The following is a 54,461-nucleotide window of genomic DNA, read 5'->3' on the forward strand; positions in this document are numbered from 1 at the left end:
GCCGCCTTCGTGACCGCCGCCAAGGGGCAGGACCTGCCCGCGGCGCAGGCGGTCACCGCCATCGCGGGCCAGGGCCTGCAGGCGCGGGTGCAGGACCGGGACCTGCTGATCGGCAATCTGGCGGCGCTGGATGCGGCCGGGATCGCGCCCGATCCGACGCTGATGACCCACGCGACCAAGGCCGCCGATCAGGGGGCGACGCCCGTTCACCTGGCCATCGACGGCACGCATCGCGCCAGCTTCGCGGTCATGGACGCCGCCCGCCCGCAATCGGCCGAGGCCATCGCCGATCTGCACGCCTTGGGGATCACCACCGTGATGCTGTCGGGCGACACGCCCGCGACCGCCCGCGCCATGGGGACCAGCCTCGGGATCGACGACGCTCGTGGCGGTCTGTCGCCCGAAGACAAACTGACCCTGATCCGCGACATGGGCGATGACAGCGTCTTCGTCGGCGACGGGATCAACGATGCCCCGGCCTTGGCCGCCGCCCGCACGGGCATCGCCATCGGCACGGGCACCGACATCGCCATCGAAACCGCCGACGCCGTGCTGATGTCGGGCGATCCGGGCGGTGTGCCGCGCGCCATCGCGTTGTCGCGGGCCGTGATGCGCAACATCCGCCAGAACCTGTTCTGGGCCTTTGCCTACAACGTCGCGCTGGTGCCGGTTGCAATGGGCGTGCTGGTGCCCTTTGGTGGACCGCAGATGTCGCCGATGCTGGGGGCGGGGGCGATGGCGCTGTCCTCGGTCTTCGTGGTCGGCAATGCCCTGCGCTTGAGGAAGGCCGGATGACGCTGAACAGACGTGAACTGCTGACGATGATGGCGGCACTGGCTGCCGCCGGGCCTGCGCGGGCCCAAGGCCTGCCCAAGCTGCTGTGCCTGGGCGACAGCCTGACCGCCGGCTATGGCCTGCCCCGCGACCAGGGGCTGGTGCCACAATTGTCGCAATACCTGCAGGCGGCGGGGCAGCCCGCGCAGCTGATCAATGCGGGGATTTCAGGGGATACGACCTATGGAGGGCGGGTACGGATCGGTCTGTCGATCCGGCGCAACGCCCCCGATGCCGTCATCGTCGAGCTGGGCGGAAACGACATGCTGCGCAAGTTCGACCCGCTGAAATCCGAACAGAACCTGGACGCCATCCTGTCCGAAGCCCGCGCCGGAGACCGCCCCGTGCTGCTGGTCGGCATCCATGCCCCGGCGGGCCAGGCCGATTGGCGGCTGGCATGGACCCAGATCTGGGCGCGGCTGGCCAATCGGCATGGGGCGATGCTGTTGCAGGATCTTTATGCGCCGCTGGCTGATCTGCCGCCCGACCAGCGCGGTCCCTTCCTGCAGGGCGACGGGGTCCACCCCTCGGCCTTGGGGGTGCAGCGGATCGTCCAGCATCTGGGTCCGGCGGCCGCGCAACTGGTGGCGCAGACCGCCTGAGGCCCGTCAGTGGCCGGCGTGGTCACCGCCATGGTCCATCTGGCCCATGTCATGACCCGCATTGGCGCGGGCGTTATCCACAACGGCGGTGGCTTCCTCGCGCCCGCAATCGCCGAAATCCAGTGTCAGCGCGACCTGATCGCCATCCGACAGCTTTCGCGTCAGGCCCAGCAGCATGACGTGATCGCCGCCGCGTTCCAGCGCGTGGGATTGCTGGGCGGGGACCTGAATGCCGCCTTCGATGCGGCCCATCTTCATGATGCCGTCTTCCTGGGTATGGCTGTGCAGTTCCACCCGTTCAGCCACGTCCGATTCGACGCCTTGCAGCGTGCAGGCCACGTCGCGGTAATTCTCCAGCGTCATGAAGATCGCGCCCGTCATGGGATTGGCGCTGCGGGCATAGGCGTCTTCGACATGCATGCCGTCATGGGCCAGGGCGGCAAAGGGCATGGCGACCGCAACGGCGGTCAGGATCAGGGTTTTCATCGGGTTCTTCCTTGGGAAATGGTCAGGGTCGGTGAATCACGCGACCCCTGCCGGTGGGTCGCGGACCCGCCGCGCCCGCCCCGGAACGGGAATGGCCACCCGCACCTGAACTGCCTGAAAACCCCCGACCTGTGCCACCCGCAGCGGCAGAACCGGCGTCGCGCCACCGATCGCGGCCATCAGGGACAGCGCCATGTCAGGGCACAGATGCGCCCGGTCCTCTCCGCCCGGCAGGCGGGTCACCACGACGCCATGCCCGGTGCACAGGACGATCTGATCACCCTGACGCACCACGCCACGCGCTGCGCCCATCCCGATGCCGCTCAGCATCAGGGTCAGAATCAGCGCAAGGCCGGCAAGGCGCGAAGACAAGGACATGGTCGCGACCCTAGGCGAAGACCGCCGGGAAATCAGCAGGAAATCGAACATGCAAAAGCCCCGCGCACGGGCGGGGCTGTGCGTTCGGAAACCCCAAGGGGGCTTGCCGGTCGAATCAGGCGCTCAGGACTGCCGCGCCGTCCAGCTTGGCGATCTCGCGCTTGATCTTCAGCGCGCGGTCCGACAGCTCGGTGTCCTTGGCTTTTGCCAGGAAGGCGTCCAGACCACCGCGGTGATCGACCGAACGCAGGGCTGCGGCCGAGATGCGCAGCGAATAGCCGCGGCCCAGCACTTCCGACGTCAGCGTGACGTCGTTCAGGTTCGGCAAGAACCGGCGACGGGTGCGGTTTTTGGCATGGCTGACATTGTTACCGGTCATCGGGCCTTTGCCGGTCAGTTCGCAGACGCGCGACATGGTGTGTTCCTTTGTCTCAACTACGCGGGCGTTCCCGGCAAGGGGTCCGTCCCAATATGAAAGGGCGCCGCGAGGCAGCGCCCGGAATTCCGTTTGCGGGTGGTTACAGCGACACGAGGGGGTCCGTCAACCCTTATCGGATCTTATCGGGCGAAATCCCCGCCAAATCGCGGTATCCGGCCTCCAGCGCGATCAACTTTTCCTTGCGCCACAGCCCGCCTGCATAGCCTGTCAGCGTGCCGTCGGCGCCGATGACTCGGTGGCAGGGCACGACCAACGCCAGACGGTTCGCGCCATTGGCCCCCGCCACGGCCCGCACGCCACTGGGCTGGCCGATCGCCGTGGCCAGCTGGGCATAGCTGCGCGTCTGGCCTGCCGGAATCGCCTGCAATTCCTGCCAGACCCGCATCTGGAACGCCGTGCCCGCCAGCCGCACCGGCACCTGCAGCCGGCCTGCGCGGCCCGCGAAGTAATCCTGCAGCGCGGCCTCGGTCATGTCGGTGATGCCCGTCCGCCCAAGACCGATGCGTCTGCCCGTCATCACGGACAGGCGGCGCAACCCCGCGGGCAGTGCCTTGCGGTCCACGAATTCCAGCAGGTGCAGCGCCTGGGTATCGGCAATGGCGATCATGCCCCCCAAGGGCGTGTCCAGCCAATCGGCCAGCAGATCGGCATCCGAGGTCATCTGATGCGGCGGGTGGCCGAACAGCTGGGCAAAGGCCCGTCGGAACCCCGAGGCCGAATCAAATCCCGAATCCAGTTGCGCGTCGATCATGCGTCCTCCTTGGTTCAACCGGCCCATGCCCTGGCGCAGCCGCGCGGCCCGCGCCATCTGCAGGAAGCTTTGCCCGAAATGCTGGCGGAACAGCCGCCTGACGGTCGAGGGGTCCAGCCCCATCCGCGTCAGGCACCCCTCGGACCAGCGGTGATCGGGATCGTGGGCCAGTGCCTGCGTCAACCGGACGATCACCGGATGCGCGTCAGCCTGCGCGCCCTGCGGCCGGCACCGCAGGCAGGGGCGGAACCCGGCCTGCATCGCCGCCTGCGCGCTGTCGAACCAACGGCAGTTCCGCGCCAAGGGCTTGCGCGCCGGACATGTCAGCCGGCAGAAGATCCCGGTCGAAGTCACGCCCACCAGCGCCACGCACTCATAGGCGGGATCGCGCGCCACAAGGGCGGCATAAAGACGGTCATGGTCGGGCAGATCACGCATGGGTTTTCCCTTCGCCTGTCAGCCTAGCCGATTCGCCGGACGGGCGGGGCGCGAAATCGGGCAGTTATTGCGACGGCCCCTCCAGCCAGTCCAGCACCTGCTGCGCGGCAAAGGCGGCGGGCAGCTGGCCTTGGGCAACCTGACCGCCCAGCTCCTCGATGCGGGCCTTGACCTCGGGGCGGTCCAGACGGGCCATCAGCCCGGCGCGCAGTTCGGCCCAGAACCAGTGGCGGGCCTGTTCGGCGCGGTTTCGGTCGAAATGGCCATGCTGCCTGCGCCAATCGGCCAGTTGCTGCATCTGGTCCCAGGCTTCGGGCAAGCCCAGGCCCGTGGCGGCCGATACCGGCATCGCCTTGGGGAAACCCTCGGGGTCCTGGGGACGCTTGCGCAACAGCCGCAGCGCGCCCGCGTAATCCGCGACGGTCCTGCGCGCCGGCGACATCAGGTCGCCATCGGCCTTGTTGACCAGCACCAGGTCGGCCATTTCCATGATGCCGCGCTTGACGCCCTGCAACTCGTCGCCCCCCGCAGGCGCCAGCAGCAGGATGAACAGATCGGACATGTCCGCGACGAGGGTTTCGGATTGGCCGACGCCGACGGTCTCGATCACGATGATGTCATAGCCGGCGGCTTCGCACAGGCGGACGGCCTCTCGCGTGCGGAGGGCGACGCCGCCCAGTTGGGTGTTCGAGGGCGAGGGCCGGATGAAGGCGCGCGGGTTGCGGGCCAGATGTTCCATCCGGGTCTTGTCGCCCAGGATCGAGCCGCCGGACCGCGCCGAGGACGGGTCCACCGCCAGCACCGCGACGCTGTTCCCCTGATCGGTCAGATTCGTGCCAAACGCCTCGATGAATGTGGATTTTCCGACGCCGGGGGTGCCCGACAGCCCGATCCGCAGCGCCTGACGGTCCGGCAGCCGGGCGATCAGATCCTGCGCCTCGCGGCGATGATCGGGGCGGGTGGATTCCACCAGCGTGATTGCCCGCGACAGGGCGCGGCGGTCGCCATTGATCAATGGCTGCAGAAGGTCGTCCATCAAGCCCCCGGTCGGATGTGGCAATGCCCCCGACAATCTGGACCAGCCCTTCCGGGCGGGCAATCCCCCCTGGCCAACCTGCATGTAATCCTTGTCATGCCTTGGTGCAGTCCATAGCTTTGGTCGATGCCCAGAAAAGAGGAGCCGCCAATGTCCACAGTTTCCCGGCGCAAGACACTGGCGATCATGGCGGCCGCGATGATGCCCGGTGCGGTCCAGGCGGGCCAGACCGGCCTGAACTGGAACAAGCAATCGCTGCGCCTGATGATGGTCTCCGAAGCGGGATGCGAATTCTGCCGCGCCTGGCGTGCCCAGATCGCGCCGGGTTTCGACCGGTCCGGTCCCGGTGTCGCCGCCCCCCTTTTCGAGGTCGACATGAACGGCCCCTATCCCGACGGCCTGGCGCTGGCGGGCCGACCCCGCGTCACGCCCAGCTTCATCCTGCTGGATCGCGGCGTCGAGACGGGCCGCGTCGAGGGATATGTGGGTGCGCGCGATTTCTATCCAGTGTTGGAACAGATGATGACCCGCGCGGGCGTAGCCGTCCCCCGCATGGGGGCGTGAAGATGGCCGGACCATCACAGGCCGAAGCGCCCGACAGGGAGATCGTGGACATCGGCGCCGATGCCGTCGCCCGCGACATGCCCGCCCGCGCGGCCGAGGCCAGTGCGCTGATGAAGGCCTTGGCGCATGAAGGCCGCATGATGATCCTGTGCCATCTGTCCGAAGGCGAAAAGACCGTAAGCCAGCTGGAACAGCTGTTGGGCCAGCGTCAGGCCGCCGTCAGCCAGCAGCTGGCGCGTTTGCGGGCGGAAAACCTGGTCGCCTCGCGCCGCGACGGCAAGGCGCGTCTTTACCGCGTATCCGATCCCCGTGCCGCCGAGGTCGTGGCGTTGCTCTATCGGCTGTTCTGCCCGGATTGATCGGCTTTGCGGTCCGGCCGCAAAGGCAGGCTTTTGTCGGCACGCGCCTTGCGCTAGTCAGGCAGCGATCAATTTCCGCGAAGGTGGCCGACATGCATGATATCCGTGCGATCCGAGAAAACCCCGAAGCGTTCGAAGCGGCGCTGAACAAGCGCGGCCTCGAAGGGCTGACCTCGCAGATCCTGTCGCTGGACAGCGAACGCCGCGCGCGCATCAACGCCGCCGAGACCGCGCAGGCCGAACAGAACAAGGCCAGCAAGGAGGTCGGCGCCGCCAAGGCCCGCGGCGACGAGGATGAATTCCAGCGCCTGCGCGGCTTGGTGGCCGAAAAAAAGGCCGACATCGCCCGGATGCAGGCCGAGGCCGATGATCTGGACGGCCAGCTGCGCGACCTGCTGCTGGGCATTCCGAACCTGCCCCTGGACAGCGTCCCGATCGGTCGCGACGAGGACGACAATGTCGAACTTCGCCGCTGGGGCACGCCCCCCGCGCTGGATTTCAAGCCGGTCGAGCATTTCGAGATCGCGGGCGTCGTGCCGGGCATGGATTTCAAGACCGGCGCGAAACTCTCGGGCAGCCGCTTCGTCGTGCTGAAGGGCGCCGTCGCCCGCCTGCATCGCGCGCTGGCGCAGTTCATGCTGGACCTGCACGTGACCCAACACGGGCTGGAGGAAACCTGGACGCCCGTGCTGGTGCTGGAAGACATGATGACCGGCACCGGACAACTGCCGAAATTCGGCGAGGATAGCTACAAAACCCGTGAAGGATACTGGCTGATCCCCACCTCCGAGGTGACGCTGACCAACACGGTCAACGGCGACCTGGTGGATCAATCCGCCCTGCCCCGCCGCATGGTCGCCCACAGCCAGTGCTTCCGTTCCGAGGCGGGCAGCGCGGGCCGCGACACCACCGGCATGCTGCGTCAGCACCAGTTCGAGAAGGTCGAGATGGTCTCGATCACCGATGCCGAAACGGGGCTGGCCGAACACGACCGCATGACCCGCTGCGCCGAAGCCGTGCTGGAGGCGCTGGAGCTGCCCTATCGCACCATTGTCCTGTGCACCGGCGACATGGGCGCGGGCGCACGCATCACCCATGATCTGGAGGTCTGGCTGCCCGGTCAGGACCGCTATCGCGAGATCAGCAGCGTCAGCTATTGCGGGGATTATCAGGGCCGCCGCATGAACGCACGCTATCGCCCCGAAGGTGGCGGCAAGACCGAATTCGTCCATACGCTGAACGGATCGGGCCTGGCCGTCGGCCGCGCGCTGATCGCGGTGTTGGAAAACGGTCAGCGGGCGGATGGATCGGTGGTCCTGCCCACCGCCCTGCACCCCTATCTGGCGGGCGCCACGACGCTGGATGTCGAAGGCCGGCTGGTCTGATCCAGCCCGAAAATGCTGCCGCGCAGAATAACGCGCGGCAGCCCCCTCTTTGTCGCAACTGGTCATCGCTCGGCGGCGTTGACGAATATGCAACGCATTGGCCCCATCATACAGCTGACCTTCTCGATGATCCTCGTGGTCTCGGGATTGGCTTTCACCGATAAGGCGGCGCCGCTGCCGCTGCTGGTGCTGGACAGCCCGCGGTCTTCCGGGCCGCTGCTGCCGCCGCCTCTGCAGATCGACCCCGATGTCGCGCTGATCATCCCGCAGATGTATCTGGACCCGGTCAACATCCTGATGTGGGGCCTGCTGATCGTCGTCTGGGCGGTGCTGCTCTTGGACGGGATCGGACAGATCATCGACCCCTCTGACAACAGCCAAGCAAGGCTGCTCCATGGCCCGATCTGGCCGCTGATCAGCGCGGCGATGGCTGTGGCAGCCATCTGGCCTTGGGCTTTCGGCCATACGCCAGAACTGATGCTGATCGGGACCGGGACGACGACTGTGCTGGCCACTGCCGCCGCGCGCCGTTCGGCAGGCCGCGACCGGCCCGCCATCAGCTTTTTCGCAGGCTGGACCACGGCGGTCTTTTCGGCCGCGCTGGCCGGGTTTGCGTCCGCGCGGTTCGGTCTGCCCGTGCAGGCGCTCTCGGCGCTGGCCATCCTGCCCGGAGCAGCCATCGGCATGGCGGCCCAGATGTGGATCGGGCCCAGCATCGGCTATTGCAGCGCGATGATCTGGGCCTTCTGCGCCTTTGCTATCACCACAATGGGCAGCGACCCCGTCGTGGCGTTGGCGGCGGTTCTGGGCATTTCCGCCATGGCCACCGTGCTGGTCCGCGCCGCCAGCTGATCCCGCATGAAAAAGGGGGGCGCGATGCCCCCCGTTTACTCAGCTGCCCTTGGGCTTTTGCCGGACCTTGTGCTTGGACAGGGCACCCGACTGGCTGGTCTTGGCCTTGGCGGCCTTGGCCTTGAAGGGGTTGTCGCCCCCCTGATCGCGGAAGAAGATCCGGATCGGCGTTCCCGGCATGTCGAAATCAGTCCGCAGCCCGTTCACCAGATAGCGCTGATAGCTGGTCGGGATCTTGTCGGTATGCGTCGCCTTGACGACAAAGGCGGGCGGACGCGTCTTGACCTGCGTCATGTAACGCAGACGGATGCGGCGGCCACCCGGCGCGGGGGGCGGATGGCTCTCGATCATGGCGCCCAGCCACTGGTTCAGGCGCGCGGTGGATACGCGGCGGTTCCAGACCTCATGCGCCTTGACGACGGCATTGTGCAGCCGGTCCAGCCCCTTGCCGGTGCGGGCAGACACGGTCACAAGCGGCGCACCCTTCAGCTGCGGCAACAGCTTTTCGAAATTCTGACGCAGCTCGTTCAGCTTGTGCGGCTTGTCTTCTTCCAGGTCCCATTTGTTCGCGGCGACGACGACGGCGCGGCCCTCGGTCTCGGCGAAATCGGCGATGCGCAGGTCCTGCTGTTCGAAGGGGATGTCCACATCCAGCAGCACGACGACCACTTCGGCAAAGCGCACGGCGCGGAGGCCGTCGGCGACCGACAGCTTTTCGACCTTGTCCGTCACCTTGGCGCGCTTGCGCATGCCGGCGGTGTCGAAGATCCGCATGGGCGTGCCCATGAAATTCGTGGTGACGCTGATGGAGTCGCGGGTGATCCCGGCTTCGGGGCCGGTCAGCAAGCGGTCTTCGCCGATGATCTTGTTGATCAACGTGGACTTGCCCGCGTTCGGTCGCCCGATGACCGCCATTTGCAGGGGGCGGCTCTCGGACGGGCGCCATTCATCCTCGCCCTCGCCGGATTCGGCATCCTCTTCGGACAGCTCGATATCGACGGTGGCCTCGATGGGGGCCGGGCGGGCGGCCTCGATCTGATCGGCCAAGGGCATCAGGACCCCATAAAGATCGTCCATCCCCTCGCCATGCTCGGCCGAGATGCGCAGCGGTTCGCCCAGGCCCAACGCATAGGCCTCCATCGCACCGGCCTCGCCCGCCTTGCCCTCGGACTTGTTGGCGGCGACGATGACGTGCTTGGCCCGACGGCGCAGGATCTCGGCGAAATATTCGTCCGCGGCGGTGACGCCGATGCGGGCATCGACGACGAACAGACAGATGTCGGCCTCGTCCACGGCGCGTTCGGTCAGGCGGCGCATGCGCCCTTCCAGGCTGTCATCCTCGGCCATTTCCAGACCGGCACTGTCGATGACGATAAAGCGCAGGTCGCCCAGACGCCCCGCGCCTTCGCGCAGGTCGCGGGTCACGCCCGGCTGGTCGTCAACCAGCGCCAGCTTCTTGCCGACAAGACGGTTGAACAGAGTGGATTTGCCCACATTGGGCCTGCCGACGATGGCGAGTGTGAATGTCATTTCAACGCATGCAACTGGCCGTTGCGTGCAACGACGTAAAGGGTTTGACCGGCAACGACGGGGGCGGAGGCGGCGCCTCCGGGGATCTCTCCCTGACCGACCAGCGCACCGGAGGCGGGATCGAAGGCACGCAACATGCCATCACTGGAGGCGACATACAACCGCCCACCTGCAAGGACCGGCCCGTAATGTGCGTGGATGCCGTCCTGCTTCCTGACACGCTCGGTGGTAAAATAGGGCATCGCCTGGCGCCAGATGACGCCGCCTGTCGCGGCATCAAGGCGCACCAGCTCGGCCTGGTCGTTCACGGAATACACCGATCCGCCCGCCACGACAACGGGGCTGTTGGCCCCTTCGCGCGCCGACCAGATCTGCTGACCGGTGGCCATTTCAGTCGCCTCGATCCGCCCGGACGACGTTCCGGCATAGACCAGCCCGCCCGAGATCACCGGATCACCGGTCACGTCGCGGATAACCGCAATGGCGCGCCCAATGCGGGTGCCCGCGATCTGGGCGGCCCAGTTGGTCAGCCCGGTCTGGCGGTCCACCGCCAGCATCTGCCCCGAGGAGAAGGGAAAGACGACCGTGTTGCCCTGAACGGCGGGCACCGACACACCCATCACGCCCGAACCCGAAGGCGTCCCCGAAGTCTGCCACATGACCTTGCCGTCGCTGGCGCGCACGGCCCAGCCCACGGAATTGCGCGCCGCGACATAGACCATGCCGTCCTGCACCGCCGGTCCGCCGCTGATGGGGGCATCGACACGCTGGCGCCACTGAACGGCGCCGGTCGCCGCATCCAGCGCGACCAGTTCGCCAAAACCGGTAGTGACGAAGATCCGCCCGCCCTCATAGGCAAGCCCGCCCCCCGAGGCGCTGTCGGGGTTTTCCAGCGCCGGGGTCACGTCCGTCGACCAAGCACGCCCGCCGTTCAGCGCGGTCGCCGTCACGCGGGCGCGGCTGTCCAGCGTGAAGACGCGGCCAGCGGCCACGACCGGATCGGCGGTGATGCGGTGACGGCGGTTGTCGCCCTGCCCGATCGGGGCCGACCAGATGCGGGTCGTGCCCGCGCCCAGCTGCACATGACCGGGCGCATGGGCGGCATTGCCACCCCGATGGGTCCATTCGGCATTGGTGACCGGCGCCGCCAGCGACAGAGCGGTGCTGGAAACGCCAGGCGCGCCTTCGACCGCGGGGCCATCGGGCGAGATGACGGCCAGCGGGTCCAGCCGCTGTCCGGGCAGGACCTCGTCGCGGTCGCCACAAGCGGCAAGTCCAAGTCCAGCGGCAATCGCCAAGGTCAGTCGCAGCGTGGCGGTCATCCTCGCCCCTCCCCTCGTCCAGTCATCCTGCCGTGCCCGGTCAATTCGGGGCGGCCATCGCATCATTCGGTTCGGGCTCGACGCCCAAGGCGATCATCATCTCGGACAGACGGCGACGCAAGCTTTCGCTGAGGCCGTCCTTCTGCTGGATCTGGCGGATCAGGGTGATCGCATCCTCGGACCGACCGGCGCCGATCAGGGCCACGGCCTTCTGCTCCAGCGCCAGCAGCTCGAAGGGCGCGCCGGCACGCGACAGGCGCGTCAGCATGGCGTCGCGTTCGGACGGGTCCATGTCCTGGCCTTCCAGCATCACCAGCTTCAACTGGGCCAGATCGCGCAGCGTGGTGCCGACCTCTTCGTCACCGGCCACGTCACGCAGTGCGTCGGCGGCCTTGGCGCTGTCATCGGCCTGCAGATAGGCATTCGCAGCCAGCAGATCGGCCAAACCCTTGCGTCCCGGCGAACCCGCCGGATCGACTGCCTGAATGGCTTCAGGGTCCTGATCATCGACGGCGGCCAGAACGGCATCGCCCCAGCTTTGCGCCGCAGCGCGGTCGCGCGACTGGCTGTATTCCCGCCAGGCGGCCCCCCCCACGATCAGCAGGATCGCAAGGATGCCGATCCAGCCGTAACGCCGAAAGGCACCATAAAGCTTGTCCCGGCGCAGTTCGTCGGTGACCTCGTCGATGAAGCTGTCGTTCTGGTTGGCCATGCCCGCCTTCACCCGATTTGTTCTGTCGTTGCAACGGTCTTATACCGCGACACGGGGAAAAGCCAATGCCGCCGCGCGGCCCGCTCCATCACGCCTGCGCGTCCCATGCAAAAGGGCCCGCCAATGACATGGCGGGCCCTTGTATCACGTGGTGCCGGGGATCAGAGGCGCGAGGCCACGTTGTCCCAGTTCACCAGGTTGTTCAGGAAGTTTTCCAGATATTTCGGACGCGCATTGCGGAAATCGATGTAATAGGAATGCTCCCACACGTCGCAGCCCAGCAGGGCGGTCTGGCCGAAGCACAGCGGGTTCACGCCGTTTTCGGTCTTGGTGATCTCCAGCTTGCCATCGGCATTCTTGACCAGCCAAGCCCACCCCGAACCGAACTGCGCGCCACCAGCTTCCGCAAATTTCTTCTTGAACTCCTCGACCGAACCGAAGCTGTCCTTGATCGCGGTTTCCAGTTTGGCGGGCATCGGGCCGGGGTTCGGGCCCATCATTTCCCAGAACTGGCTGTGGTTCCAGTGCTGGCTGGCATTGTTGAAGATGCCGTTCTGGGCGACGGCGTCCTTCTGATAGGTGCCCTTGACGATGTCTTCCAGCGACTTGCCTTCCCACTCGGTCCCGGCGACCAGCTCGTTCAGCTTGGTGACATAGGCGTTGTGGTGCTTGTCGTGGTGGTATTCCAGCGTCTCCTTGGACATGCCAGCGGATTCCAGGGCGTCGTGGGCATAGGGAAGATCAGGAAGGGTAAAAGCCATTTCGCTGTCCTTTCAAAAGGTTTCAGTCTGCGATCGCGGCGCACGGTCGCGCATTCGCAGGGTCAACGCAAGGGCGCTTTGCCAGTTCCGACGCCTGTTCAGCGGGGTGCCAGTTGGCTGCCGGGAAGGGCAGCGTTCTGCAGGATCAGCCCCAGATAATCGGCGGTCGATCGAAAGCCGATGACGCGGAATCCGTCGCCTTGGCGCCAGATGGCGGCGGCGGTCTGGGCGGCGCGGGTGCGACGCAGATGTCCCTCGGGCATGGCCGCCGCATCGACGGGGGCCAGCTTGGCGATGACATCGGCGGCATGGGGGCCCGACACGTCGAAGACCACGCGGGCATTCGACATGTCGACGACCAGCGCATGTTCGCCGGTCAGCGCCTGTTCCAGCGCCTGTCGCGCCTCAGCGACCTCTGCGGCGGGCAGGATCAGCAGCAGCTCGTCGGGGGACATCCATCCCAGGGCGCGGCTGCCGTCGCCGGTGATGCCGGTGACGTCTGGGATCGCCAGGCCCGCGGCCTCGGCGATGGCATCGCCCGCGCGGTCCAGGTCGGCCCGGATGGTGATCATGCCAAGCCCGGTCTGGCGGGTGACGGTGGCCATGGGATCAGCCATTCAAGCGGCCTCCTTCCTTGTCAAAGAACACCGGATCGACGATCCGCGCCTGCATCACCTCGCCCGAGGGCATGGGGAAATCCAGCACCTGCCCCATGCGGGCGGGACCGTGCCTGACCAGCCCCATCGCGATGGGCTTACCCAAGGTCGGCGACTGATAGCTGGAGGTGACGCGCCCCTGCACCCGGCGCTGGCCATTGGCATTGACGCCTTCGTCCACCGCATAGGCACCGTCGGGCAGAACGTTGTCGTCCAGGCTCTCCAGCCCGACCAGCTTCCAGCGGTTGCCGTCGGTCATGTGGCTGCGGCGTTGGGCGCGCTTGCCGATATAATCGGCCTTCTTTTTCGAGATCGCCCAGTCCAGCCCCAGATCCTGCGGGATAACCGTGCCGTCGGTTTCGTCGCCGATCATGATGAAACCCTTTTCGGCCCGCATGATATGCATCGCCTCGGTGCCATAGGGGGTAATGTTCAGGTCGTGGCCGGAATTGTGCAGCTGTTCCCACAGCTCGGGTCCCCGGCTGGCCGGCACCGCGATCTCATAGCTGAGTTCGCCCGAGAAACTGATGCGGAAAACGCGCGCGGGGATGCCCGCGATGTCGCCCTCGGCCCAAGTCATGAAGGGCAGCGCGTCTTGGCTGAAATCGATGCTGCCCGGCAGGCGGTCCAGCAATTCGCGCGCTTTGGGACCGGCTACGGCGATCTGGGCATATTCCTCGGTCACGTTGGCGGTATAGACCTTCCAGTCCCACCATTCGCATTGCAGCCAATCCTCCATGTGACCATGGATGCGGTCGGCCCCGCCGGTGGTGGTGTGGCACAGCCAGGTATCGTCGGACAGGCGCGCCACGACGCCGTCATCCATCAGGAAGCCGTTTTCGCTGCACATCAGCCCGTATCGGCATTTCCCGACCGCCAGCGTGGACATCATGTTGGTATAGAGCATGTCCATGAACCGTCCCGCATCCGGTCCCTTGACGATGATCTTTCCCAAGGTGGATGCGTCCAGAGTGCCGACGCCGTTGCGCACGGCCATGATCTCGCGGTGGACGGCGGCGTGGCGATCTTCGGTGCCGCGCAGATAGGCATAGGCGCGGCGCCAATGCCCGACCGGTTCCCAGGATGCGCCGTGCTTTTCGTGCCAGTCATGCATCGGCGTTTTGCGCAGAGGCTGGAAGGCATCGCCTTTGGCCTCGGCCGCGATGGTGGCCAGGGTCAGGGGCGTATAGGGCGGGCGGAAGGTGGTGGTGCCGGTCGCCTGGATGGGCTGATTCAGCGCCCCCGACAGGACGGCCAACCCGTTGATGTTGGACAGCTTGCCCTGGTCCGTCGCCATTCCCAGCGTGGTATAGCGCTTGGTATGTTCGACCGATGCATAGCCTTCGCGCGCGGCCAGTTCGACATCCGTGACCTTCACGTCGTTCTGGAAATCCAGCCACATCTTGGCGCGCAGCTTGTAGGGGGCCTTGGCGGGCATCACCCAGACGGGCTCCGTCGCACCCTCGGTCCGTTCCAGATCGCCCGCACAGCGCAGATCGCCATTGGCCGATCCCACGACGGTCACGTTGCCGGTGCCGTCTGCCCCCAGGGGCGGGCGGTCCGCATCGGGGCGGAACATGGCCTGCGCGTCATCCCAGATCAGCTTGCCGCCGCAATGGGACCACAGATGCACGACCGGCGACCAACCGCCGGACATGGCCACCGCGTCGCATTCGATGGTCTGCGTCGGCTTGCCATCACCCGATTGGTCGCAGATCACCACGGACTCGACATGGCGCGTGCCCTTGACCTTGGCGATGGCGCTGCCGGTCAGCACCGTGATGCCGGCCTGGCGCGCGGCATCGGGCAGATCGCCCGTGGCCTGCGGACGCGCGTCGATGATGGCCGGAACCTCCAGCCCCGCGGCCAGCGCCGTCAGCGCCGTGCGATAGGCATCGTCGTTGTTGGTCACGACCACGATCCGCCGACCCGGCGCCACGCCGTAATCGGCGATGAAGTCGCGCGCGGCCGATGCAAGCATCACCCCCGGCACGTCGTTGCAGGCAAAGGACAGGGGGCGTTCCAGCGCGCCGGTGGCGGTGATGACGTGACCGGCCCGGATGCGCCACAGCCGCTGGCGCGGCAGGCCCGCATTCGGGTCGTGATCGGCCAGCGCCTCGCGGGCGATCAGATAGCCGTGGTCGTAAAGCCCCGTGGCCATGGTGTTACGGCGCAGGGTGACGTTGTCGCGCCCGCGCAGATCGGCCAGAAGGGCGTCGATCGCGGCCTGACCGCCATCGTGGTCGGTCGGCGTGCGCCCGCCCCAGTTGGCTGTCTGTTCCAGCACCAGAACCGTGCCGCCCTTGTCCGCCGCGTCCCGCGCAGCCGTCAGCCCCGCGATGCCGCCGCCGACGACGACCGTATCGGCAAAGCCATAGGCCTGTTCATAGCGGTCAGGATCGGGGTCGGTCGGCGCGCGGCCAAGGCCCGCGCTGCGGCGGATGATGGGTTCGAAGACATGCTTCCAGAAGGGGCGAGGGTGGATGAAGGTCTTGTAATAGAAGCCCGCCGGCAAAAACGGCGCCAGCCAGTTGTTCACCGACCCGACATCCGCATCCAGGCTGGGCCAGCAGTTCTGGCTGCGCATGACCATGCCGTTGGCCAGCGCCGTGGTGGTGGCACGCTGGTTCGGCTCGAACCGGCCACCCTGCCCCAGACCAAACAGCGCGTTCGGCTCCTCGGCGCCGGATGCCAGCGGGCCGCGCGGGCGGTGATACTTGAACGACCGGCCCATCAGCATCTGGCCATTCGCCAGCAGCGCCGAGGCCAGCGTGTCGCCCGTCAGGCCGCGCAGGTGGCGGCCGTCGAAGCGGAAGGGGACCTGGAACGCCCGGTCGATCAGGCGGCCGCCCGAGGGCAGGCGGAAGGGGGGCACATGGGTCATCATTCGGTCGTCCAGTCGGGGTTCCAATCGGGGCGGGCCTGCCGGATCGCCTCGACGATCTCGGCGGGGGGATGGGCGTTCTGCGCCTTGTAGGTGCCGAAGACCTGCAGGGTCGCGGTGCAGCGGGCGGCCAGGAACCACTTGCCGCAGCCATAGGCATGGCGCCAGCGTTCGAAGTTCACGCCCTTGGGGTTCTTGCGGGCGAAGAGGTAGTCCTCGAACTCTTCATCGCTGCCGCCGGGGCCGACGCGGGTCAGATGCGCCTCGCCTCCGGGGTGCAGTTCGGTTTCCTCGGCAGAGATGCCGCAATAGGGGCAGGTCAGCGTCAGCATCGGGTGATCCTTGCAAGGGCCGGGGCCGGATATGCGAACGCGCCGCAACGGATCAACCGTGCGGCGCGCGTCTTGGACGAAATGAGGAATGTGCCGGTCAGGCCGCGGGCGGCCTGAGGGGCATCAGTTTGCGGGCGCGGGTTCGGCCGGCTCCGCAGGTGCGGTTTCGGCGGGCGCGGTTTCCGCGGGGGCATCGGGTGCCGCGTCAATGCTGACATTCGTGTCGCCGCCGCCATCGGCAGGGGCAACATCGACGCCGTCTCCGCCCGACATGAAGAAGAACAGGAAGGCGACGACGACGACGATCGCGCCGACGATGAAGTACAGTCCGTTGTTGTTGCGGTCAGCCATGGCAATGCCTCTTGGTCAGATGTGTTGTGACCCACCAATTCGCACCCTGCCCTGTAAGTTCCCGCACCCCGTCGCATCAACGCATCCATGGTTAATGCGCCACGCCGGCGGCAACGGATTCGTCGATGAACCGTCCTTCGCGGAAGCGGTCCAAGCCGAATGCGGCGGCCAGCGGACCGGGGCTGCCCTTGGCGACCAGTTCGGCCATGGCCCAGCCCGAACCGGGAATCGCCTTGAAGCCCCCCGTGCCCCAGCCACAATTGACGAAGATGCCGCCCACGGGGGTGGTGGACAGGATGGGTGAACGGTCGCCGGTCATGTCCACGATGCCGCCCCATTGGCGCAGCATCTTCAGGCGCGACAGCATCGGGAAGGTCTCGACCAGGGCGCGGACGGTTTCCTCGACATGCTGCCAGCTGCCGCGTTGGGTAAAGTTGTTGAACCCGTCGGTGCCGCCGCCAATCACCATTTCCCCCTTGTCGGATTGCGACAGGTATCCGTGGACGGTATTGGCCATCACGACGACGTCCATGCAGGGCTTGATCGGCTCGCTGACCAGTGCCTGCAGGGCGACGCTTTCGATGGGCAGGCGGAAGCCCGCCATTTCCGCCAGCTGGCTGGAATGACCGGCCACCACCATCGCCAGCTTGTCGCAGCCGATGCGGCCCTTGCTGGTATTGACCGCACGGACCTGCCCGCCTTCGGTCTCGACCCCCGTCACCTCGCAGTTCTGGATGATGTGCATGCCCATGTCCGAACAGGCGCGGGCATAGCCCCAGGCCACGGCATCATGGCGCGCCGTGCCGCCCCGCGCCTGATACAGTCCGCCCAGGACCGGGTAACGCGGCCCGTCGATATTGATGATCGGCACCAGCTCCTTCAGGCGCTGCGGATCCACCCATTCGGTCGAAACGCCCTGCAGGTTGTTGGCATAGACGGTGCGCTTGTATCCCCGGATCTCATGCTCGGTCTGGGCCAGCATGATTAGGCCGCGCGGGCTGAACATGACGTTGTAGTTCAGGTCCTGCGACAGGCCTTCGTACAGCTTCAGCGCCTTGTCATAGATCGCCGCAGACGGGTCCTGCAGATAATTCGACCGGATGATCGTCGTGTTGCGCCCGGTGTTGCCGCCGCCCAGCCAGCCCTTTTCGATGATGGCGACATCGGTGATGCCGAAATTCTTGCCAAGGTAATAGGCGGTGGCAAGGCCATGCCCCCCTGCCCCAACGATCACCACCTGATAGCGGTCGCGCGGCACGGGGCTGGCCCATGCGCGGGTCCAGCCGGAATGCTGGCGCAGGGCCTGCCTGGCGATGGCGAAGACGGAATAGCGACCGGAACGGGGGGCGTCGGGCATGATGGATTCCACGGGTTGTGCTGGCGCCAGCATGGCCGCGATTGCCGTCGGATCTCAAGGCGTCATGCGGCAGATCACGGCAAAATGCGACATGCGACGTTCTGACGGTCACTTCCGCGCGCGTGCCCCCTTTGCAGTGCTTTCGATTCCCGCCGAACCCCGCTAGGGAAGAAGGCCAACGGAGGATGCCGATGTTCTGGATTCTGGCTGCGGCCCTGACTGCGATTGTTGCCCTTGCCATCCTGGCGCCGATCCGGCGGGGACGGGCGGATGGCGGGGCCGAGCCTGCCGCCGCCTACGACCTGCGCGTCTATCGCGACCAGCTGTCGGAAGTCGAGAACGACCTGGAACGCGGCGTGATCCAGCCCGAGGATGCCCAACGCCTGCGCGCCGAGATCGGCCGCAAGGTGCTGGATGCCGATCGGCGCATGTCGCAGGCGCGTCCCGCCGCCAGATCCGCAGGGATGATGGGTGCGGGTCTGGCGGTCGCAATCATGGCGGCCGGCGCCGTCGCGCTCTATCTGCGCGAGGGGGTGCCGGGGGCCGCCGACATGCCGATGGGCGAACGCCTGGCCGCCGCCGACCAGGCCTATCGCGGCCGCCCCAGCCAGGACCAGGCCGTGGCACAGGCGCCCGCCATGCCTGTCCCGGACCTCTCGGGCGCCGATCCCGAATTCCTGACCATGATCGAACAGCTGCGCGAGGCCGTGGCCCGCAATCCCGACGACCAGACGGGTCTTGCCCTTCTGGCCACGAACGAGATGCGCCTCGGCAACCTGACCGCCGCCCTGAAGGCCCAGCAGCACCTGGTCGAACTGCGCGGCGATCAGGCCGATGCGGTGCAGCTGATGCAGCTGGCCACGCTGATGATCAACGCCGCGGGCGGCATCATCACCCCGCAATCCGAGGCGCTGCTGGCCCGCGCCGTGGAACAGGACCCGGACCAGCCGCAGGCACGCTATCTGCAGGGCGTGCTGCTGATCCAGAACGGCCGCCCGGACCGCGCCTTCCCGATCTGGCGCGACCTGCTGCAGGAAAGCCCCGAAAGCGCGCCCTGGATGCCCACCATCCGCAATGCCATCCAGGAACTGGCATGGCTGGCGGGGCAGCCCGATTACCAGCCGCCCGCCGCCTCTGCCACCCTGCCCGGCCCCGACGACGATGCCATCGCCGCCGCCGAAGATATGACCGACCAGGAACGCCAGCAGATGGTCGGCTCGATGGTCGACGGGTTGCAGCAGCGCCTTGCCAGCCAGGGCGGCACGCCCCAGGAATGGGCCCGCCTGATCGGCGCGCTGTCGGTTCTGGGGCGCGACGACCAAGCTGCCTCGATTCTGTCCGAAGCACGCGGCCATTTCGCCGACAGCCCCGAAGCGCTGGCCGTCATCGACGATGCTGCAGCAACCGCAGGAATGACCGAATGATCTTCGAAGACATCACCGACATGGCCGCCGCCCTGCCCCCCATGGGCGCACTGGCGGGGCTGGACCTGGGGACCAAGACGATCGGCGTGGCGGTCAGCGACGGCATGCGGCAGGTCGCCTCGCCCATCACCACCATCCGGCGCGAAAAGTTCACCTTGGACGCCGCGGCCCTGCTGAAGATCGCCGCCGATCGCGGGTTGACCGGGCTGATTCTGGGCCTGCCGCGCAACATGGATGGCAGCGAGGGCCCCCGCGCCCAATCCACGCGCGCCTTCGCCCGTAACCTGTCGCGCCTGACCGACCTGCCGATCGGCTATTGGGATGAACGCCTGTCCACGGTCGCCGCCGAACGCGCTCTGCTGGAAGGCGACACCTCGCGCAAGCGCCGCGCCGAAGTCATCGACCAGGTCGCGGCCGGCTATATCCTGCAAGGCGCGCTGGACCGGCTGAGTTATCTCGCCCGATAGGGCGCGCAGGGCCAAGCGGCAGCGTCCGGGACGGGCTTGCCCGTCCCGTCCCCCCTTTCACCAGACAAGACGGTTCAGATGACACTCAGCCCCTGCATCCAGATCTGCCAGATCGACACTGACCAGGATCTCTGCATTGGATGCTTCCGCACGCTTGGGGAAATCGCCGCTTGGGGCGCCATGTCGGATGCGGCGCGCCGGGCTGTCGTGGCCCGGTTGCCGGAACGTGAACGCCGGTACGACCAGCCCTAGCTGCCCATGCCCTTGCGCGGATCATAGGCGTGGCTTTCCCGCCATTTCTGCGCAAAGGCCTCCAGCTCGGGATCGACCTTCGGCGGCATGGCGATGCGCAGTTCGACATGCTGGTCGCCCCCCTTCACGCCCCGCCCCCGCAGGCGCAGCTTCTGCCCCGAGGTCGCGCCCTTGGGGATCGTCAGGTTCACCGGCCCGTCAATCGTGGGGGCCGCAACCTTGGCGCCCAGGATCGCCTCATCCAGGCTGATGGGCAGGACCAGCAGGATGTCGTCGCCGTCGCGCCGGAAGAACGGATGCTCGGCGATCGAGACCTCCAGATAAGCGTCGCCCGGCTCGCCCCGGCCGATGCCGGGTTCGCCCTTGCCCCGCAGGCGGATGGTCTGGCCCTCGCGGACGCCCTTGGGGATGGCAACCTCCAGCGTGCCGCCCGCCGGCAGCGTAATCCGCGTGCGGCCACCCTTGGCAGCGGTCAGGAAATCGACCCGCAGCGCCAGACGCAGATCCTGTCCGCGCTGATCGCCGCGCCCGCCAAAACCGCCAAAGCCACCGAAACCGCCCCGGGGTTGCTGGCGCTGACCAAACAGGTCGGCAAAGACATCCGCCAGGTCGGGGTCCTGCGCATGTCCGCCGAAACCGCCGCCCCCGCCAAAGCCACCCCCAAAAGGATTGCCGCCCCCCGGCTGCTGGCGCCATTGCCGCGCCGTCGCCCGTTCCTGCCCCGAGGCATCGATTTCGCCCGCATCGAACCGCTTGCGCTGTTCGGGATCCTTCAGCAGGTCATAGGCCGCCGAGGCCGCCGAAAAACGTGCCGCGGCGGCGGGGTCGGCATTCAGGTCCGGGTGGTCGGTCTTGGCGATCCGACGATAGGCTTTCTTGATCTCGTCAGCGGTCGCGCTGCGGGATACGCCAAGTGCTTCGTAGGGATCGCCTGCCATGTCCGGCCTTTCATCTTCCATCGCCTCATCGACAAGATAGAGGCGTCGCGCCCACCATCAATAGGGCAGCCCGTGGCTCCGATGCAAACGGTCGATGCCGCGGACCAGATCCTCGGGCAGGTCGCGGTCCAACCCTTCGATCAGATGGGCCAGCTGATCGGGGGTGGTGGCCCCGATGATCGGCACGACCTTGAAGGGTCGCGTCAGCTGCCAGGCGATGACCATATGCACCACGTCCCAGCCATGCTCGGCCGCCAGCGCCCCATAGGCCGCCGCCGCCTTCAGACCGCGATTGGTCTTGCGTCCGCCCAGGTTGCCCTGCCCGCCCGTCGCCTTGTCCACCGCCGCGCGGCTGCCCTCGGGCATGGCGCCATCGGCGTATTTCCCGGTCAGCAGCCCCGCCGCCAGCGGAGAATAGGACAAGAGCGTGACATCCTCGTTCACCGCCGCCTCGGCCAGGTCGGTGTCATACAGCCGATAAAGCGGTGAATATTCGTTCTGGATCGCAGCCATGCGCGGCCCGCCCGTCCGGTCGGCCACGTCGCACCACCGCGTCAGACCCCAGGCGGATTCGTTCGACAGGCCCACACCGCGCAACTTGCCCGCGCGCACGCCTTCGGCAAGGGCCTCCAGCACGTCGGCCATGTGGTCCAGCGTCCGCGCCTTGTCCTGGCCCGAGGGATCGAAGTTCCAGTTCTGCCGGAAGCCATAGGACCCCCGCACCGGCCAATGCAGCTGATAAAGGTCGATGCGGTCGGTCTGCAGCCGGCGCAGCGAGGCGTCGATCGTCTGGCGGATGGTGTCGCCATCGAAGGGCTTGCCGTCGCGCAGGATCTGGCTGGGACCGGTGATCTTGGTCGCGATCTCGACCCGGTCGCGGTTGCCGGTGCGTGCCAGCCAGCGGCCGATCACTTCCTCGGACAGGCCGACGGTTTCCGCCCGCACGGGGTTCACAGGATACATCTCGGCGCAATCCATGAAGGTCATGCCGACCTCCAGCGCCATGTCCATCTGGCGATGGGCCTGATCCTCGTCCGTCTGGTTGCCGAAAGTCATGGTCCCCAGGCAGATGCGGCTGACCTCGATATCGCTGCCGCCCAATGTCACGCGCTTCATGGCTGTGCTTTCCCTTGGTGATGATTTGGAGCGCAAGCTAACCGACATGGGCAGGGGTGCAAGCGGCAACAGATACCAATGCGTGAGAGGGGCGACCTTTCGGCCACCCCACCCACGCGTCAAATCAAAGCCTTGGATGAAATACTGGTTAAAAATACGGCAATTGCACAGTTGTCTCTAAGCGATCCCGCAGCCATGAGCTATAGCCCCAAAGGGCTATGTGACCTTGGGGCAACGCAGCCGCCCGGAACCCATGGCCCGCCTTACGCCCCGAAAGCGATCCTTCGACACCTGCGCGAAGCAGTTGCCCTGACCGCGCAAGCAGTTATGTTGAATTTTTAAACATTCATATCTTTGCGCGGGAACGGGCACATTATGCCACTCCATATGCTGAACCGCATCGATACCGCGCTGGCAGAATTGGCACCGCGTGGGGTCATGGTCGGGTACCACGTCCGCTTTTCCCGGCCCATCAGGCGGGTCTGCACCTATCCAAGCAGCTGGATCACCGATTACACGCGATTGAACATGATCGTCGCGGACCCTTCGGTCATCTGGTGCATCCAGAACGAAGGCTTCATCCGCTGGAGCGATCTGGTCAGGCAGATCGCCGATCCGCTGGACGTGATGCGACAGGCCGCAGACGCCGGACTGGCCTTTGGCGTGTCGATCAGCTGCGGCCTGCCCCAGTCCCGGTCGCTCCTGGGGGCCGCGCGGTCGGACCGAGAGTTCACCGACCCCGAGATCGCCCGGATGCAGGAGCTGCTGCAGCAAGGCCATGCCCTGCTGGACCGCGCGACGGCGATGCGGCCCATCTTGGTCGAGGCCCTCGAGGCGATCGCCTGCGGCATGACCTATGAACAGGCCTGCGCGCATCTGGGCATCTCGCGGACCGCGCTGCGATACCGCCTGCATGCCGCCCGTGCCGCATTGGGTGTCGAGGACAATCCCGAAGCTATCCGCCGGGCCATCGACCTGGGCCTTCTCAGCAGCAACAGCTATACCGGCATGGTCAAGGGACTGCCCGAAGGCCCCTCACCTGCGTGACTTGCGCAGTTTCCGCTGCCGCCGCCATTCACGCAGGTTCCATTTGCGAAACAGGCCGCGCTTGCTGAGCGATTCGAAGATCTCCTCGGGTCCCTCGGGGTCCAGGATCTCGTTTTCGGCCAGCCACTCCTGGAAACCGTTCAGGTCCGGCACCTCGTAGGGGATGACCGTGCGGCCCTCTCCGCGCGGCTTCATGCGGCCCTCGATCAAGGCGATCAGGCTGCCATCCCCGGCCAAGGCCTCGGATACTTCACGCGGCTCAAGGTCAAGATGCTCAGCCAGCAGGTCGTCGCGCAGGTCGGTGATTTGGTCGCGCAGGTCGGACTGGCTGTCCAGTTCCGCCGCGACCACGATGTCGCATTCCGTATCCAGCCGCATCGACCGGTTGTTGAAGTTCGACGACCCCACCCGAAGATAGGTGTCGTCCACCACCGTGACCTTGGCATGACAGTAAATCTCGGCCCCGCCGGTGGTGACCGGGTGATAGATGCGGAACCGGTCGCTGTGATCCAGCTTTTTCAGCGCCTCGAACAGCTTGGCGCGAGCGGTGTCCATGGCGATGGGTTCCAGCCAGCCCTGCGCGGTGATCGGGTTGATGATGACGATCTCGGGGGGGTCTTCCTCGACCAGGCGCTTGGCGATGGCCTGGGCCACCCGGCGCGAGGCGAAATACTGGCTCTCGGCATAGATCCGGTGTCGCGCCTTCGCGATCAGGTCCAGATACATCTGCTCGATCTCGAACGAGGATTGCACGTCGGGGATCTCGGGGCGCGTCCGGGCAATGGCCAAGGCCACGTCGCGGAAGGTCGGCTCCAATCCCTCGGGCCAGCATTTTCCGGTATCGGTCACCGGCGACAGCGTTTCGCCCGACGCGATGCGCCAGCGTTCGCGGGCCAGATCGCCCATGGCCCTTGCGGCGGGGCCATCGAAGGCGCTGGTGGCGTCGTGCCAAGGCGGCATGGCCTTGCCCTTGGGGCTGATCCGGCGCGGGTCGTCATCGATATGCTGACGCGTGTCCCAGCGCCCTTCCGTCATGTCGATGCCGCCGCAGAAGGCGATGCAATCGTCGATCACCACGATCTTCTGGTGATGCGAGCTGGCCAAGGGATGCTTGGAATCAAGCCGCAGCGTGATCCGTGGATGCGCTTTCCAGCGCAGGATGGTCAGCAGGGTCGATCCCCGGAACATCGCCTTGAAGGCCCCGGTATCCCAGCGCAGCAACCGCACATGCAAGGACGGCGTGCGCCGCGCCAGCCACATGACGAAATCGCCCAGCTTGGCGGGACCGCCATCGTCGCGGGCATCGCCAAGATCGATCCGCGCATCGAAATCCCAACCGATCATCAGGATGCTGCGGCGGGCCGTGAGCATGGCGCGGCGTACGGCGGTGAAATAGTCGTCGGCATCGGCGATCATCGTGAAGCGTCCGGTCTGTTCGACCCGCCAGCAATTATGCCCGGGCCGCGCCAGTCGCTTGTTCATCTGATATTCCCCGTCATGATCTCGCATTTCATCGTCGCGCGCCGGATCACGGCCGCCCCCCTCCAACTTGAATGCACCCACTTCGTTCCACAATCGATTGCGCATGGCCTGCCTGCGGGTCCACCGCACCGCAAGGACAAGGCGATGGAACGTTCTGGTTCCCCGGAACTTGACCCTTCAACAACAGGAATACGAGGGGGCATTTTCATGGAGAAACTCGCGCAGAGGTTGGGCCTTCGGGTGGACCCGACCATCTTTTTCGTCTCGGCGGGGCTCAGCCTTGTCTTCGTCGTGCTGCTGGTCGCGCTGCCAGACCAGATCGGCGGGGCCTTTTCCACGGGCCGCGCCTGGATCGTGACGAACCTTGGCTGGTTCTTCATCCTGGCGGTGAATGTCTGGCTGGGCTTTCTGATCTATGCCGCCATGTCGCGGCATGGCCATATCCGGCTTGGGCCACGCAATTCGCGTCCCGAATATTCGAACCTCTCGTGGTTCACGATGCTGTTCGCGGGCGGCATCGGCACCGTCCTGATGTTCTGGGGCGTGGCCGAACCGATCAGCCACTACAAGGAACCGCCCCTGCCGGGGGTCGAGCCGTTCACGCTGCAGGCCGCGCAGGACGCGATCTCGATCTCACTCTATCACCTGGCGCTGCACACCTGGACGATCTTCGCGCTGCCGGGTCTGGCCTTCGCCTATTTCATCAACCGCTATGACCTGCCGGTGCGGGTCAGTTCGGTCTTTTATCCGCTGCTGCGCGAAGGCATCCACGGCCCGATCGGCAAGACCATCGACATCGTGTCGATCCTGGGCACGCTGTTCGGGGTCGCCGTGTCGCTGGGCCTCGGGTCGTCGCAGGTGGCGGCGGGTCTGTCGGCGCTGTTCGGCCTGGAAAACGGAACCTGGCTGCGCCTGGCCATCCTGGCGGCACTGACGGCGGTCGCCACGACCTCGATCGTCGCGGGCTTGGACAAGGGGGTCAAGATCCTCTCGAACATCAATATCGGCATGGCGGTCGGGCTGATGGTCTTTGTGCTGGTCACCGGCTCTACCCTGTTCCTGCTGCGCGGCATGGTCGAAACGGTCGGCCTCTATCTGTCCAACCTGCCGCGGCTGGCCTTCTGGAACGACATGCTGCACGGCGATGGCATGGGAACCGGCGACTGGGGCTGGCAGGGCAACTGGACGGTCTTCTACTGGGCCTGGACGGTGACCTGGTCGCCCTTCATCGGCCTCTTCGTTGCGCGCATCTCGCGCGGGCGGACGATCCGTGAATTCGTCTTCGGCGTGCTGCTGGCGCCGTCGCTGTTCACCGTCATCTGGTTCGCGATCTTCGGCTGGCAGGCCATGCAGATCGACGGCCTGGGTGAAAGCGCGCGCGCCGCGATGGGCGGGGCCGCAGGCAGCATCAGCGCCGCGGTCGAAACGTCGGTGCCGCTGGCCATGTTCGCTTTCTTTGCCGAACTGCCTTGGGCACCCGTCATGCAGGGGATCGCGGTGCTGGTCGTGGCGATCTTCTTTGCCACGTCGTCGGATTCGGCATCGCTGGTCGTGGACATGCTGTGCAGCGGAACCGCCGAACCCGGCCCGGTCCACCAGCGCGTCTTCTGGGGCGTGGCCGAGGGCATGATCGCGGCCACGCTGATCCTGCTGGCCGGAGAGGCCGGCCTGACCGCCCTGCAAGAGGTCATCACTGTCATCGGGCTGCCGATCTTCCTGCTGGTCTCGATGATGATCCCGGCACTGATCCGGGGTCTGGGGGCCGAGGATATCGACCATATCACCATCGGCAAACGCCCCGCGCTGAGCGAATTCGACCCCGGCGAACCCGCCGAGGCCAAGACCTGAACAACCCGTCGGGCGGGATATTCCCGCCCGATGGGGGACCCGGGTGGCCCTGTGGCGGTTGACCTGTCGAATGGCGACGATGATCCCCGCTCCGAACCCCTGAAACCGACCGAAACATGCTGGCACATCACAGATGACCGACCCGATCCTCTTTGTCCTTGGCGCCGTGATCGTGCTGATCACCTTCTGTGATTTTTTGCGCACGACCGTCAGTCTCAGCGGATTGGGCTTCATCAGCGCACGCGTGGCGGCGGGATTATGGCGCATCCTTTCGGCCTTGGCCCGCCGGACCGAACGGTCGATGGGCTGGTCGATCCGCAAGCTGATCGGACCGCTGATCCTGATCATGATCGCCGCGATCTGGGTGGCGCTGCACCTGCTGGGCTATGTACTGATGTATCGCGCGGGGCTGTCGCTGGTCGAATCGCAGACGGGTCAGCCCGCCACGCTGGTCCAGACCGTCGCATTCGCGGGTTCGGCGCTTTCGACACTGGGGGCGTCCACCGTGTCGGTCACCGGGGGTTGGTGGGACATCCTGTCGATGATCGCCGCTGTCAACGGCATGATTCTGCTGACCCTGTCGGTCAGTTTCGTCCTGAACGTCCTGCAGACCACCAACAGCGCGCGGGCCTTTGCGATGCGCTTCAACGCATTGGCGCGCAGTGCGGGCGACAGTCAGGGCCCTGCGCGGGTCGCGGGGCTGGGACCCGACCTGGCTGCCGTCGCCATTAAGATGGTCGCATCGCCCCTGCCGGGATTTTTCGTACCCGACGATCCGCGCATGGATTTTCCCTTGGCCATCCGAAACCTGTGCGACATGGTGCGCGATGGCGATGACCAACCCTTTCACGACGCCCACACCGCCGAACTGATGGCCGCCCTTTCGCTGCTGGGCAGGCAGGTCGGGCCCAATTGCGATCATCGCGACGTGCAGGCGGCCAGGGCCTGGTCGGACCGCCACAGCATTCCGCGCCACGATCAAGCCGAAGGAACGACGACATGAACCGGCTGTGCCAGATTCTGATCCTTGCGACCGCCCTTTTTGCCACGACCCTGCATCCGGCGCAGGCCCAGGATGCCACCTTCGAGACGCCCGTGCTGAACGCGGGCCTGGGGCTCACGCCGGACCGTATCGATCGCCGGACGCCCCGCGCCGCGATGGCCAGTTTCCTGCGCGCGGCCGATGAGGAAGACTGGGCCGCCGCCGCCCATGTGCTGGACCTGTCCGACATCCCCGCCAACTTTCAGGCCGAACGGGGACCCAGGCTGGCCCATCAGCTTTACGACGTGATCGACCGCAAGGCGGTGCTGGATTGGTCGATGCTGAACGACCGCCCCGATGGCTTGCAGACGCAGGGCAACGATACCGAGGCGATGGCGGGCAATCCGCGTCGGTCGCTGCTGCTCCGCGACCTGTCCGTCGGCCTGATCCCCGCCGAAATCCGCCTGAATCGGCTGCAGCCTCCGGGCGGCGGCGATCCGATCTGGCTGTTCCCCGCCCAGACCGTGCGCGACATCCCCGCCCTACACGGCGTCTATGGGCCCTCCAGGTTCGAAACAGCGCTGCCACAGGAAATGCGCGAAAAGACCCTGGGCGGGCTGATGCTATGGGAATGGATCGGCCTGCCGTTGCTGATCGCGGCTGCGGTATTGCTGGGATGGCTGGTCCACCGGACACTGAAGATGGCGTGGCGCCGCGCGAACGGCAAGATCGCCACGGGCATCCTGCGCGCAGCTTCAAAGCCCCTGATCATCATCACCGTCACCAGCCTGATCTGGTGGGTGTCGGGCAATGTCTTCGTCTTTTCGGGCAAGATCGACGTGTTTCTGGCCCCCGCCATCGCGACAGGTTTCGTCACGGCCATCCTTCTGTTCATCGTGAACGGGGTCGAGGTGTTGTTGGACGGGCTGATCGCGCCGGGCGAGGATGTCGACCTGACCCTGGCGGAACAGGCCGAGGCGCGCGTGCTGGCCACGCGCCTGAACGCCGGGCGCAGGGTGCTTGTCATCGTGGTCTTCCTGATCGGGGTGGGGATCGTCCTGTCCTCGGCCAACCTGGCGGGCAGCCTCGGGCTGTCGCTGCTGGCCTCGGCGGGTGCGCTGACGATCATCCTGGGCTTTGCGGCGCGCAACCTGCTTGGCAACATCATGGCATCGCTGCAGATCGCGCTGAACCAGTCGGCGCGCGTGGGCGACCGGGTGCTCTACAAGAACGAGCTGTGCCATGTCGAACGCATCAACATGACCTATGTCCAGCTGCGCAACTGGGACAGCACCCGCCTGATCGTCCCGGTCGAGGAGTTCGTCTCGGAAACTTTTTCCAACTGGACGCTGCAAGACCCCGAAATGCTGCGCGTCATCAAGCTGCGGCTGGATTCGCGTGCCGACATCTCGGCCTTGCGCCGGATCTTCGACCAGATCCTGGTTGACGTGAAGAACGAGGACATGGGCAAGAACCTGACCCAGCTGGACGGGTCCAGCGTCAATGTCGCCGAACATGACGCCTTCGGCCTCGAGGTGTGGTTCAGCGTGCCCTGTGCCGATCCGAACACGTCTTGGGAACTGTCCTGCGCGGTGCGCGAACGCCTGGTCGCTCAGGCCGCCCGCCACGAGGCCGAAACCGGTCAACCCGTCTTTCCCGTGAACCTGCCCATTGGGGCAGGCTGATCGTCCCGGAACGTCCCTTTGCGGCGGACGTTGCATTCAGGACTTGGGGTCCCGGGGGAGAGCAAGACATGGTCGAGTTTTCGGAATTCATGCTGCGGACCCTTTTTGCAGGGGCCTGCGCCCTTCTGTTTGGGCTGGACCGCGAGGCCAAGAGCCAGCGCTTGTGCGCCCATACCTATATCCTGATGGCCTTGGGGTCCGCGGTGCTGATGTCGGTCGCGATCAGCTTTTCGGTCAGCGCGGTTGCCAAGGATTAGAACATGCCCGCCCACCACCACCCTGCCCCTGATTTCATCGACCTGATCGCCGGCATGGACGCCGTCACGCTGGCGCAACGGCTGATCGGCGCCAGGTTGGACCTGCGCGGTTGCGGCGGCATCATCATCGAGACCGAAGCCTATACCGCCGAAGACCCCGCATCCCACAGCCATCGCGGCCCGACCCCGCGCAATGCCTCGATGTTCGGGCCAGCGGGGCATGCCTATGTCTATAGATCCTATGGCATCCACCTGTGCCTGAACGTCGTCGCACGCCCCGCCGAGGCCGTGCTGATCCGCGCCCTGGCCCCTGATCGCGGCCTGGCGCTGATGCGGATACGCCGGAACGACCGGACGCTGTGCGACGGGCCGGGTCGGCTGTCGCAGGCGCTGGATTTGCGGATCACGGATGACGGTGCGCCCTTCGACGGGCGCGACATGGGCATCGGCCTGCCGCAGGACATGGCGCCGCTTCTGATCGGGCCCCGCATCGGCATCAGCCGCGCGCAGGACCTGCCGTGGCGGTTCGGGCTGGCGGGTGCGACGGGCCTCAGCCGCGGTTTCCCGACATGACCGGGGATGTCCTGCATACCCCCGACGGGCGCTATATCATCGTCAGGGGGCGTCTGTGGCGGGCGACCAATCCGGGTCTTGCTCCCGCGCGGCATAAGGAGTTGGTCAGCCAGCTGATGGATGCGCGCCGCGCGGTCAAGGCCGCCAAGCAGGGCGATGACGATGTCGCCTTGCGCAAGGCCCGCGATCAGGTCGATGCCGCGAAACGGGGGTTGGGTGAACGCGGTCCGGTCTGGTGGGATGACGGTGCCCCCGACATGAACCGCAGGATGGTGCGGAACACGCCCTATGCCGACTGGCATGCGGCGCTGGAAGGTCAGTAGTCGTTCTGATGGGATGACCTGGTAGCGGAGGAGGGACTTGAACCCCCGACACGCGGATTATGATTCCGCTGCTCTAACCAACTGAGCTACTCCGCCACAGGTGCGGCGGATTTAGAAGCTTCGGCGGGGGGCGTCAAGCGCTTTGGGGAAAGTTTTTCGACCATTCGCGAATTTCCTGCCACCGCCCGCTTCGGCAATGAAAAACGCCGCCCCCGGATGGCACGGGGACGGCGCTGATTCTGGTCGGACGGTGCGTCTTCAGCGGGCCTTGACCACTTGAATCAGCGGCATGACATCGGACATGTCGGGGCCATGCGCCTGACCGGTGACGGCCTTGCGCAGCGGCATGAACAGGCCCTTGCCCTTGCGGCCCGTGGCCTCCTTGACGGCGCTGGTCCATTCGCCCCAGGTCTGGTCGGTATAGGGCGGCGGCGGCAGCAGGCTCATGGCCTGGGCGATGAAATCGGCATCCTCGGGGTCGATCTGCGGATCGGCGCCTTGGCTGAAGATCTGCCACCATGCCTCAAGATCCTCCAGCCGGGTGATGTTCTGCGATGCCACACGCCAGAACCGTTCGGCCTGATCGGCAGGGACGCCCAGTGCTGCGATGCGGTCCGCGACCTGATCGAAGGGCAGCGACTGGTTGCGTTCGCGGGTCAGCGGCCACAGGTCGTCGGCATCGAATTTCGTGGGTGAAGCCCCGAAATTCGATAGATCGAAGCTGTCGGCCAGTTCGTCCAGCGATGCCAGGCCCACGGGCTGACCCGACCCCAGGCGCGCCATCAGGCCCAGCAGGGCTTCGGGGGCGACGCCGCCTTCGCGCAGATCCTTCAGCGACAGCGCGCCGATCCGCTTGGACAGTTCCTCGCCCTTGGCGCCCGTCAGCAGGCTGTGATGGGCAAAGCGGGGCGGCGTGCCGCCGATCGACTTGATGATCTGGATCTGGGTGGCGGTGTTGGTGACGTGATCGGACCCGCGCACAATGTCGGTGACAGCCATGTCCGTGTCGTCGACGCTGCTGGCGAAGGTATAGAGCACCTGCCCATCCGCACGCAGCAGCACCGGGTCGCTGACCGAGGCCGCATCGATCGAGATGTCGCCCAAGATGCCGTCATGCCATTCGATCCGTTCGTGATCCAGGCGGAAGCGCCAGTATCCCTGACGTCCTTCGGCGCGCAGGGCATCCTTGTCGGCCTCGCTCAGGTTCAGGCCGGTGCGGTCATAGACCGGCGGCTTGCCCATGTTCAGCTGCTTCTTGCGCTTCAGGTCCAGCTCGGTCGGGGTCTCGAACACCTCGTAGAAGCGACCGTTGGCGCGCAGATCGGCGGCGACCTCGGAATACCGCTCAAGGCGCAGGGACTGGCGTTCCACCCTGTCCCAATGCAGGCCCAGCCAGTCCAGGTCCCGCTTGATGCCGTCGACATATTCCTGCTTGGAGCGTTCCTGGTCGGTGTCGTCCAGGCGCAGGATGAACTGCCCGCCGTTCTTGCGGGCGATCAGATAGTTGAACAAGGCGGTGCGCAGATTGCCGACATGGATGTTGCCGGTGGGCGATGGCGCGAAGCGGGTGATGGTCATGGGGCGTCTCCTGTTACCGGTTGCTCTTTCACAAAGCCCGGTTTTTGTCCATATCATGGGCCAAACGCAGGAGGCACGGATGAGTGATTGGGACGGGCTTGCAGCCCCGGACGCCGCAGAGATCGAGGCGATGGCCCGCGCGGCGATGACGGCGCTGCCCGCCGAATTCGCCCCCGCCGCGGCGGCGGTGGCCATCCGGGTGGCCGAATTCGCCCCCGAGGAGATGCTGGACGAATTGCAGATCGACGATCCGTTCGAACTGACGGGCCTTTATGACGGCATCCCGGTGACCCAGAAATCCATCGCCGACCAGCCCGGCGGGCCGGACATCATCTGGCTGTTCCGCCGCCCGATCATCGACGAGTGGGCCGCGCGCGGCGACATAGGACTTCAAGACCTGGTCATCCACGTGGTCACCCACGAAATGGCCCATCACTTCGGCTGGTCCGACGACGACATCGCCAGCATCGATCGCTGGTGGGAATGAGCGGCCAGTCCCCGATCCTGACCGTCACGCTGAACCCGGCGCTGGACCTGACCACCGCGACCGATCAGGTCGGTCCCGACCGCAAGCTGCGCTGCGACAAGCCCGCGACCTTTCCCGGCGGCGGCGGCATCAACGTCAGCCGCGCGATCAAGATCATCGGCGGCCAGTCCACGGCGATGGTGGCCCTTGGCGGGGCCAATGGCACCCGCATGGCCGAGATGCTGAAGACATCCGGTCTGCAGGTCTTGCGGGTGACGGCGCCCGGTGAAACCCGCCAGTCGCTGGCCGTGACCGACCGCGCCACGGGTGGCCAGTTCCGGTTCATCATGCCGGGGCCGGAATGGCACATGACCCATGTGTCGGCGGCCATGACCGCCATCGCCGAGGCCGCCCGCGCAGGGGGCTGGGTGGTGGTGTCGGGGTCGAACCCGCCCGGCGTCGCGGCGGGGTTCGAACAGATGCTGACGGTGCGCCTGAAGGATGGGCGCGCGCGGCTCATGGTCGACGCCGAGGGAGAGGCCCTGCGCGCGCTGGCCGGATCATCCATCCCCGTGGACGTGCTGCGCATGGACAGCCGCGAGGCCGAGGGACTTTGCGGGCGCCCCCTGCCCCTGCGCGAGGACAGCGCCGGTTTCGCCGCCGATCTGGTCCGCAACGGCGCGGCCCATGCGGTGGTCGTGGCGCGGGGGGCGGACGGGTCGGTGGTGGCCACCAAGGAGGGCGCTTGGCACGCGGCGGCGGCCCCCGTCGACGTGGTCAGCACCGTGGGCGCGGGCGACAGCTTCGTCGCGGGCTTCGTTCTGGCCCTGTCGCGCGGCTGGCCCATGTCCGAGGCCCTGGCCCTGGGCACTGCCGCCGCATCTGCCGCCGTCATGACGCCCGCGACCGATCTGTGCCATGCCGAAGACGTGCGCCATTTCTATTCGCAGCGCGACGTGACCCTTCTGACGCCCCGATAGGGCGGCAAACAAAAAAGGCCGTCCCGCAGGACGGCCTGAAAATCGTGATGCGACGGGGTGGTCAGGCGGCTTCGGCCTCTTCGGCTTCGGCGGCCATGCGGCGCTCGCTTTCCTCGCGCGACAGCGCGACCGAGGTGCGCACGCCCTTCGAGACAAATTCCATCAGACCCTTCACGACGCGTTCGTTGGGGTCGATCCCAGCACAGGACAGAACCTCGCGGCCATCGCGCGACCGTGCCCAGCGGGCAATCTGTTCGGGGCCGTTTCCATATTTCTTGTCATCGGCGATGGCATCGTCCAGCGCCGCCAGAACCACCGCTGCAAACAGCTTGCGGGCCCGCTGGCCCTGTTCGAAATTGAAGGCCGAGCCGTCAACAAAATCGCGCATCTCGTTTCGTCCATCTCTTGCGGCTCTGATAAGGCAACAGAGCCTTTGGGGAAAACTTGAACGCTTTCCCAGTTTCTTAAAATCCGTTTCTCCGACGGTGACGCCCGCCTTAGCCTTTCGGAACGCCGATTCGGTATCCCCCGGATCGCATGTCAGCCATGTTCTTAGCGCATGACGCCCAAATTGCGGGAATTTTTACCCCTGCGACGTCACGTCAGCGAATTGGTGCCACAGATCGCGCCTTGACAACGCCGCAGATCCGTTCTGGTTGCCTCATTCGTTCTGCCTCGATATAGGGGCAGCATCATGCCGTTCAACACGCGGACGGCCGGAATTTTCCGCAAACACGCAAGAGCATCCCATGCCCAAAATCAACGGCAATGAAATTCGTCCCGGCAACGTGCTGGAACATGATGGCGGCCTGTGGGGCGCCGTGAAGGTCAGCCACGTCAAGCCCGGCAAGGGCGGCGCCTTTGCCCAGGTCGAGATGAAGAACCTGCGCGACGGCCGCAAGCTGAACGAACGCTTCCGCAGCGAAGACAAGGTCGAACGCGTCCGCTTGGACCAGAAAGACCAGCAATTCCTGTACGAAACCGACGGCAAGCTGGTCTTCATGGATAACGAGACCTTCGAGCAGACGGAACTGGACGCCGATCTTCTGGGTGACCGCCGCCCCTTCCTGCAGGACGGCATGATCGCCACCGTCGAATATTACGGCGAGGAAGCCCTCTCGGTTTCGATCCCGCAGAAGGTCACCTGCACCGTCGCCGAAACCGAGCCGGTCGTCAAAGGCCAGACCGCGGCCAACAGCTACAAGCCCGCGACGCTGGACAACGGCGTGCGCATCATGATCCCGCCCTTCGTCGGCGAGGGCGAGGCGATCATCGTCAATACCGAAGCCTTCGAATACAGCGAACGCGCCTGATCCAGACTTTACGCCCAAGCAGAATTTCGACGCCCCGCGGCATGTGCCGGCGGGGCGTTTTGCCATCACGCCTGCGTCGTCACGATGCAGTGATCGGGTGCATTCGGCGTGGTTCGGCCCCGCCACCGGATGCAAATCTGCGTCATCGAAGGGGGCAAGGATGAACGATCTGCTGAACCTGCTGGGCCGTATTCTGATCGCGCTGCTGTTCCTGGGCGGTGCCGTGCAGAAATTCACCGACCCTGTGCAGGTCGAGCGGATGATCGCCAGCCTGGGCCTGCCCGCCGACCTGGTCTGGCCGGTGGCCGTCTTCAACCTGGCGGCGGGACTGGCGCTGATCTTCGGGCCCTGGGTGCGGGGCTGGGCGCTGGTGCTGGCGGTCTATTGCATCGCGACCAGCTGGTTTCACTGGCAGCTGCGCGCCGATCCCTGGCAAGTCACCATCGTCGTCAAGAACTGGGCCATCGCAGGCGGGCTGCTGATCCTGGCCGCCCAGGGCCCCGGCAGACGGGTGCGCTGGCGCTAATCGAACAGGCTCAGCTGGCCGTCATCGGGTTCGGCGTCGAAACCCGACAGCGTGATCCCCAGCAGACGCACCCCGCGCGGGTCGGGCAGCACCCCCGCCGCCAGATCCCGCGCCACGGCCAGCATCTGGTCGCGCCCGGCGACCGCCGCCCCCATGCTGCGCGCCCGCGTGATCTGCTGGAAATCGCTGAACTTGACCTTCAGCGTCACGGTCCGCCCCTGCAGGCGGTGCTTGTCGACATGGGTCCAGACCTTGTCCGCCAAGGGTGCCAGCGCATCGGAGGCGGCCTCCAGCGTCATCAGATCGGCCGAAAAGGTGTTTTCCGCCCCCACGGATTTGCGGATCCGGTCCGGGCTGACCCGCCGATGGTCCACCCCGCGCGCGATGTTCCAGTAATAGCGCCCCGCCTTGCCAAAGCGCCGCGTCAGGAAATCCAGGTCCTGCGCCCGCAGGTCGGCACCGGTCAGGATGCCCATCGCCTGCATCTTGGCGACCGTGGCGGGGCCGATGCCGTGGAACTTGCCCACCGGCAGGTCCAGCACGAAGTCCGGTCCCCGGTCGGGGGTGATGACGCACAGCCCGTCAGGCTTGTTCTGGTCCGAGGCCAGCTTGGCCAGGAACTTGTTGTAACTGACGCCGGCGCTGGCGGTCAGGCGGGTTTCGGCACGGATGGCGGCACGGATGGCCTTCGCGACCTGGGTCGCGGTCTGGCCGGGCTCCAGGCGGTCGGTGACGTCCAGATAGGCCTCGTCCAGCGACAGCGGCTCGATCAGGGGGGTATGGCGCGCAAAGATGGCGCGGATCTGCTGGCTGACCTCGCGATAGACCTCGAAGCGGGGGCGCACGAAGACCAGGTCGGGGCAAAGCCGCGCGGCGGTGACGGATGGCATGGCCGAACGCACGCCAAAGACCCGCGCCTCATAGCTGGCGGCAGCCACGACACCTCGCGCCGCCGATCCGCCCACCGCCACCGGCCTGCCGCGCAATTCGGGCAGGTCACGCTGTTCGACCGAGGCATAGAAGGCATCCATGTCGATATGGATGATCTTGCGCAGCGGCGGGGCTGCGTCGTCACGGGGCGGCGCCGCCCCGGAGGTCATTCAGGATAAAGCCGCGCATCCGCGGCCTGCATGTCCTCGGCCACGCGGTCATGGCGCACATGGGCGATGGCCCGCCCCCCCGATTGGGTGAACAGCGTCCCGACATCCTTGCCCCCCGCCGTGATGGTCGTACCGATGGGGGCCTGACCATCGATGCGCAGGGTCTGGATGCCCTTCCGCAGCTCGGTCTTGTGCTTCATGCGGGCAGTGACCTCCTGTCCGACATAGCAGCCCTTGCGGAAATCGACGCCGTGCAGACGCTCGAACCCGGTTTCTAGGATGAAGGTCTCGTTCGGGATCAGCTCGATCAGCGTCTCGGGGATCAGGTTCGCCACGCGGATCGCATCCCAATCGGTGCCGTCATCGGCGGGCAGATCGGCGGGCGCCGCATAGAGCCGCCAGCCAAGCGCCGGGTGGCGTGGATCGGGAATGGCGCCATCGGGGGCGGAACCGGTGCCGCGCGCCACGGCCAGATCGGTCATTTCCAGCTCGACCTTGCTGCGCAGCTTGTACATGGTCAGCCGCCGCAGCAGGTCGTCGGCCAGCCCTGCGTCCACGTCGATCAGCAGCGCATCGCCATCCGGCACGATCAGGAAATCGACCAAATACTTGCCTTGGGGCGTCAGGATCGCCGCCCAGCAGGGGGCACGCCGGACGTCGTTGGTGACAAGCCCCTGCAAAAAGGCAGTGCTGTCGGCGCCGGTCACGCGGATGATCTTGCGGGTCATTCCTGGTCTCCGAATTGAAGGGCAACAAGGCGGGCATAGGCACCGCCCTTGGCCATCAACTGGTCATGGCTGCCCTCTTCGACAACCCTGCCCGCCTCCATCACCACGATCTTGTCGGCATCGCGCACAGTCGACAGGCGGTGGGCGATGACCAGCGTGGTGCGGCCCTTGGACAGGCTGTCCAAGGCCTCCTGGACCATGCGTTCGCTGGCCGTGTCCAAGGCGCTGGTGGCCTCGTCCAGCAGCAGGATGGGCGCGTCGCGCAAGAGGGCGCGGGCGATGGCGATGCGCTGGCGCTGGCCGCCCGACAGGGACGATCCGCGGGGGCCGGCGGCGCTGTCCAGGCTGCGCTGGTCGTCCAGGAAATCGCTGACATGGGCGGCATCCAGCGCCTTCTGCAGTTCCTCGGCCGAGGCGCCGGGCCGCCCCATCAGCACGTTGTCGCGCAGGCTTTCGTCGAACAGCGCCGATTCCTGTGCGACGGTCGAATACTGGTCGCGCAGCACCTCAAGATCATATTCCGTGACCGGCACGCCCCCCAGCAGGACCTGACCGCTGTCGGCATCGACCATCCGCGTCAGCAGGTTGAAGACGGTGGATTTCCCCGCCCCCGAAGGACCGACCAGCGCCGTAGTCTGGCCCTCTTCGGCGGTCAGCGTCAGGCCGCGCAGGACCGGCTGGCCGTCATAGGACAGCCTGACGTCCTTCAGCTCGATCCGGGTGTTGGCGGGGGCATCGCTGCGGGGGCCCGACACGACGGTCGGCTGCGTGTCGAAGACCTGATAGATGCGTTCCAGGCTGGCGGCGGCGGTCTGCCAAGTGCCGGCCAACCCGCCAAGGCGACGCATCGGCTGGAAGGCCAGGGCCAAGGCGGTGAAGAAAGCCATGAAATCGCCGACGCTGCGGTCGCCTTCCATCACCTCGTTGCCCCCCAAGGCCAGGACGGCGACGAAGCCGATGCCCGTGACGATGTCGGTCAGCGCCGGGATCACGCTGGAGGTCGCGGCCACCTTGGTTTCGGCCCGCCGGATGCGGCCCACGATGGCGGCAAAGCGGGCGGTCTGGTCGGCCTCGGCCCGGTTCAGGCGGATCGAGGCGATGCCGTGCAGCACCTCGTCCAGGCGGGTGGCGCGCAGGCTGGCATTGGCGCGGTTCTGGCGCACCTTGCGGCGGATGTATCGCTGCACCAGGGCGGCGGGCATGATCAGGATCGGCGCCCCCACCAGCGCGCCAAGCGTCCAGACCGGGTCGATGGTCATGGCCACCCCGAACAGCATGACCAGCGCAATAGCGTCACGCGTCGCCCCGGTGATCAGCGTGGCCCAGACACCCTGCACGGCGATGGTGTCGCCCTGGATGCGCTCGATCATGGCGCCGGGAGAATTTTCGCGAAAGAAGCGCTGGTCCAGCGTCAGGATATGAGCCAAGAGGTTCGTCTGCATCGCAGTCGACACCGAAAGCGACACCCGTGTCAGCAGGGCGCGGCTGGCGATCAGCGTCACCGCGCGCAGCACGAAGATGCCGAAGATGGCGCTGCCGACCCACCAGATGGCGCCCGGTTCCTTGCCGATGAAGACAAGGTCGAACAGCGGCTTCAGCATCCAGCTGATCAGCGCCAGGGTCGACCCCTCGACCGTCATCAACAGGAAGGCCAGGATCATGCCGGTCTTGTGGGGCCGCAGATAGCCGTCGAACAGCCTGCGCAGAAGGCCCTGCACCTTGCCGGGTGTCGGTGCGGGATCGCCGGTGCGGGCGGCTGCGATCAGGCGGGCGGGGCTGTCTTTGCGCGGATCCACGGGTCTGGTCGGCCTTTCCGTGACGGAGGATGGGGCCCGCCCGGACAGGCGCACCGTAACTTGGCCCCAGCTTTACCCCGTTCCCCCCTGCCCCCACAAGACCATGCCCCCTGCAAGCCTCACTGGGGCGGTTGACGGCTGGCGGAGGTGGGCCTACCGATCCTTGCATGATGTGAAGGATACCGCAGATGAGCCTAGCCCACGGTCACGACCTGATTGCCATTCCCGGCCCCTCGCCCGTTCCGGCCCGCGTGCTGAATGCGGCGCACCGCGCCTCGCCCGACATCTATGGCGACGCGCTGACGCAGGTGAACGTGGCGGTGATGGGTCAGCTGAAGCGGCTGGCGGGCACCACGCAGCATCTGGCGCCCTATATCGGCAATGGCCATGCGGGGTGGCAGGCGGCGGCGGACAACCTGTTCGATCCGGGCGATCACGTGCTGGTCCTGACCTGCGGCCATTTCGGGCGGTCCTGGGCCGAGATGCTGACGCAGAGCGGCATCCGGGCCGAACGCCTGGATTTCGGCAACCGGCCCGCCGATCCCGACCGGCTGGCCGACAGGCTGGCCCAAGACCGCGCCGGCAGCATCCGCGCCGTGCTGGTCTGCCAGACCGACACGGCCAGCGCCACCATGGCCGACATTCCCGCCCTGAAGGCCGCGATGGGCGATCACCCGGCACTGCTGGTGGTGGATGCCATCGCCTCGCTTGGATGCGCACCGATGAGGATGGACGACTGGGGCGTCGACGTGCTGATCGCGGCCAGCCAGAAGGGCATGATGTGCCTGCCCGGCACTGCCTTCGTCTGGTTTTCCGACCGTGCGGCCAAGGGTGGGCGCCAGGGTGCCGCATCGCCCTATTGGGACTGGCAGCTGCGCGCCGATGCCGAGGCGCTGTGGCGCTTCTGGGGCGGCACGCCCCCGGTCCAGCAGGTCTTTGCCCTGCAGGAGGCGCTGACCATGATTCTGGACGAGGAAGGGCTGGAGGCCGTCTGGACCCGCCACGCCCGTCTGGCGCAGGTGGTCTGGGCTGCGGTCGATGCCTGGGGTGTGCAGGGCGACATCGCGCTGCCGGTCGCAGACCCGGCGGCGCGGGCGCCGTCGGTCACGGCGGTGAGGATGCCGCGCGCGGACGAACTGCGGGCCTGGGTGACGCGCGAATGCGGCGTGACGCTTGGGGTGGGCTTGGGTGCGCAGGACCCGGCCAATGCGCTGCGCATCGCCCATATGGGACATTGCAACGCCGCGATGATGATGGGCACGCTTGGCGCCATCGAGGCGGGACTGACCGCGTTGGACATCCCCCATGGAAAGGGCGCGCTGGAGGCTGCGGCGACCAGCATCGCGCGGTCGGCCTAACTGTCTTCGGACCAGCGGGCCAGCGTGACAATGGTATCGCCATAGCTGCGCCGGTCCAGCAGTCTGGCGCGGATCGGCAGCAGGGGCGGGCGCGACTCCTCCCATACGATGGTGGCGCCGGGGGCGATCCAATTGCCTGCGGCGGCCGAGGCCAGCGCGGCCTCGCCCTTGCCCTGCGCATAGGGCGGGTCCAGCAGGATCAGCGAATAGGGTGCGCCGGGGTTCATCCCCAGCTTGGTCGCATCGCGGCGCCAGTGGTCGGTCACCCCTTCGGCGCGGGCGCGTTCGATGTTCTGGCGGATCAGCGCCCGCGACTTGGCGCCATCGTCGACGAAAGAGACATGGGCGGCGCCGCGCGACAACGCCTCGAGGCCCAAGGCGCCGGTGCCTGCGAAAAGGTCCAGCACCCGTGCACCGGGGACGGGATTGCCATGGCTGCCATTGATCAGCAGGTTGAAGATGGATTCGCGCACCCGGTCGGTGGTCGGGCGCAGATGGGCGGCGGGGTCGCCTTCGCCCAGATCGACCAGCTTCAGGCCGCGCATCGAGCCGCCGACGATCCTCATGATTGCGTCCCGCGACGGCGGGGGGCTGCCTGCCCCCCGCGCCCCCCGGGGGCGGTTCCTTCGCGGCGGTGTCGGGGTGTCGGCATCATGTCATCAGGGCCTTCAGGTCGGGGGCATCGGCTATCAGGTCGGGGTCGGGGCTGCGTCCGGCCTCGATCAGGCGCTTGCCGATCATATAGGCGCGGGCGTCGTTCAGCGCGTCCACCGCGATCAGGCGGCCTTGGCGGTAATACCAGACCGAAGCGCAGTGATCGCCCTGCCCGGCCCGCAGCACCGTGCGGTCATAGCCGGTGTTCAACCCGGCGATCTGCAGCTTGGCATCGAACTGATCCGACCAGAACCACGGCTTGGCGACATAGTCGCGCGTCTGCCCCAGCATGTTGTCGGCCACGCATTCGGCCATGTCGATGGCGCCGCCGACGCTTTCCAGCCGGATCTGGACGCCCTCATGCGGGAAGCTGGCGCAATCGCCGGCGGCCCAGATGGCGGGGTCCGACGTCCGGCCCGTCGCATCGGTGGCGATGCCATTGTCCAGATGCAGCCCCGCCGTTTCGGCAAGTTGGACCCGCGGCAGGACGCCGATGCCCATCACCACCAGATCAGCAGGCAGGATGCGCCTGTCGTTCAGCGCAACGCCGGTCACGCGATCATCGCCTTGCAGGGCGCTGATGCCGGTGTTTTCAAGGATGGTCACCCCGTGGGCGTGATGAAGGGCGGCGATGATCTGCGAGGTCTGCGGCGATGCAACGCGGCCCAAAATGCGCGGGGCCGCCTCGACCAAGGTGACGTTCAGGCCCAGCTTGCGGGCGACGGCTGCGGCCTCCAGCCCGATATAGCCGCCGCCGATTACCACAAGGATGCGCCCCGCCGTCAGTTCGGGGGCCAGCGCGTCGATGTCGGCCAGATCGCGGATGACATGGGTGCCGGGCAGATCGCCCCCCATCGCGGCTGGCAGGCGGCGGGGTTCCGCGCCCAGCGCCAGGGCCAGCGCATCATAGGGATGGTCGCCCGCATCGGTCGTGACGACGCGCGCCTGTGCATCGATGGCGGTCGCCGTTTCGCCAAGGCGCAGGTCGATCCCCTGATCGCGCCACCAGTCGGGCGCGCGCAGCGTCAGCCGGTCCAGCGCCATGTCGCCCAGCAGATAGGCCTTGGACAGGGGCGGGCGCTGATAGGGCGCGGCGGGTTCCTGACCGATCACGGTCAGCGGCCCGTCGTGACCCTTGGCCCGCAGGCGCGCCGCCATCGAGGCCGCTGCCTGCCCCGCCCCGACTATCACGATCCGCATCACGTCGTACCCTTCTGCTGTCATCTGGCCTGTCATCGGGCCGCACCCTATAGTCGCGCCGAATCCGTTGCAATTCAGGAGAGACCGATGACCATCAAGGCTGGAGACAAGCTGCCCGAGGGGCAATTGCTGCGCGTGGGCGAGAACGGCCCCGAAAGCGTCTCGACCACCGATCTGGCGACGGGCCGCGTGGCGCTGTTCGGCCTGCCGGGCGCCTTTACCGGCACCTGCACCAACGCCCATATGCCCAGCTTCGTGCGCACGGCCGACCAGTTCCGCGACAAGGGCGTGACGCGGATCGTCTGCATCACCGTCAACGACCCCTTCGTGGCGGCGGCATGGGCCGAGCAGACCGGCGCCAAGGATGCCGGGATCGAGGTTCTGGCCGATGCCGATGGCAGCCTGACCAAGGCGCTTGGGCTGGATTTTGACGCGCCGCCGGTCGGTTTTCAGGGGCGCTGCAAGCGCTTTGCCTCGCTGCTGAGCGACGGCACCTTCGAGACGGTCGATGTCGAGGATTCGCCGGGCACCTGCAGCGTCAGCGCGGGCGAGGCCCTGCTGGAAAAGGTCTGACCGGGCTTCGCGTCCCGCGATGTCCGGGGGCTTCGCGCCCCCGGACCCCCGCGGGGCGTGACCGACTGCGGACCCCGGATCAGCCCTTGCGGAACGGGGTCCAGTCGGTCAGCGCCTGGATTTCCTGGCCCATCGCGTCGCGTTCCTGGTCCAGATAGTGTTCCAACGCCTTCAGGAACCCCGGATCCGCCACCCAATGAAGCGAGTGGATCGGGACGGGTTCGTATCCGCGCGCCAGCTTGTGGTCGCCTTGGGCGCCCGCCTCGACCCGCGAAAGACCGTGGGCGATCGCGTGATCGATGGCCTGGTGGTAGCACAGCTCGAAATGCAGGAAGGCGTGATCTTCCGTACAGCCCCAATAGCGGCCATAGATGGCTTCAGGACCAAGAAAGTTCAGCGCACCGGCGATCGGGATGCCGTCCTGTTCGGCCATGACCAACAGGATGTCATCGCGCATGGTGTCCTGAACCAAGTCGAAGAACTTGCGCGTCAGATAGGGCTGGCCCCATTTCCGCGCGCCGGTATCCTGATAGAATTCCCAGAAGGCGTCCCAGTGATGCGGCTGCAGATCGTCGCCCGTCAGGTGGCGGATCGTGCCGCCAAAGCCTTGGGCGCGGGCGCGTTCCTTGCGCAGGTCCTTGCGCTTGCGCGATGACAGGGCGGCCAGGAAATCGTCGTAACTGGCATAGCCGCGGTTCAGCCAGTGGAACTGCTGGGTGATGCGGGGCAGGAAACCAGCCTGTTCGCCCAGATCGGCCTCGGATTGGGTGCAGAAGGTGACATGGGCGCCCGATGCCTGCACATGGTCGGTGACCTGCATCATGCCCTGCAGCAACGCCATCCGGGCGGTGTCATCCTGCGCCAGCAGGCGTTGCCCGGTGGCGGGCGTGAAGGGAACCGCGGCCTGCAGCTTGGGGTAATACCGACCGCCCGCGCGGGTATAGGCCTGCGCCCAGGCATGGTCGAAGATGTATTCGCCCTGGCTGTGGCCCTTGGCGTAAAGGGGCGCCGCCCCGACGATGCGCCCGTCGCGTTCCACCGTCAGGTGCAGCGGCTGCCAGCCCGTTCCCGTGCCGACCGATCCCGATTGTTCCAAGGCCAGCAGGAAGCGATGGGTGGTGAAGGGATTTCCGTCGCCCAGACCATCCCACAGGTGCGGATCGATCTGGGCGATGGAGGGATGGGTGGTCAGGGTCAGCGTTTCGCTCATCCCGGCAAGATAGGACGGGCGGCGATGAATGTCAGGGGGGCGGATGCGGTCAGGACGTCGCAATCGCGTGACGTCCTGACCGCAGTGGTGGTGGCATCAGGCGGCGGGGGTGTAACCCTCGAAGGTGATGTTTCCGGCGATGCGACGCGCGGCCTGTTCCTGTTCGGCGCTGCGCACCGTCCAGCACAGGATCGGCACGCCCTGCGCGGCCAATGCATCCACGCGTGCATTCCCCAGATCGCCGATCGCATGAGAGATGAAACTGGCGCCGCAGCGGTCGAAATCGGTAATGCCCGCCAGTTCGGCGCGACGTTCGGCGAAGATGGCGGGCCAGTGCTCCTCGGAGAAGTCGCAGGTGGTCAGACCGACCGGAATATCGGGGGCGGCGTCGTGGAATGCCGCGACCTGATGGGGGTTGAAGGACATCATGGCGACGGGGCCTTCATACCCCTCCAGCGCATCCGCGACCCTCAGGTGCAGATCGCCGATATCGGGCCCAAGCGTGCCGTCCTGATCCTTGATCTCGATCAGCAGGGGGACTTGGCCCGCGACCAGTTCCAAGAACTGGGCCAGGGTCGGCACCTGTTCGGCGCTGCCCAGCAGGCGACGGCCCTGCAGCGTGTCGACCGAGGTCTGGGACACCAGCCCCTTCTGCCCCGTCAGGCGCGTCAGGTCATAGTCGTGAAAGACCATGGGCGTCCCATCGGCGGCGGGCTGGATGTCCAGCTCGATCCCGTAACCCGCCTTGATGGCGGCACGCGCCGCCGCAAGGCTGTTTTCCGGCACGCCGTCCCCGTGCAATCCGCGATGGGCGATGGGGGCGGTCAGAAAGGCTTGCGGCAGCGCAGTCATCACTTCACCTCGAAGATGGCTTCGATCTCGACAGCCACGCCGAAGGGCAGCGACGGCGCGGACACGGCGGCGCGCGAATGGCGGCCCGCATCGCCAAAGACCTCGACCATCAGGTCGGAACAGCCATTGATGACCTTGGGCTGATCGGTGAAATCGGGGGTCGAATTCACGAAGCCGGTCAGCTTGACGACGCGGGCCACACGGTCCAGATCGCCCACGGCGGATTTCAGCTGCGCGATCAGGGCCAGACCGCAGCGGCGGGCGGCGGCGGCGCCATCCTCGACGCTGGTGCCATCGCCCAGCTTGCCGGTGATCAACCCGTTCTCATCCGCGCTGATCTGCCCCGAGATGAAGACCAGATTGCCGGTCTGCACGAAGGGGACGTAATTGGCGGCGGGCATGGGGGCCTCGGGAAGGGTGATGCCCTTGTCGGCCAAGGTCTGTTCGACGCTCATGATATCCTCGCTTGGGTTGGCGTTGGCCGGACCCTAGCAAGGCATTCCTCAGGCGACCAGAGCCTCGGCGCGTTTCAGATCGACGCTGACCAGTTGGCTGACACCCTGTTCGACCATGGTGACGCCGAACAGGCGATCCATCCGCGCCATCGTCACCGCATGGTGGGTGATGATCAGGAACCGCGTGTCGGTGCGACGGGTCATCTCGTCCAGCAGGTCGCAGAAGCGGCTGACATTGGCATCGTCCAGCGGCGCGTCGACCTCGTCCAGCACGCAGATGGGCGCGGGATTGGCCAAAAACACCGCAAAGATCAGCGCCATCGCCGTCAGCGTCTGTTCGCCCCCCGACAACAGCGAAAGCGTCGACAACCGCTTGCCCGGCGGCTGGCACATGATTTCCAGGCCCGCATCCAGCGGGTCGTCGGATTCGACCATCACCAGCCGCGCCTCTCCGCCCCCGAACAGCGCGGTGAACAGGGTGGCGAAATTAGCGTTCACGGTCTCGAAGGCAGCCAACAGGCGTTCGCGCCCCTCGCGGTTCAGGCTGCCGATGCCAGCGCGCAGCTTGCGGATGGCTTCCTCCAGATCAGCCTTCTGGGCGGCCAGCTGGTCGCGTTCGGCCTCCAGCTCGCGCTTGTCCTCCTCGGCGCGCAGGTTGACGGCACCAAGCGCGTCGCGCTGCGTGCGCAGGCGGGTGATCTGATGTTCCAGCACATCGGCGGGGGCCTTGGGGTCGACATCGCCAAGGCCGGCCAGCAGCGCGGCGGGGGTCTGGTCGGTTTCCTCCAGGATGCGGTCGCGGGCGGCTGCCTCGGCGGCGGTGGCGGCCTCGGCGCGGGCATCCATGGCGGCGCGGGCCTCGCGGGCCTCGGATGCCAGGCGGGCGGTATCACGTTCGGCATGGGCGGCGATGCGGGCCGCGTCATCGGCCGCAGCCAGCGCGTCGCGCGCGCGGGTCAGGCGAGTCTGGGCCTGCGCCTCGCGTTCGGCCAGGGCCTCGCGGCGTTCGGCCAGCAGGGCGGGCTGGGCCTTGGCACCGGCCAGTTCATCGCCTGCCCCGTCGCGGCGGCTGGCCAGTTCGGCGGCACGGGTCCCCGCCTGTTCCAACCGCTGGCGCCAGCCCGCGACCTCGCGGTCGATGGCCGTGATGCGCTTCTGGCGTGCATCACCGTCGCGGCGCAGTTCGTCCAGGCCCGCACGGCGGGTCATGGTGGCAATGCGCGCGGCCTCGACGCTGGTGCGGGCATGGTCGACGGCAATGGCGGCATCGGCCCGGTCGGGCAGTGCGTCCAGCTGCGCCTGCGCATCATCCAGACGGGTGCGGGCGTCAGCCGCATCGGCCTGATGGCGGGCCAGTTCAGCGCGCGCGGCCTCGGCGCGGCTGCCTGCCATGGCCAGATCGGATTCCGCCCGCGTGGCCGCCCGCGCGGCATCCGAGAGCAGCCTTTCCGCCTCGCGCCGGGCATCGCGGGCCGATTTTTCAGTGGCGGCGGCATCGGCAAGGGCCGCCTTGGCATCCTCATGCGTCTCGATGGCGGCATCGGCGCGGGTACGGGTCTGATCGGCCTGTTTGGTAATTTCGGCAAGTTCATTGACCTTCTGCAGATGCAGCGCCGCCTGGGACGAGGCTTCGCCCGCCATCACGCACAGCCCGTCCCACCGGAACAGATCGCCCTGCGGTGTGACCAGACGCTGACCGGGGCGCAGATCGGCCTGCAGCGCCGCGCCGGTCCCGGCATCCACCACAAGGCCGGTCTGCGACAGGCGTCGCGACAGCAGGTCGGGGCCGGACACATGCGGTGCCAGCGGCTGCGCCCGCGCGGGCAAGGGTTGCGGCGCATCCCAAACCGGCAGCGCATGCCAGCCCGTTCCGCCTTGGGCCTGACCGGCGCGCAGATCGTCACCCAGTGCCGCGCCGAAGGCGGTTTCATACCCCCGCGCCACCTGCACCTGGTCCAGCAACGCCAGCCTCCCCGACTGCCCGCGTTCCACAAGGCGGCGCAGGGCGGCCATCTCGGCGGCCAGGGCATTCGCCTCGCCTTCGGCCTGGGCACGGGCGGCGCGGGCGGCGGCTTCGCGGGTTTCCAGATCGCCGTGGGCGGCTTCGGCCTGCGCCAGCGCGTCTTCGGCGGCGTCCACCCGGGCGCGGGCCTGATCCTGCGCGGCATCGGCCTGTTCCAGCGCAACCTGCGCCGCGGCCCCCGTCACGGCGGCGGTTTCGGCGGCCTCCGCGGCCTCGGTCGCGGCCCGGTCGGCGCGGTCGAACATGGCGCGCAGATCCGCGGCCAGCCGTTCGGCCGATTGGTGGCGGGCGGCCAAGCGGGCCGATTCGTCGGTCAGCTCGGCCAGTCGGCCTTCCAAATCGCGCAGGGTTTCGGTGGCCTTTTCGGCCATGGCGGCGGCGGCGTCCAGACGATCGTCGTGCCCCTGCCCCGCGGCCTCCAGCTGGGCGCGTTCGGCGGACAGCCTTGCCACGACCTCGCCCGCGTCGCGGTTCAAACCTTCCTCGCGCTCGATGTCGCGGTCCAGCTGGGCGATGCGGGCGGTCAGCGCGGCAATGGCGGCCTCGGCGCGGGCCTCGGCCTCGTCCAGGGCCTCGCGCTCGACCAGAATGCGCGACAGGATGGCGGCGGCGACCTGCTCCTCCTCGCGCAGCGGCGGCAACGCGTCATCGGCGTCCAGGCGGCGCGCTTCGGCATCCGCAGCGGCGGCTTCGGCCTGGGCTGCCCGCTGGACGGCATGGGACAGGGCTTCGGCGGCGGCGGTGCGGGCCGCTTCGGCCTCGGCCCAACGCCGATACAGCAGCACGCCCTCGGCCAGCCGCAGCGCCGCGCCAATCTCTCGGTATTTCGCGGCGGCGCGGGCCTGACGCGCCAGCGATGCGGCCTGCGTGGACAGGCTCTCCAGCGTATCATCGACCCGCGACAGGTTCAGTTCGGCCCCGTTCAGCTTCAGCTCGGCCTCATGCCGCCGCTGATACAGCCCCGAGATCCCGGCAGCCTCCTCAAGGATGCGACGACGGCTTTTGGGTTTGGCGTTGATCAGTTCGCTGATCTGGCCCTGCCGCACCAGCGCCGGGCTGTGCGCGCCCGTCGAGGCATCCGCGAACAGCATTTGCACGTCGCGCGCCCTGACATCCTTGCCCGCGATCTTGTAGGCGCTGCCCGCGTCACGGGTGATGCGGCGGGTGATGTCGAACTGGTCGTCCTCGTTGAAGCCCGCAGGCGCAAGGCGGTCGCGGTTATCGACGGTCAGCGACACCTCGGCATGGGCGCGGGCGCTGCGGCGCGTGGTGCCCGCAAAGATCACGTCCTCCATCCCGCCGCCCCGCATGGCCGAGGGACGGTTTTCCCCCATGACCCAGCGCAGCGCCTCCAGCAGGTTGGATTTGCCGCAGCCATTGGGACCGACGACACCCGTCAACCCTTCGCGGATGACCAGATCGGTCGGGTCCACGAAGCTCTTGAAGCCGTTCAATCGCAGGCGGTCAAAGCGCAAGGGGCGGGTCCCTTTGGGGATTGGCGATGGACGATTGTTCCTGCATGCCGCCGCCAAGTCAACAGCACCGCAAGATATCGCGGAAAGCCTGCGGATATCCACAAGATGCATCGCACGCAACCCCGCCATGCCCGCTGCCCGCTGGCGCGGCCGCGCGGGGCGCGATACGCTGGCTGTCATGATACAGACGCTTACCATCATCCTGGGCTTTCAACTGGCCGGAGAGGTCATCTCGCGCATTGCCGACCTGCCCTTGCCGGGGCCGGTGGCGGGAATGCTGCTGCTGGTCGCGGCCTGCATCCTGCGCCCGTCCCTGGCCGACCGCATCCGGCCCACGACGACAGGGCTGCTGTCGCATTTGTCGCTGTTCTTCGTGCCCGCGGGCGTCGGCATCATCGCGCATTGGCAGTCCCTGCGCAGCGATGGCTTGGGCATCGCGGTGGCGGTGATGGCATCGACCCTGCTGGCCATCGCGGCGGGTGCGCTGGCCTTCACCTGGGTCGCCCGCCTGACCAGGTCCGAAGAACCCGACGCGCTAAGGGATCAGGGCCATGAATGATCCGCTGCTGATCTGGTCCTATCTGGCCCAAGGCCCCTTGGTCTGGCTGACGGCCACGCTGGTCGCCTATCTGATCGGCGACGCCTGTTTCCGCGCGGCGGGACGCAAAAGCTGGGCCAATCCGGTCCTGGTCGCGGTGATCCTGCTGGCGCTGCTGCTGATCAGCACGGGAACCGATTACGCGACCTATTTCGAGGGCGCGCAATTCGTCCATTTCATGCTGGGACCGGCTACGGTGGCCTTGGGCCTGCCGCTTTACGACAACCTACCCCGGGTGCGAAAGGCGGCGCTGCCCATGCTGGCGGGTCTGCTGGCAGGGTCGATCACGGCGGTCGCCTCGGCGCTGCTGATCGCGCGGGCCTTCGGCGTCGGCGGGTCGGTCCTGGCGTCGCTGGCGCCCAAATCCACCACCGCGCCCGTGGCCATCGGCATCGCCGAACGCATCGGCGGCCAGCCCACCCTGACCGCGGCGCTGGTGCTGCTGACCGGCATCTTCGGGGCGATCATCGTCACGCCCCTGCTGAACGCCCTGCGCATCCGCGACTGGCGCGCGCGGGGCTTTGCCATCGGGGTCGCGGCCCATGGCATCGGTACGGCGCGCGCCTTTCAGGTCAACCAGACGGCCGGGGCGTTTTCGGGCATCGGCATGGGGCTGAACGCGGTCCTGACGGCCATCATCGCACCGCTTGCCCTGCACCTGTTCGGGGGCTGACCTGTCGCGCCAATCGCAGACGGATGATGCAGATTTCTCTTTTGTCCAAATACCCGGATCCTGCGATCCGCCCCGCGCGCTCAACCCGATTTGGGGCGGAACGCCTTGATGCGGGCGGGGTCGGTCTCGATCCGTGCGGCGCCCATCAGGTCCAGGCAATAGGGCACGGCCGCAAAGACCGCGTTCAGACAGGTCGCGATGGCCGAGGGCTTGCCAGGAATGGTGATGATCAGCGTCGCGCCCCGGATGGCGGCCGTCTGGCGCGACAGGATGGCGGTGGGAACCTCGGCCAGGCTGGCGCGGCGCATTTCCTCGCCGAAACCGGGCAGTTCCTTGTCCATGACATCGGCAACGGCCTCGGGCGTCAGGTCGCGCGGCGCGGGGCCGGTGCCGCCGGTCACTAGGATCAGGTCGGCCCCGCCATCGGCCAGGTCGCGCAGCGTGGCCGCGACACCGTCGCGACCATCGGGGATGATATGGCGCGCGATCTCCATCGGGGAAGTGATGGTCCCGCGCAGCCAGTCTTCGGCGCCGGGGCCGCCCTTGTCCTCGTAGACGCCGGCGGCCGCGCGGTCGCTGACGGTGACGATGGCAATGCGGGCGGCCCGGGCGGTCATTTCGCGACGCGGGCGTTGCGGTTGGCGATCAGCTTCAGGCGCAGGGCGTTCAACCTGATGAAGCCTGCAGCGTCCTTCTGATCATAGGCACCGGCATCATCCTCGAAGGTCACATGCGCCTCGGAATAGAGCGAGTGGTCCGACCAGCGGCCCACGCAGGTCGCCAGACCCTTGTAGAGCTTCAGACGGACGGTGCCGCTGACATGCTCCTGGCTCTTGTCGATGGCCGCCTGCAGCATCTCGCGTTCGGGGCTGAACCAGAAGCCGTTATAGATCAGCTCGGCATAGCGGGGCATCAGGCTGTCCTTCAGGTGGCCCGCGCCGCTGTCAAGGGTAATCTGCTCGATGCCGCGATGGGCCTCCAGCAGCACGGTGCCGCCGGGGGTTTCATAGATGCCGCGCGACTTCATGCCGACGAAACGGTTCTCGACGAAGTCCAGACGACCGATGCCATGCGCGCCGCCGAGCTCGTTCAGCTTGGTCAGGATCGTGGCGGGCGACATCGCCTCGCCGTTGATGGCCACCGCGTCGCCCTTTTCGAAGGTGACTTCGATGAATTCCGGCGTGTCGGGGGCGTCTTCCGGGTTCACGGTGCGCTGATAGACGTATTCGGGCGCGGCTTCGGCGGGGTTTTCCAGCGCCTTTCCCTCGGATGAGGTGTGCAGCAGGTTCGCGTCCACGCTGAAGGGCGCCTCGCCGCGCTTGTCCTTGGCGATCGGGATCTGGTTCTTCTCGGCGAACTCGATCAGCCGGGTGCGGCTGGTCAGGTCCCATTCACGCCAGGGCGCGATGACCTTGATCGACGGGTCCAAAGCATAGGCGCTCAACTCGAACCGGACCTGGTCGTTGCCCTTGCCGGTCGCGCCATGCGCCACCGCATCCGCGCCATGCTGCTTGGCCAGTTCGACCAGCCGCTTCGAGATGAGCGGCCGCGCGATCGACGTGCCCAGCAGATACAGCCCTTCGTACAGCGCATTGGCGCGGAACATCGGGAAGACGAAATCGCGCACGAACTCCTCGCGCAGGTCCTCGATATGGATGTTCTCGGCAGGGATGCCCAGCAGCTCGGCCTTGGCGCGGGCAGGCTCCAGCTCTTCACCCTGGCCCAGATCGGCAGTGAAGGTCACGACCTCGCAGCCATATTCGGTCTGAAGCCATTTCAGGATGATCGAGGTATCCAGCCCACCGGAATAGGCGAGGACGACTTTTTTCGGCGCGTCGGTCATGCGGTTAACCCTTCATCGAATTTTGGCAGGGAATACGGTGTTCCGTCCGTTGTCACAAGGGTTTGACGCCGATTAGGGTACGACAGCATTCAATAAGGGCATTTCCATGCTGGCATCTCGCCTTCTTCGCCATTCGGCACCGGATACGTTGTCGTGACCCGCGCCCTTGCCAATGCCGCCGGTCGCCCCCCGTCCCGGGGCCATTTCGTCGAAGGGCGCGATCTGCGCTGAACCCTTGCCAATCGGGCGCATTCGCGGCATTGGCGATGCCATGGAAAACTTTGTCGCCTCCGTCCGTCTGGCCGAGGCCGCGCTTCGCGACCTGTTCGAGCCTACCCCGTTGCAGCGCAACGACCACCTGTCCGCCAAATACGGCGCCGACATCTGGCTGAAGCGCGAGGATCTGACCCCGGTGCGCAGCTACAAGCTGCGCGGCGCCTTCAATGCCATGCGAAAGCTGATCGGCGACGGCCCCGGTCATTTCGTCTGCGCCAGCGCGGGTAATCACGCGCAGGGCGTGGCCTTTGCCTGCCGTCATTTCGGCGTGCGCGGCACGATCTTCATGCCCGTGACCACCCCCCAGCAAAAGATCGACAAGACCAAGATCTTCGGCGGCGAGGCGATCCGCATCGTGCTGACGGGCGATTATTTCGACCAGACGCTGGCCGCAGCCCAGGCCTTCTGCGCCGCTGAGGGCGCGCAGTTCCTGTCGCCCTTCGACGCCCCGGACGTGATCGAAGGCCAGGCGACGGTCGGCCTTGAAATGCTGGCGCAACTGGGCCGCGCACCCGATCTGGTGGTCCTGCCGGTGGGTGGTGGCGGCCTGTCGGCGGGTGTCACCAGCTATTTCCAGACCGAGGCCCCCACGACGCAATTTGCCTTTGCCGAACCGCTTGGCGGGGCCAGCCTTCAGGCCGCGCTGCGTCAGGGCGCGCCGGTAGCCCTGCCTGCCGTGGACAGCTTCGTCGACGGCGCGGCCGTGGCCCGCATCGGCGCCCTGCCCTTCGAAGCCCTGTCGCGCTTTTCCCCCAACGACGTCTATCTGGCCCCCGAAGACCGCATCTGCCGCACCATGCTGGAGATGCTGAACACCGAGGGCGTGGTTCTGGAACCTGCGGGCGCGCTGGCCTTGGATGTTCTGGACGATCTGGGCGATCTGACCGGCAAGACCGTCGTCTGTGTCTGTTCGGGCGGCAATTTCGACTTCGAACGCCTGCCCGAGGTCAAGGAACGTGCCCAGCGCTATCAGGGCGTCAAGAAATACTTCATTCTGCGGATGCCACAGCGCCCCGGCGCCCTGCGCGACTTTCTGGAAATGCTGGGCCCCGACGACGATATCGCGCGGTTCGAATATCTCAAGAAATCGGCCCGCAACTTCGGTTCGGTGTTGATCGGGATCGAGACCACCCAGCCTGCCAACCTGTCATCGCTGATGCAGCGCCTGGAACAGGGCGGCTTTGCCTATCGCGACATCACCAACGACCAGATCCTGTCGGAATTCTTGGTCTGAACCGACTGTTCCCGCGATGCCTGAACGGGCATCGCGGGAAAAACTTTCCAGCCCCGACCAACAAATCTTTAGCGTGGAAAGCAATGGCAATTTACCTGCTGTTTACGACAGCAGCGCTAGATATGGCGCATGAAAGCCGCGAATCTTCCCCTTTCCACCCTTGATGCCGCCCAGCCCACCATCCATCGGCTGGCGCTGCTGGTGGATCACGACCTCGACCATCGCCTGCGCGTGGCTACGGTGCTGGAGGGGCGCGGATATAGCGTCATTCAGACCGATACAGGCGAAAACGCGCTGCGGCTTTGCGCGGACCTGACGCCAGACCTGATCCTGTCGGATTGGGAACTGCCCGGCATGTCGGGGCTGGAATTCTGCCAGGCATTCCGCAAGTTGGAACGATCCTCTTACGGTTATTTCGTGCTGCTGACCACAACGGGCGACCTGCAGGCGCTGGATACCGGCCTGCAGGCGGGGGTGGACGACTTTCTCTCGATGCCGGTCGTGGCGCAGGAATTGCTGGCCCGGATCGCGGCCGCCGAACGCATCCTGCGCGTCGAAAACGAGCTGCGCGCCAGCAACACCCAGCTTCAGCAGGCCTTGGATCAGTTGAATGCGACCCAAGCCGCGATCGAACGCGACCTGCGCGAGGCACGCAAGTTGCAGCAAGGATTGGTGCGCGAACGGTCGGGCAGCTTCGGAAGGGCCGAGATCAGCCTGCTGCTGCGCCCTGCCGGTCATATCGGCGGCGATTTGGTGGGCTTTTTCCCCATCAATGACGACAGCATCGGCATCTATGCGCTGGACGTGTCGGGGCACGGGGTCACGGCGGCCCTGTTGACCGCGCAGCTGTCGGTTCACCTGTCGGGATCGGCCGATCAGAATGTCGCGCTGCGCGGCGCGCAGACCGGGGGCGACGCTGTCGGCCCGACCGCCCTGGCGCGCTTCTTCAACAACATGATGCTGGAGGAGATGAACACCGACAGCTATTTCACCATGATCTTCGCCGAACTGAACCACAGCACCGGCGACCTGACCATGGTACAGGCGGGCCACCCTCACCCGGTGCTGCAACGCGCCGATGGAAGCATCACCCATCTGGGCCAGGGGGGCATGCCGATCGGTGTCTT

57 protein-coding genes and 1 tRNA gene (2 of these 58 cut by a window edge) are annotated in these 54,461 nt (G+C 66.7%); 27 read left to right on the top strand and 31 right to left on the bottom strand.

Annotated elements, in window-relative coordinates:
* Both DKT70_RS05915 and DKT70_RS05920 read left to right on the top strand, forming a co-directional pair.
* Nucleotides 1-795, top strand: partial view of a heavy metal translocating P-type ATPase gene (locus DKT70_RS05915; protein ID WP_111558369.1) — the 3' end only. Its footprint begins 1,608 nt before the window's first position; the window shows 795 of its 2,403 coding nt (coding positions 1,609-2,403); the start codon falls outside the window, past its left edge; its stop codon occupies nucleotides 793-795.
* Nucleotides 792-1,436: an arylesterase gene (locus tag DKT70_RS05920; protein ID WP_233490439.1), complete on the top strand. Its 645-nt coding sequence runs from the start codon at nucleotides 792-794 to the stop codon at nucleotides 1,434-1,436. The genes DKT70_RS05915 and DKT70_RS05920 overlap by 4 nt, the downstream gene beginning before the upstream one ends.
* 6 nt (nucleotides 1,437-1,442) lie before the next feature.
* On the opposite strand, the gene DKT70_RS05925 is transcribed toward DKT70_RS05920, so the two are convergent.
* From DKT70_RS05925 to meaB, 5 genes are all read right to left on the bottom strand, one after another.
* Nucleotides 1,443-1,922, bottom strand: a complete 480-nt coding sequence (locus DKT70_RS05925) for a copper chaperone PCu(A)C (RefSeq protein WP_111558280.1) — start codon at nucleotides 1,920-1,922, stop codon at nucleotides 1,443-1,445.
* Between the two features lie 36 nt (nucleotides 1,923-1,958).
* Nucleotides 1,959-2,300 (bottom strand): hypothetical protein, encoded by a 342-nt coding sequence (locus DKT70_RS05930; RefSeq protein WP_146612596.1) that lies wholly within the window; start codon nucleotides 2,298-2,300, stop codon nucleotides 1,959-1,961.
* A gap of 115 nt (nucleotides 2,301-2,415) precedes the next feature.
* Nucleotides 2,416-2,715: a 50S ribosomal protein L28 gene (rpmB, locus tag DKT70_RS05935; RefSeq protein WP_072295908.1), complete on the bottom strand. Its 300-nt coding sequence runs from the start codon at nucleotides 2,713-2,715 to the stop codon at nucleotides 2,416-2,418.
* A gap of 133 nt (nucleotides 2,716-2,848) precedes the next feature.
* Complete coding sequence (locus DKT70_RS05940; protein ID WP_111558282.1) at nucleotides 2,849-3,928, bottom strand: bifunctional transcriptional activator/DNA repair enzyme AdaA; 1,080 nt, start codon at nucleotides 3,926-3,928, stop codon at nucleotides 2,849-2,851.
* Between the two features lie 64 nt (nucleotides 3,929-3,992).
* Complete coding sequence (gene meaB / locus DKT70_RS05945; RefSeq protein ID WP_111558371.1) at nucleotides 3,993-4,964, bottom strand: methylmalonyl Co-A mutase-associated GTPase MeaB; 972 nt, start codon at nucleotides 4,962-4,964, stop codon at nucleotides 3,993-3,995.
* A gap of 150 nt (nucleotides 4,965-5,114) precedes the next feature.
* Between meaB and DKT70_RS05950 the strand changes: the two genes are divergently transcribed.
* From DKT70_RS05950 to DKT70_RS05965, 4 genes are all read left to right on the top strand, one after another.
* On the top strand, nucleotides 5,115-5,528 hold the full coding sequence (locus tag DKT70_RS05950; protein WP_233490440.1) for a SoxS protein: 414 nt from the start codon (nucleotides 5,115-5,117) through the stop codon (nucleotides 5,526-5,528).
* Between the two features lie 2 nt (nucleotides 5,529-5,530).
* A complete protein-coding gene (locus tag DKT70_RS05955) occupies nucleotides 5,531-5,887 on the top strand; it encodes an ArsR/SmtB family transcription factor (RefSeq protein ID WP_233490441.1) in 357 nt (118 codons plus the stop codon).
* 92 nt (nucleotides 5,888-5,979) lie between these two features.
* Nucleotides 5,980-7,272 carry a serine--tRNA ligase gene (serS, locus tag DKT70_RS05960; protein WP_111558283.1) on the top strand — a complete coding sequence of 431 codons (1,293 nt, stop codon included), beginning with the start codon at nucleotides 5,980-5,982 and terminating at the stop codon, nucleotides 7,270-7,272.
* An 87-nt stretch (nucleotides 7,273-7,359) separates the two neighbouring features.
* Nucleotides 7,360-8,124 (top strand): hypothetical protein, encoded by a 765-nt coding sequence (locus tag DKT70_RS05965; protein WP_111558284.1) that lies wholly within the window; start codon nucleotides 7,360-7,362, stop codon nucleotides 8,122-8,124.
* Between the two features lie 39 nt (nucleotides 8,125-8,163).
* Here DKT70_RS05965 and der read toward each other — a convergent pair whose 3' ends face one another.
* The 9 genes from der to DKT70_RS06010 all read right to left on the bottom strand — a co-directional run bounded on the left by der (nucleotide 8,164) and on the right by DKT70_RS06010 (nucleotide 18,029).
* Nucleotides 8,164-9,654 carry a ribosome biogenesis GTPase Der gene (der, locus tag DKT70_RS05970; RefSeq protein ID WP_111558285.1) on the bottom strand — a complete coding sequence of 497 codons (1,491 nt, stop codon included), beginning with the start codon at nucleotides 9,652-9,654 and terminating at the stop codon, nucleotides 8,164-8,166.
* Nucleotides 9,651-10,976: an outer membrane protein assembly factor BamB family protein gene (locus DKT70_RS05975; RefSeq protein WP_111558286.1), complete on the bottom strand. Its 1,326-nt coding sequence runs from the start codon at nucleotides 10,974-10,976 to the stop codon at nucleotides 9,651-9,653. Before DKT70_RS05975 ends, der begins: the two co-directional genes overlap by 4 nt.
* Nucleotides 10,977-11,016: 40 nt before the next feature.
* On the bottom strand, nucleotides 11,017-11,688 hold the full coding sequence (locus DKT70_RS05980; RefSeq protein WP_111558287.1) for a tetratricopeptide repeat protein: 672 nt from the start codon (nucleotides 11,686-11,688) through the stop codon (nucleotides 11,017-11,019).
* Nucleotides 11,689-11,849: 161 nt separating this feature from the next.
* On the bottom strand, nucleotides 11,850-12,449 hold the full coding sequence (locus DKT70_RS05985) for a superoxide dismutase (protein ID WP_111558288.1): 600 nt from the start codon (nucleotides 12,447-12,449) through the stop codon (nucleotides 11,850-11,852).
* A gap of 98 nt (nucleotides 12,450-12,547) precedes the next feature.
* Complete coding sequence (locus DKT70_RS05990) at nucleotides 12,548-13,066, bottom strand: sarcosine oxidase subunit gamma (RefSeq protein ID WP_111558289.1); 519 nt, start codon at nucleotides 13,064-13,066, stop codon at nucleotides 12,548-12,550.
* Nucleotides 13,059-15,989 carry a sarcosine oxidase subunit alpha family protein gene (locus DKT70_RS05995; protein WP_111558374.1) on the bottom strand — a complete coding sequence of 977 codons (2,931 nt, stop codon included), beginning with the start codon at nucleotides 15,987-15,989 and terminating at the stop codon, nucleotides 13,059-13,061. The genes DKT70_RS05990 and DKT70_RS05995 overlap by 8 nt, the downstream gene beginning before the upstream one ends.
* Nucleotides 15,989-16,321: a sarcosine oxidase subunit delta gene (locus DKT70_RS06000; protein WP_111558290.1), complete on the bottom strand. Its 333-nt coding sequence runs from the start codon at nucleotides 16,319-16,321 to the stop codon at nucleotides 15,989-15,991. Before DKT70_RS06000 ends, DKT70_RS05995 begins: the two co-directional genes overlap by 1 nt.
* 123 nt (nucleotides 16,322-16,444) lie before the next feature.
* Nucleotides 16,445-16,672 carry a hypothetical protein gene (locus DKT70_RS06005; protein WP_111558291.1) on the bottom strand — a complete coding sequence of 76 codons (228 nt, stop codon included), beginning with the start codon at nucleotides 16,670-16,672 and terminating at the stop codon, nucleotides 16,445-16,447.
* A gap of 91 nt (nucleotides 16,673-16,763) precedes the next feature.
* On the bottom strand, nucleotides 16,764-18,029 hold the full coding sequence (locus DKT70_RS06010; RefSeq protein WP_111558375.1) for a sarcosine oxidase subunit beta family protein: 1,266 nt from the start codon (nucleotides 18,027-18,029) through the stop codon (nucleotides 16,764-16,766).
* Between the two features lie 191 nt (nucleotides 18,030-18,220).
* On the opposite strand from DKT70_RS06010, the gene ccmI reads away from it, so the two are divergent.
* From ccmI to DKT70_RS06025, 3 genes are all read left to right on the top strand, one after another.
* Complete coding sequence (gene ccmI, locus DKT70_RS06015; RefSeq protein ID WP_111558376.1) at nucleotides 18,221-19,453, top strand: c-type cytochrome biogenesis protein CcmI; 1,233 nt, start codon at nucleotides 18,221-18,223, stop codon at nucleotides 19,451-19,453.
* A complete protein-coding gene (ruvX, locus tag DKT70_RS06020) occupies nucleotides 19,450-19,920 on the top strand; it encodes a Holliday junction resolvase RuvX (protein WP_111558292.1) in 471 nt (156 codons plus the stop codon). The genes ccmI and ruvX overlap by 4 nt, the downstream gene beginning before the upstream one ends.
* 78 nt (nucleotides 19,921-19,998) lie before the next feature.
* Nucleotides 19,999-20,172 (top strand): DUF1289 domain-containing protein, encoded by a 174-nt coding sequence (locus tag DKT70_RS06025; RefSeq protein ID WP_111558293.1) that lies wholly within the window; start codon nucleotides 19,999-20,001, stop codon nucleotides 20,170-20,172.
* Here DKT70_RS06025 and DKT70_RS06030 read toward each other — a convergent pair.
* Both DKT70_RS06030 and DKT70_RS06035 read right to left on the bottom strand, forming a co-directional pair.
* A complete protein-coding gene (locus tag DKT70_RS06030) occupies nucleotides 20,169-21,110 on the bottom strand; it encodes a DnaJ C-terminal domain-containing protein (protein WP_111558377.1) in 942 nt (313 codons plus the stop codon). The genes DKT70_RS06025 and DKT70_RS06030 overlap by 4 nt on opposite strands.
* Before the next feature lie 57 nt (nucleotides 21,111-21,167).
* Nucleotides 21,168-22,226: an aldo/keto reductase gene (locus DKT70_RS06035; protein ID WP_111558294.1), complete on the bottom strand. Its 1,059-nt coding sequence runs from the start codon at nucleotides 22,224-22,226 to the stop codon at nucleotides 21,168-21,170.
* Nucleotides 22,227-22,358: 132 nt separating this feature from the next.
* On the opposite strand from DKT70_RS06035, the gene DKT70_RS18310 reads away from it, so the two are divergent.
* Together DKT70_RS18310 and DKT70_RS06040 are read left to right on the top strand one after the other, a co-directional pair.
* Nucleotides 22,359-22,568, top strand: coding sequence for a hypothetical protein (locus tag DKT70_RS18310; protein WP_233490442.1), 210 nt, complete (start codon nucleotides 22,359-22,361; stop codon nucleotides 22,566-22,568).
* Nucleotides 22,569-22,613: 45 nt separating this feature from the next.
* On the top strand, nucleotides 22,614-23,273 hold the full coding sequence (locus tag DKT70_RS06040) for an autoinducer binding domain-containing protein (protein ID WP_158529956.1): 660 nt from the start codon (nucleotides 22,614-22,616) through the stop codon (nucleotides 23,271-23,273).
* Here DKT70_RS06040 and DKT70_RS06045 read toward each other — a convergent pair.
* A complete protein-coding gene (locus DKT70_RS06045) occupies nucleotides 23,262-24,755 on the bottom strand; it encodes a phospholipase D-like domain-containing protein (RefSeq protein WP_111558378.1) in 1,494 nt (497 codons plus the stop codon). The two genes, DKT70_RS06040 and DKT70_RS06045, sit on opposite strands and share 12 nt — an antisense overlap.
* Nucleotides 24,756-24,962: 207 nt before the next feature.
* On the opposite strand from DKT70_RS06045, the gene DKT70_RS06050 reads away from it, so the two are divergent.
* The 6 genes from DKT70_RS06050 (at nucleotide 24,963) to DKT70_RS06075 (ending at nucleotide 30,423) form a co-directional block, all read left to right on the top strand.
* Complete coding sequence (locus DKT70_RS06050) at nucleotides 24,963-26,603, top strand: BCCT family transporter (RefSeq protein ID WP_111558296.1); 1,641 nt, start codon at nucleotides 24,963-24,965, stop codon at nucleotides 26,601-26,603.
* 133 nt (nucleotides 26,604-26,736) lie between these two features.
* Nucleotides 26,737-27,606, top strand: a complete 870-nt coding sequence (locus DKT70_RS06055) for a hypothetical protein (RefSeq protein ID WP_111558297.1) — start codon at nucleotides 26,737-26,739, stop codon at nucleotides 27,604-27,606.
* Nucleotides 27,603-29,270, top strand: a complete 1,668-nt coding sequence (locus DKT70_RS06060; protein ID WP_111558298.1) for a mechanosensitive ion channel family protein — start codon at nucleotides 27,603-27,605, stop codon at nucleotides 29,268-29,270. Before DKT70_RS06055 ends, DKT70_RS06060 begins: the two co-directional genes overlap by 4 nt.
* Before the next feature lie 68 nt (nucleotides 29,271-29,338).
* Nucleotides 29,339-29,527 (top strand): MgtC/SapB family protein, encoded by a 189-nt coding sequence (locus DKT70_RS06065; protein WP_111558299.1) that lies wholly within the window; start codon nucleotides 29,339-29,341, stop codon nucleotides 29,525-29,527.
* Between the two features lie 3 nt (nucleotides 29,528-29,530).
* Nucleotides 29,531-30,100: a DNA-3-methyladenine glycosylase gene (locus DKT70_RS06070; RefSeq protein WP_111558300.1), complete on the top strand. Its 570-nt coding sequence runs from the start codon at nucleotides 29,531-29,533 to the stop codon at nucleotides 30,098-30,100.
* Nucleotides 30,097-30,423: a hypothetical protein gene (locus tag DKT70_RS06075; protein ID WP_111558301.1), complete on the top strand. Its 327-nt coding sequence runs from the start codon at nucleotides 30,097-30,099 to the stop codon at nucleotides 30,421-30,423. Before DKT70_RS06070 ends, DKT70_RS06075 begins: the two co-directional genes overlap by 4 nt.
* A gap of 19 nt (nucleotides 30,424-30,442) precedes the next feature.
* Here DKT70_RS06075 and DKT70_RS06080 read toward each other — a convergent pair.
* A tRNA-Met gene (locus DKT70_RS06080) sits at nucleotides 30,443-30,519 on the bottom strand.
* Between the two features lie 162 nt (nucleotides 30,520-30,681).
* Nucleotides 30,682-32,001 (bottom strand): glutamate--tRNA ligase, encoded by a 1,320-nt coding sequence (gene gltX, locus DKT70_RS06085; RefSeq protein WP_111558302.1) that lies wholly within the window; start codon nucleotides 31,999-32,001, stop codon nucleotides 30,682-30,684.
* 79 nt (nucleotides 32,002-32,080) lie between these two features.
* Here gltX and DKT70_RS06090 point away from each other — a divergent pair, with 79 nt between their 5' ends.
* The gene (locus DKT70_RS06090; RefSeq protein ID WP_072295883.1) at nucleotides 32,081-32,488 is read left to right on the top strand and encodes a metallopeptidase family protein; all 408 of its coding nucleotides are present in this window, start codon (nucleotides 32,081-32,083) and stop codon (nucleotides 32,486-32,488) included.
* Nucleotides 32,485-33,447, top strand: a complete 963-nt coding sequence (locus tag DKT70_RS06095; protein WP_111558303.1) for a 1-phosphofructokinase family hexose kinase — start codon at nucleotides 32,485-32,487, stop codon at nucleotides 33,445-33,447. The genes DKT70_RS06090 and DKT70_RS06095 overlap by 4 nt, the downstream gene beginning before the upstream one ends.
* A 61-nt stretch (nucleotides 33,448-33,508) precedes the next feature.
* Here DKT70_RS06095 and DKT70_RS06100 read toward each other — a convergent pair whose 3' ends face one another.
* On the bottom strand, nucleotides 33,509-33,835 hold the full coding sequence (locus DKT70_RS06100; RefSeq protein ID WP_042251710.1) for a DUF6280 family protein: 327 nt from the start codon (nucleotides 33,833-33,835) through the stop codon (nucleotides 33,509-33,511).
* 361 nt (nucleotides 33,836-34,196) lie between these two features.
* Here DKT70_RS06100 and efp point away from each other — a divergent pair, with 361 nt between their 5' ends.
* Nucleotides 34,197-34,760 carry an elongation factor P gene (efp, locus tag DKT70_RS06105; RefSeq protein WP_072295881.1) on the top strand — a complete coding sequence of 188 codons (564 nt, stop codon included), beginning with the start codon at nucleotides 34,197-34,199 and terminating at the stop codon, nucleotides 34,758-34,760.
* Between the two features lie 160 nt (nucleotides 34,761-34,920).
* Complete coding sequence (locus tag DKT70_RS06110) at nucleotides 34,921-35,286, top strand: DoxX family protein (RefSeq protein ID WP_111558304.1); 366 nt, start codon at nucleotides 34,921-34,923, stop codon at nucleotides 35,284-35,286.
* On the opposite strand, the gene dinB is transcribed toward DKT70_RS06110, so the two are convergent.
* The 3 genes from dinB to DKT70_RS06125 are packed head-to-tail and all read right to left on the bottom strand — an operon-like array spanning nucleotide 35,283 to nucleotide 38,775.
* On the bottom strand, nucleotides 35,283-36,386 hold the full coding sequence (gene dinB / locus DKT70_RS06115; RefSeq protein WP_111558305.1) for a DNA polymerase IV: 1,104 nt from the start codon (nucleotides 36,384-36,386) through the stop codon (nucleotides 35,283-35,285). The two genes, DKT70_RS06110 and dinB, sit on opposite strands and share 4 nt — an antisense overlap.
* Complete coding sequence (ygfZ, locus tag DKT70_RS06120) at nucleotides 36,383-37,114, bottom strand: CAF17-like 4Fe-4S cluster assembly/insertion protein YgfZ (protein ID WP_111558306.1); 732 nt, start codon at nucleotides 37,112-37,114, stop codon at nucleotides 36,383-36,385. Before ygfZ ends, dinB begins: the two co-directional genes overlap by 4 nt.
* Nucleotides 37,111-38,775 (bottom strand): ABC transporter ATP-binding protein, encoded by a 1,665-nt coding sequence (locus DKT70_RS06125; RefSeq protein WP_111558379.1) that lies wholly within the window; start codon nucleotides 38,773-38,775, stop codon nucleotides 37,111-37,113. The genes ygfZ and DKT70_RS06125 overlap by 4 nt, the downstream gene beginning before the upstream one ends.
* A 323-nt stretch (nucleotides 38,776-39,098) precedes the next feature.
* Here DKT70_RS06125 and DKT70_RS06130 point away from each other — a divergent pair, with 323 nt between their 5' ends.
* Complete coding sequence (locus DKT70_RS06130; RefSeq protein ID WP_111558307.1) at nucleotides 39,099-40,268, top strand: pyridoxal-phosphate-dependent aminotransferase family protein; 1,170 nt, start codon at nucleotides 39,099-39,101, stop codon at nucleotides 40,266-40,268.
* Here the strand turns inward: DKT70_RS06130 and rsmD are convergent.
* Entirely contained in the window at nucleotides 40,265-40,834 is a 570-nt protein-coding gene (rsmD, locus tag DKT70_RS06135; RefSeq protein ID WP_111558308.1) for a 16S rRNA (guanine(966)-N(2))-methyltransferase RsmD, read from the bottom strand. The two genes, DKT70_RS06130 and rsmD, sit on opposite strands and share 4 nt — an antisense overlap.
* Nucleotides 40,835-40,919: 85 nt before the next feature.
* Complete coding sequence (locus DKT70_RS06140) at nucleotides 40,920-42,122, bottom strand: NAD(P)/FAD-dependent oxidoreductase (RefSeq protein WP_111558309.1); 1,203 nt, start codon at nucleotides 42,120-42,122, stop codon at nucleotides 40,920-40,922.
* A gap of 87 nt (nucleotides 42,123-42,209) precedes the next feature.
* On the opposite strand from DKT70_RS06140, the gene DKT70_RS06145 reads away from it, so the two are divergent.
* Nucleotides 42,210-42,695, top strand: a complete 486-nt coding sequence (locus DKT70_RS06145; RefSeq protein WP_111558310.1) for a peroxiredoxin — start codon at nucleotides 42,210-42,212, stop codon at nucleotides 42,693-42,695.
* 79 nt (nucleotides 42,696-42,774) lie between these two features.
* On the opposite strand, the gene DKT70_RS06150 is transcribed toward DKT70_RS06145, so the two are convergent.
* From DKT70_RS06150 to DKT70_RS06165, 4 genes are all read right to left on the bottom strand, one after another.
* Nucleotides 42,775-43,905 (bottom strand): GNAT family N-acetyltransferase, encoded by a 1,131-nt coding sequence (locus tag DKT70_RS06150; protein WP_111558311.1) that lies wholly within the window; start codon nucleotides 43,903-43,905, stop codon nucleotides 42,775-42,777.
* 96 nt (nucleotides 43,906-44,001) lie between these two features.
* The gene (locus tag DKT70_RS06155) at nucleotides 44,002-44,757 is read right to left on the bottom strand and encodes a glycerophosphodiester phosphodiesterase family protein (protein WP_111558312.1); all 756 of its coding nucleotides are present in this window, start codon (nucleotides 44,755-44,757) and stop codon (nucleotides 44,002-44,004) included.
* Nucleotides 44,757-45,212 carry a RidA family protein gene (locus tag DKT70_RS06160; protein WP_072295871.1) on the bottom strand — a complete coding sequence of 152 codons (456 nt, stop codon included), beginning with the start codon at nucleotides 45,210-45,212 and terminating at the stop codon, nucleotides 44,757-44,759. Before DKT70_RS06160 ends, DKT70_RS06155 begins: the two co-directional genes overlap by 1 nt.
* A gap of 48 nt (nucleotides 45,213-45,260) precedes the next feature.
* A complete protein-coding gene (locus DKT70_RS06165) occupies nucleotides 45,261-48,710 on the bottom strand; it encodes an AAA family ATPase (RefSeq protein ID WP_111558313.1) in 3,450 nt (1,149 codons plus the stop codon).
* A gap of 178 nt (nucleotides 48,711-48,888) precedes the next feature.
* Between DKT70_RS06165 and DKT70_RS06170 the strand changes: the two genes are divergently transcribed.
* Both DKT70_RS06170 and DKT70_RS06175 read left to right on the top strand, forming a co-directional pair.
* Entirely contained in the window at nucleotides 48,889-49,269 is a 381-nt protein-coding gene (locus DKT70_RS06170) for a CidA/LrgA family protein (protein ID WP_111558380.1), read from the top strand.
* Nucleotides 49,262-49,981, top strand: coding sequence for an LrgB family protein (locus DKT70_RS06175; protein WP_111558314.1), 720 nt, complete (start codon nucleotides 49,262-49,264; stop codon nucleotides 49,979-49,981). The genes DKT70_RS06170 and DKT70_RS06175 overlap by 8 nt, the downstream gene beginning before the upstream one ends.
* 80 nt (nucleotides 49,982-50,061) lie before the next feature.
* Here the strand turns inward: DKT70_RS06175 and mog are convergent, their stop codons facing one another.
* Entirely contained in the window at nucleotides 50,062-50,598 is a 537-nt protein-coding gene (gene mog, locus DKT70_RS06180) for a molybdopterin adenylyltransferase (RefSeq protein WP_111558315.1), read from the bottom strand.
* Nucleotides 50,595-51,824, bottom strand: coding sequence for an argininosuccinate synthase (locus tag DKT70_RS06185; protein WP_111558316.1), 1,230 nt, complete (start codon nucleotides 51,822-51,824; stop codon nucleotides 50,595-50,597). Before DKT70_RS06185 ends, mog begins: the two co-directional genes overlap by 4 nt.
* 271 nt (nucleotides 51,825-52,095) lie before the next feature.
* On the opposite strand from DKT70_RS06185, the gene ilvA reads away from it, so the two are divergent.
* Together ilvA and DKT70_RS06195 are read left to right on the top strand one after the other, a co-directional pair.
* Entirely contained in the window at nucleotides 52,096-53,334 is a 1,239-nt protein-coding gene (ilvA, locus tag DKT70_RS06190) for a threonine ammonia-lyase IlvA (RefSeq protein ID WP_111558381.1), read from the top strand.
* 129 nt (nucleotides 53,335-53,463) lie between these two features.
* Nucleotides 53,464-54,461 carry the 5' portion of a PP2C family protein-serine/threonine phosphatase gene (locus DKT70_RS06195; protein ID WP_111558317.1) on the top strand. It continues 295 nt past the right edge of the window, so 998 of the gene's 1,293 nt are visible here — the first part of the coding sequence; the start codon lies at nucleotides 53,464-53,466; its stop codon lies off the right edge, out of view.

The organism is Paracoccus sediminilitoris (assembly GCF_003259195.1).
In the GTDB taxonomy this organism is placed as follows: Bacteria; Pseudomonadota; Alphaproteobacteria; order Rhodobacterales; family Rhodobacteraceae; genus Paracoccus; species Paracoccus sediminilitoris.

Bases quoted from the DNA above. Each gene is read 5' to 3' on its own strand.
- DKT70_RS05920 (WP_233490439.1), top strand. From the start codon at position 792: ATGACGCTGAACAGACGTGAACTGCTGACGATGATGGCGGCACTGGCT.
- DKT70_RS05925 (WP_111558280.1), bottom strand. From the start codon at position 1,922: ATGAAAACCCTGATCCTGACCGCCGTTGCGGTCGCCATGCCCTTTGCC.
- DKT70_RS05930 (WP_146612596.1), bottom strand. From the start codon at position 2,300: ATGTCCTTGTCTTCGCGCCTTGCCGGCCTTGCGCTGATTCTGACCCTG.
- rpmB (WP_072295908.1), bottom strand. From the start codon at position 2,715: ATGTCGCGCGTCTGCGAACTGACCGGCAAAGGCCCGATGACCGGTAAC.
- DKT70_RS05940 (WP_111558282.1), bottom strand. From the start codon at position 3,928: ATGCGTGATCTGCCCGACCATGACCGTCTTTATGCCGCCCTTGTGGCG.
- meaB (WP_111558371.1), bottom strand. From the start codon at position 4,964: ATGGACGACCTTCTGCAGCCATTGATCAATGGCGACCGCCGCGCCCTG.
- DKT70_RS05950 (WP_233490440.1), top strand. From the start codon at position 5,115: ATGTCCACAGTTTCCCGGCGCAAGACACTGGCGATCATGGCGGCCGCG.
- DKT70_RS05955 (WP_233490441.1), top strand. From the start codon at position 5,531: ATGGCCGGACCATCACAGGCCGAAGCGCCCGACAGGGAGATCGTGGAC.
- serS (WP_111558283.1), top strand. From the start codon at position 5,980: ATGCATGATATCCGTGCGATCCGAGAAAACCCCGAAGCGTTCGAAGCG.
- DKT70_RS05965 (WP_111558284.1), top strand. From the start codon at position 7,360: ATGCAACGCATTGGCCCCATCATACAGCTGACCTTCTCGATGATCCTC.
- der (WP_111558285.1), bottom strand. From the start codon at position 9,654: ATGACATTCACACTCGCCATCGTCGGCAGGCCCAATGTGGGCAAATCC.
- DKT70_RS05975 (WP_111558286.1), bottom strand. From the start codon at position 10,976: ATGACCGCCACGCTGCGACTGACCTTGGCGATTGCCGCTGGACTTGGA.
- DKT70_RS05980 (WP_111558287.1), bottom strand. From the start codon at position 11,688: ATGGCCAACCAGAACGACAGCTTCATCGACGAGGTCACCGACGAACTG.
- DKT70_RS05985 (WP_111558288.1), bottom strand. From the start codon at position 12,449: ATGGCTTTTACCCTTCCTGATCTTCCCTATGCCCACGACGCCCTGGAA.
- DKT70_RS05990 (WP_111558289.1), bottom strand. From the start codon at position 13,066: ATGGCTGATCCCATGGCCACCGTCACCCGCCAGACCGGGCTTGGCATG.
- DKT70_RS05995 (WP_111558374.1), bottom strand. From the start codon at position 15,989: ATGACCCATGTGCCCCCCTTCCGCCTGCCCTCGGGCGGCCGCCTGATC.
- DKT70_RS06000 (WP_111558290.1), bottom strand. From the start codon at position 16,321: ATGCTGACGCTGACCTGCCCCTATTGCGGCATCTCTGCCGAGGAAACC.
- DKT70_RS06005 (WP_111558291.1), bottom strand. From the start codon at position 16,672: ATGGCTGACCGCAACAACAACGGACTGTACTTCATCGTCGGCGCGATC.
- DKT70_RS06010 (WP_111558375.1), bottom strand. From the start codon at position 18,029: ATGCCCGACGCCCCCCGTTCCGGTCGCTATTCCGTCTTCGCCATCGCC.
- ccmI (WP_111558376.1), top strand. From the start codon at position 18,221: ATGTTCTGGATTCTGGCTGCGGCCCTGACTGCGATTGTTGCCCTTGCC.
- ruvX (WP_111558292.1), top strand. From the start codon at position 19,450: ATGATCTTCGAAGACATCACCGACATGGCCGCCGCCCTGCCCCCCATG.
- DKT70_RS06025 (WP_111558293.1), top strand. From the start codon at position 19,999: ATGACACTCAGCCCCTGCATCCAGATCTGCCAGATCGACACTGACCAG.
- DKT70_RS06030 (WP_111558377.1), bottom strand. From the start codon at position 21,110: ATGGCAGGCGATCCCTACGAAGCACTTGGCGTATCCCGCAGCGCGACC.
- DKT70_RS06035 (WP_111558294.1), bottom strand. From the start codon at position 22,226: ATGAAGCGCGTGACATTGGGCGGCAGCGATATCGAGGTCAGCCGCATC.
- DKT70_RS06040 (WP_158529956.1), top strand. From the start codon at position 22,614: ATGCTGAACCGCATCGATACCGCGCTGGCAGAATTGGCACCGCGTGGG.
- DKT70_RS06045 (WP_111558378.1), bottom strand. From the start codon at position 24,755: ATGAACAAGCGACTGGCGCGGCCCGGGCATAATTGCTGGCGGGTCGAA.
- DKT70_RS06050 (WP_111558296.1), top strand. From the start codon at position 24,963: ATGGAGAAACTCGCGCAGAGGTTGGGCCTTCGGGTGGACCCGACCATC.
- DKT70_RS06055 (WP_111558297.1), top strand. From the start codon at position 26,737: ATGACCGACCCGATCCTCTTTGTCCTTGGCGCCGTGATCGTGCTGATC.
- DKT70_RS06060 (WP_111558298.1), top strand. From the start codon at position 27,603: ATGAACCGGCTGTGCCAGATTCTGATCCTTGCGACCGCCCTTTTTGCC.
- DKT70_RS06065 (WP_111558299.1), top strand. From the start codon at position 29,339: ATGGTCGAGTTTTCGGAATTCATGCTGCGGACCCTTTTTGCAGGGGCC.
- DKT70_RS06070 (WP_111558300.1), top strand. From the start codon at position 29,531: ATGCCCGCCCACCACCACCCTGCCCCTGATTTCATCGACCTGATCGCC.
- DKT70_RS06075 (WP_111558301.1), top strand. From the start codon at position 30,097: ATGACCGGGGATGTCCTGCATACCCCCGACGGGCGCTATATCATCGTC.
- gltX (WP_111558302.1), bottom strand. From the start codon at position 32,001: ATGACCATCACCCGCTTCGCGCCATCGCCCACCGGCAACATCCATGTC.
- DKT70_RS06090 (WP_072295883.1), top strand. From the start codon at position 32,081: ATGAGTGATTGGGACGGGCTTGCAGCCCCGGACGCCGCAGAGATCGAG.
- DKT70_RS06095 (WP_111558303.1), top strand. From the start codon at position 32,485: ATGAGCGGCCAGTCCCCGATCCTGACCGTCACGCTGAACCCGGCGCTG.
- DKT70_RS06100 (WP_042251710.1), bottom strand. From the start codon at position 33,835: ATGCGCGATTTTGTTGACGGCTCGGCCTTCAATTTCGAACAGGGCCAG.
- efp (WP_072295881.1), top strand. From the start codon at position 34,197: ATGCCCAAAATCAACGGCAATGAAATTCGTCCCGGCAACGTGCTGGAA.
- DKT70_RS06110 (WP_111558304.1), top strand. From the start codon at position 34,921: ATGAACGATCTGCTGAACCTGCTGGGCCGTATTCTGATCGCGCTGCTG.
- dinB (WP_111558305.1), bottom strand. From the start codon at position 36,386: ATGACCTCCGGGGCGGCGCCGCCCCGTGACGACGCAGCCCCGCCGCTG.
- ygfZ (WP_111558306.1), bottom strand. From the start codon at position 37,114: ATGACCCGCAAGATCATCCGCGTGACCGGCGCCGACAGCACTGCCTTT.
- DKT70_RS06125 (WP_111558379.1), bottom strand. From the start codon at position 38,775: ATGATCCTGGCCTTCCTGTTGATGACGGTCGAGGGGTCGACCCTGGCG.
- DKT70_RS06130 (WP_111558307.1), top strand. From the start codon at position 39,099: ATGAGCCTAGCCCACGGTCACGACCTGATTGCCATTCCCGGCCCCTCG.
- rsmD (WP_111558308.1), bottom strand. From the start codon at position 40,834: ATGAGGATCGTCGGCGGCTCGATGCGCGGCCTGAAGCTGGTCGATCTG.
- DKT70_RS06140 (WP_111558309.1), bottom strand. From the start codon at position 42,122: ATGCGGATCGTGATAGTCGGGGCGGGGCAGGCAGCGGCCTCGATGGCG.
- DKT70_RS06145 (WP_111558310.1), top strand. From the start codon at position 42,210: ATGACCATCAAGGCTGGAGACAAGCTGCCCGAGGGGCAATTGCTGCGC.
- DKT70_RS06150 (WP_111558311.1), bottom strand. From the start codon at position 43,905: ATGAGCGAAACGCTGACCCTGACCACCCATCCCTCCATCGCCCAGATC.
- DKT70_RS06155 (WP_111558312.1), bottom strand. From the start codon at position 44,757: ATGACTGCGCTGCCGCAAGCCTTTCTGACCGCCCCCATCGCCCATCGC.
- DKT70_RS06160 (WP_072295871.1), bottom strand. From the start codon at position 45,212: ATGAGCGTCGAACAGACCTTGGCCGACAAGGGCATCACCCTTCCCGAG.
- DKT70_RS06170 (WP_111558380.1), top strand. From the start codon at position 48,889: ATGATACAGACGCTTACCATCATCCTGGGCTTTCAACTGGCCGGAGAG.
- DKT70_RS06175 (WP_111558314.1), top strand. From the start codon at position 49,262: ATGAATGATCCGCTGCTGATCTGGTCCTATCTGGCCCAAGGCCCCTTG.
- mog (WP_111558315.1), bottom strand. From the start codon at position 50,598: ATGACCGCCCGGGCCGCCCGCATTGCCATCGTCACCGTCAGCGACCGC.
- DKT70_RS06185 (WP_111558316.1), bottom strand. From the start codon at position 51,824: ATGACCGACGCGCCGAAAAAAGTCGTCCTCGCCTATTCCGGTGGGCTG.
- ilvA (WP_111558381.1), top strand. From the start codon at position 52,096: ATGGAAAACTTTGTCGCCTCCGTCCGTCTGGCCGAGGCCGCGCTTCGC.